This is a genomic window from Tenacibaculum sp. SG-28 (assembly GCF_002954385.1).
Taxonomy (GTDB): Bacteria; Bacteroidota; Bacteroidia; order Flavobacteriales; family Flavobacteriaceae; genus Polaribacter.
Genome location: NZ_MQVY01000002.1, coordinates 57,672 through 115,342 on the forward strand (window position 1 = coordinate 57,672; position 57,671 = coordinate 115,342).

Here is a 57,671-nt window from a genome sequence, read left to right on the forward strand (position 1 = left end):
TTTTTGCCTACCTTAAGAAATGTAGTCAACAAACGGAAAACCCCTACACCGGAAAAAAACAATCCATAAGCTTATCACCCACGCAAGAGATGGCAATTGGCTTGCAACAAACACCAGTTATGGTGCAACAACACGGGGGGTTATATCCGAATGAATCTTACCAAAATATAGTAGATCAAATAGGTCATAGTTTAGTAAACAAAACCATAGCACGTGAATCTGGCTATCAATACGACTTTCATCTGTTGAAAGATCAAAATACCATTAACGCTTTTGCCCTACCTGGTGGTCAAGTTTTCATTACGTATGCATTGTTCTCAAGACTTACACACAGCGACGGCACCCTAAATGAAAATATGTTAGCAGGTGTTTTAGGCCATGAAATTGGGCATGTTTTAGGAAAGCATTCTAACGAACGAATTACCGAAGCTAACTTTTGGAAACTCTTAACCATGGGTGCCTCAGTTGGTGCAGATTTAGGGCAATTAGCCAATAATATTGGACAACAAACTTTGCTTAAAAACGGACGAGGAGACGAATTAGAAAGTGATGAATTAGGAGTTCGATTAATGCTAGAAGCTGGATACGATCCCAACTACTTTATCGATGTAATGAAAATACTTAAAGCTGCTGCCGGACCGAATAGAATTCCGGAATTCCAGAGTACACATCCAGATCCAGAAAATAGAATTGAAAAAATAAAAGAGGCAATCAGAAAATACCAATGAAAACAGGTAATTGCAAGAAACAATATAGTTTGAAAAGACAGTAAGAAAAGTAGGCGTTTTGGATTCGGACCAGCGTCAGAAATAAACAAAAAAGTAAAAAATTCACAAAGAGAAAGATATAACACACTTAAAAAAATCAAAGAACTCGGATCTACAGATTCTTAGGAGGGTTCAGTTTTAACAGAAAAAAATGCTTCTCCTGCGCAATTAAAAAAATACGCAAGAAACTTCAAAAGGAATACCGACGAAACTCTTTTATAAAGTTGATTTTATATACTGTATTTTTATTTCTTTTGATTTATTTCATTGGATTTTATACAAACTAACAGAACTCTTTTAAAAATAACGTTATTCTGAGCCACTGGTTGTAAGATAACTTTAAAATTAAAAAATCTAACTTTTTACTAAGAATCACAACCACAAGGGGTCGCAACTTGCTATGTATAAATGGCTATAAGTCTTCCTATACATTAAAAATACTTTTAACTTAAAAAGCAGTATTCAACAACCCGTAATCGGTTTCGTTGTTTTTTAAGACAAGACAAAAAAACTTTAGTACATTTACCTTTCAATTCGCACTAATGAATAAAAAAGTAATATTAATGATTTTGGATGGCTGGGGAATTACTCAGAACCCAAAAGTTTCTGCAATTTACAATGCACACACCCCGTTTATAAATAGCTTATACGATACATTCCCACATGCTACCTTAAGAACTGACGGGGAACATGTAGGACTCCCGCACGGACAAATGGGGAATTCTGAAGTAGGACATATGAACCTAGGAGGTGGAAGAATTGTGTATCAAAATTTAGCAAAAATCAACAAGGCTATTCAGGAAGGCACCTTAGCAAAAGAAAAGGAATTGCTAAATGCCTTTGCTTATGCCAAATCTAATGGCAAGAACGTTCATTTTTTGGGCCTTGTCTCCGACGGTGGAATACATTCGCATAGCGAGCACTTAAAAGCTCTCTTGGATGCCGCAGACAATTACGGCCTTTCCAATGTTTATTTGCATGCCTTTACGGATGGCCGTGACTGTGATCCAAAATCTGGAAAACACTTTATCACAGACATTCAAAACCATATGAAACACAGCGTTGGAAAGTTAGCCTCTATAACAGGAAGGTACTTTGCAATGGATAGAGATAATCGCTGGGAGAGAATTGCAATTGCATACGACGCAATTGTCCGTGGTAAAGGAAAGTATTCTCAAAATGCTGCGCAAAGTATTCAGGAGAGTTATGACAACAACATAACCGATGAATTCTTAAAACCAATTATTATGGTAGAGGATTCACAGGAAGCAGTTGCAACAATTCATCCGGAAGATGTAGTAATCTTTTTTAATTTCAGAACAGATAGAGGTAGACAACTAACTGAGGCTCTAAGTCAAAAGGATTTTCCGGAAAACAAAATGAAAAAATTACCGTTGTATTTTGTCACAATGACCAATTACGATGCTACATTTAAAGATATCCAAGTTATCTACGACACTAAAAATATTGAAAATACCTTGGGAGAAGTTCTAGAGCGCGCAGGAAAGACACAAATTCGAATCGCTGAAACCGAAAAATATCCGCACGTGACGTTTTTTTCTCAGGAGGAAGAGAAGCAGAATTTAAGGGTGAAAAAAGATTGCTTTGTCCTTCCCCTAAAGTTGCAACCTATGATTTACAACCGGAAATGAGTGCATACGAAATCAAAGATGCTATTCTCCCAGAACTTCAAAATAATACTGTTGATTTTGTATGCTTGAATTTTGCCAACGGTGATATGGTAGGACACACCGGAGTATTTGAAGCAGCTGTAAAAGCATGTGAAGCAGTAGATAAATGTGTAGAGGAAGTAATCACTACAGCACTAGAAAACGATTACACTACAATTTTAATTGCAGATCATGGAAATTGCGAAACTATGCTAAACCCAGACGGTAGCCCGCATACTGCCCACACTACAAACCCAGTTCCAATGATTTTAATTGACAAAGAGCTACAAAAAATAAAAAATGGGGTACTAGGAGATATCGCACCTACTATTTTACGACTAATGGGAGTAGAACAGCCAAAAGAAATGACACAACACTCTTTGATTTAAACTTAACACAATGAATAAAAACATTCTTTTACTTTTAAGCATAGTTATGCTTTCCGCATGTGCCTCTGTTACAAAAACAGCCGCCATAAAAAATGAAGACGGAGACTTGGTTGGGTTTGTATCCAAGAAAAATTTCCAAGAAGAGCCCTATGGTAGCGAATGGTTTAATGATTTCTACAGTTATTACGAAATAGATTCGAAAACCGTTGCCAGTATTAAAGAAAATACCAATGGAGTAACTGTAAAGGGATTTATGGGAACTTGGTGCGGCGATAGCCAACGTGAAATACCAAATTTTTACAAAATCTTTGACAGCGCTGGTTTTAATTATAAAAATTTAGAATTAATTGCTGTTGATAGAGCTAAAAAAGCAAATGATCTTGAAAAAGGTTATAACATTCTTAGAGTACCGACGTTTATATTCTATAAGGACGGGAAGGAAATAGGACGTTTTGTAGAGCACCCAAATGATGGCTCTACCATTGAAAACGATATTCTAAAAATAGTTTCAGGAGTACCATACAAGCATTCTTACGAAAAATAATTGTAATTTTGCGCCTCAATATTTTTAACATGATCAAGCCTAAAACAAAAGAGGAAATCGAATTAATGCGAGAAAGTGCTTTGGTAGTTTCCAAAACACTTGGAATGCTTGCTAAAGAAGTTAAACCAGGTGTGACTACATTGTTCCTAGATAAACTTGCTGAAGAATTTATCAGAGAACAAGGTGCTATCCCAGGTTTTTTAGGCCTGTATGACTTTCCAAACACGCTGTGTATGAGCCTAATGACCAAGTGGTACACGGTATTCCAAATAATACACCTTTGCAAGAGGGAGATATTATTTCTATCGATTGCGGAGCTATTAAAAATGATTTTTACGGAGACCATGCTTATACATTTGCCGTTGGAGAAATTACCTCTGAAACCCAAAAACTTTTAGACATCACCAAAGAGAGTTTATACGTGGGGATTCGCGAGTTAAAGGTAGGAAATCGGGTTGGTGATGTTGGTTTTGCGATCCAAAACTTCACGGAAAAAAACGGCTACGGTGTCGTTAGAGAATTGGTAGGCCATGGAATTGGAAAAACCATGCATGAAGACCCAGAAATGCCTAACTACGGAAGAAGAGGTCGCGGAAAAAAATTTGTAGAGGGTATGGTAGTTGCCATCGAGCCGATGACCAATATGGGAACACATAAAATTTTGCAGCACAAAGACGGTTGGACTATTACCACGTTAGACAACAAACCAAGTGCGCATTTTGAACACGACGTTGCTATCGTAGATGGTAAACCAGAACTACTATCGACATTTGCATACATATACGAAGCACTAGGAATTGAAAGCAATGAAGAAGACGAATTTCGTCAAATTCCCTTCCAAGTCTAAAGATGTCATTTTTTAAAGTTATTTTAAACACCATTCCAAGACCCTGGCTAATTAAAATTAGCTACCTAATACGTCCCGTAATTTCTTGGTGGTTAAAAGGCGATACTTATACCGATCCCATTGATGGCAAGTCCTTTAAAAAATTACTTCCTTATGGCTACGGTACACAAAGAGAAAATGCCCTATCCCCATCTACACTCTCCCTAGAAAGGCATCGTTTACTATGGTTGTATCTGAAGAATGAAACTAGTTTTTTTGAAACAGAAAATTCATTAAAGGTATTACATATTGCACCAGAGCAATGCTTTTACAGCCGCTTTAAATCACAAAAAAATCTAGCGTATACTACCGCAGATATTGAATCTCCAATCGCAGACGTCAAAGCAGATATTTGCAACTTACCTTTTCAAGATAATGAATTTGATGTTATTTTATGTAATCATGTTTTAGAACATATCCCAGATGATGCAAGGCCATGAATGAGTTGTATCGGGTCATGAAAACAGGTGGTTGGGGCATATTTCAAATACCACAAGACATCCACAGAGCGGTTACTTTTGAAGATAACAGCATTACAGATCCGAAAGAGCGTGCAAAAATCTTCGGACAATACGATCACGTTCGCGTATATGGCATGGATTATTTTGACAAACTACGAGCCCATAAATTTTTGGTTGAGGCGATTAAATACACGGAGACTATCCCTAAAGAACTCGTCACCAAATATGCGCTAATGCAAGGAGAGATATTACCGGTATGTCGTAAAGTTTAATAATTAGTATATTCTTGAATAGATCCCTCTTGGTTTACGTATAATAAAACAACTCGTAATTCGGGAAATTTTGCTAAAAACAACTTTGTTTTTTCGAAGCCCATCGCCATGAAAGCAGTGGCATATGCATCTACATCAGCACAATCTCCTGGGGCAAAAACAGTCGCACTTAACAAATTACTCTCAACAGCAAAACCAGTTTTAGGGTTTATGGTGTGTACGTACTTTTTACCATTTGCGCCAATCCTAAATTTTCGATAATTACCAGAACTTGCCATAGATTGGTTATCTAGTGTAACTAATTTAGAAAACGATCGAGAACCATCTGTATTAGGGTTATCAATGCCTACTTTCCATAATTCACCATTAAATTTAACGCCTCTTGCTCTAATTTCGCCACCTATCTCTACCAAATAATTCACGATCCCCTTCGACTCCAAAAACCTCCCAACAACATCGATTCCATAACCTTTCGCAATTGAGTTAAAGTCTAGACATACCGCTGCATCTTCTTTCCGTAATTTTCTATCGTTAACTACGATTTTATCAAAGCCTACATGTGCCATTAATGTTTTTACTTGTGCACTGTCTAAATCTTGTTGTTCCTTCTTATAACCGAAACCCCATGCATTTACCAGATTACAAACCGTTGGATCAAAATAACCTGAAGTCTCTTTGTATATTCGTTTTGACTTCTGAAACACCTCTAAAAACAAATTATCCACTACCACAGTGGTATCTCCCGCATTAATCCGTGAAATATCAGAATCGGCAATATACGTAGATAACGAAGCATTGGTAATTTGAAATAAACTATCAATAGAAGTTTTATAGTCGGTATCTGCTACATATTTAATGGAATACGTAGTACCAAAAACAACTCCTGCTAATTTTGTGGTAGGATCTGTAGGCGACGATTTTTTACATGCTACCACACAAATCAAACAAATACAACCGAGGTAAAAAAGTAATTTAGATTTCATTTTAAGACTTTTAAGGAACAAAAATAACATTCCATCCTCATAAAAGAATGTTAATTATAATTTTTGTACCTTCATTTTTTTAACTTTGTGAGTGAATTCTAATAAGAATAAATTTTAAATTATGAAGAAAGTCGTTTTATTATTTGCATTATCTGTACTAGTTGCTTCCTGTGGGTCTACCAAAGAGTTAGAAGCCTTACAAGCAAAACACAACCAAACTAAACAAGAGTTAGTAGACACGAAAGCTAATTTAACTAAGTGCTTGGTAGAAAAGGAACGCTATGAAGAAAAATCTGCAATATTGGCTAGTACTGTAGAAGATTTACGAAGAGATAAACAAGAAACCTTAAAACAAGTTGGCGACCTGACTGTATTGACACAAGGAGCTAATGACAATATTAAAGAGTCTTTAGCGCAGCTTGGAAAGAAAGATAAATACATTAACAAAATTAGAGCAGCTGCCTCAAAAAAAGACTCTCTAAATTTACTAGTGGCATTCCACCTGAAAAAAGAATTACAACAAGGAATAGACGATGAGGATATTGAGGTAAATGTTGAAAAAACTGTGGTTTTTATTTCTATATCGGATAAATTATTATTTAAAAGTGGTAGTTACACGATCAATGACAAAGCGTCTAAAGTACTTGAAAAAGTTGCTACAGTAGTTAATGGACAACCTGAAATGGATGTAATGGTAGAAGGACATACAGACAATACACCAGTTAAGAGCAAATCAAGCTTAAAAGACAATTGGGACCTAAGTGTTAAGCGTTCAACTGCAATTGTACGTGAATTACAAAACAAATACCAAGTTGCACCAAATAGACTAATTGCTGCAGGTAGAAGTAGCTATGTTCCAATCGCAGCTAACGATACTCCGGCAAATAAATCTAAAAACCGAAGAACAAAAATCATCATTCTACCACGTTTAAACCAATTTTTGATTTATTAGATCAAAAAGTAGAGTAAGGAGAATTTTACTAAGAAAACGAAGAGGAGACTATACAAACAGTCTCCTTTTTTTTTCACGCTATTAAATATACCGAATACAACCAATAAAAATTAGTGTTTTAAAAGTAAAATAAACGTGTAACTATTTGTTACTAAAATAAATAATTGTACTTTTGCAGTCCTTTTTTAAAAGGAAATATAAATATTAATTCATAGACAAAAACTAATCGTGTAATTATGAACACATTAAGTTACAAAACAGTATCGGCTAACAAAGCTACCGTAAACAAAGAGTGGGTTTTAGTGGATGCGGACGGACAAACATTGGGTCGTTTAGCTTCTAAAGTTGCAAAACTTATAAGAGGTAAACACAAACCAAACTTCACACCTCACGTAGATTGTGGAGACAACGTTGTAATCATCAACGCTGAAAAAATTAATTTAACAGGTAAAAAGTGGACTGATAAATCATATATCCGTCACACCGGTTATCCAGGAGGACAAAGATCGCTTACTGCAACAGAAATGTTTGAGAAAGATCCTACAAGACTTATCGAAAAGGCAGTAAAAGGAATGTTACCTAAAAACAAATTAGGAAGCGCTTTATTCAGAAATTTATTTGTTTATGCAGGTTCTGAGCACATGCAAAACGCTCAAAACCCAAAAGCTATTAACCTTAACGATCTTAAATAATGGAAACTGTACACAAAATAGGTAGAAGAAAAACAGCAGTTGCTCGTGTTTATGTTGCACAGGGAAGTGGAAACATCACGATTAACAAAAGAGAGTTTAAAAATTATTTTACTACTCCAACTTTACAATACAAAGTGCAACAACCTTTAATGTTAACAGAAAACTTAGAGTCATACGATATCAAAGTTAATGTATTTGGAGGTGGTGTTACTGGTCAAGCAGAAGCGATTCGCTTAGGTATTACTAGAGCATTAGTTGCAATAAATGAAGAAAACAAAGCTGTCTTGAAACCAGAAGGACTATTAACTCGTGATCCAAGAATGGTAGAGCGTAAGAAATTCGGTCAGAAGAAAGCACGTAAGAAATTCCAGTTCTCTAAACGTTAATCGTTTATCAGAACTGTTATTTTCAATATTTAAGTATAATAACAGTTTAGTATCTAAATATTTCAGATGTGTAATACCTACTGAAATATTGCGAAAACAGAACGTAAACACATTTTTAAAATGGCAAACATTCAAGAATTACTAGAAAGTGGCGTACACTTTGGTCACTTAACAAGAAAATGGAACCCAAACATGGCTCCATATATCTATACAGAGCGTAATGGTGTTCACATCATCGATTTGTATAAAACATCTGCTAAAATCGACGAGGCAGCAAAAGCGTTACAAAAAATTGCGAATTCTGGTCGTAAAGTATTATTTGTTGCAACAAAAAGCAAGCAAAAGATATCGTAGCAGAAAAAGCTAAAGCCGTTAATATGCCATACATTACAGAGAGATGGCCAGGTGGAATGCTAACAAATTTTGTTACTATCCGTAAAGCTGTTAAAAAGATGGCTTCTATTGATAGAATGAAACAAGATGGATCTTTTGATGCTTTATCGAAAAGAGAAAAATTACAAATTAACCGTCAACGTGAAAAACTAGAAAAGAATTTAGGTTCTATCTCAGACATGACACGTTTACCAGGTGCATTATTTGTAATTGATGTAAAGAAAGAGCACATTGCTGTTGCAGAAGCACAGAAATTAAACATTCCAATTTTTGCGATGGTGGATACTAATTCAGATCCAAGACCAATTGACTTTGTAATTCCTGCAAATGATGATGCATCAAAGTCTATCGATAAAGTATTATCGTATATCACAGCATCTATTTCTGAAGGATTAACAGAAAGAAAAGCAGATAAAGAAAAAGCAAAAGCAGAAAAAGAAGCTGCTGCTGAAGGAAAAACAGAAGCTGCTACCTCAACAGAAGAGGAAACAAAATAATTATAATGTAAAGGTTTCTTAATAAAGAAACCTTTACATTTTTTTACCTTGTACAATAAAATAATTACAACAATAAAACAACGATAGAAATGTCAGTAAAAATAAGCGCTGCAGACGTAAAAAAACTTAGAGATACTACCGGAGCTGGTATGATGGATTGTAAAAAAGCATTAGTAGAAGCGGAAGGTGATTTTGATAAGGCAATAGAAATTTTACGTAAAAAAGGACAAAAAATAGCTGCTAAAAGAGCAGATCGTGAGTCAACGGAAGGTGTAGCTATTACTAAAATTAGTGAAGACAACACTTACGGAGTTGCAATTGTATTAGCATGTGAAACAGATTTCGTAGCAAAAAATGATACGTATAAGCAATTGGCTGCTGAATTCGTAGATATCGCTTTTAACTGTGCTACTAAAGAAGAGTTTTTAGCTGCTGATTTTGGAGGTATGACTGTTGCAGAGAAGTTAATTGAGCAAACTGGTGTAATTGGAGAAAAAATCGATATCACTGCTTTTGAAAGAATTGAAGCTCCTTACGTTGGTGCATACACACACGTTGGTAAGATTGCCGCTATGGTAGGTTTATCTAAACCAGTAGAAAACGCTGCTACTTTAACAAAAGATCTAGCAATGCAAGCTGCTTCTATGGGAGCAACTACACTTTCGTATAAAGACTTTGACCCTGCTTATGTAAATGCAGAAACAGAAGCGAGAATTGCTGCTATCGTAAAAGATAATGAAGAGTTGGTTCGTTTAGGAAAAACTCTTAAAAATGTACCGCAATTTGTTTCTAGACTGCAATTGACAGAGGAAGCTATTGCACAAGCAGAAGCAAATGCTAAAGAGCAATTAAAAGCAGAAGGTAAACCTGAAAAAATTTGGGATAAAATTTTACCAGGTAAAATGGAAAGATTTATTTCTGACAATACTACTTTAGATCAGGAACAAGCTTTATTGGATCAAAAATTCATCAAAGACGAAAAGAAAACTGTAGCCCAATATATCGCAACATATGGGGATGTTGATGTTACAAATTTCGTAAGAGTTACTCTTGGATAAATTGAACCATAACAAAAAATAAAGCCGTCTAATTTTTAGATGGCTTTTTTGTTTCCAAAAAAAATAAAAAAAATCCTTAATTTTGCTCAACTTTCAAAATGATTATGAAATATAAAAGAATACTATTAAAATTAAGCGGGGAGGCACTAATGGGAGAGCGTCAATACGGAATTGATCCGCAAAGACTCAAAGAATACGCCCAAGAAATTAAAGAGGTGGTCGCTAAAAACATAGAAGTTGCAATCGTAATTGGTGGTGGAAATATTTTTAGAGGAGTTGCTGGTGAATTAAATGGTATGGACCGCGTTCAAGGTGATCATATGGGAATGTTAGCCACTTGTATTAATGGTTTGGCCTTACAAAGTGCTTTAGAAGACGAAGGACTACAAACGAGGTTACAAACCGCAATAGAAATAAAGGAAATAGCAGAACCGTATATCAAAAGGAAAGCAAATCGTCATCTAGAAAAAGGACGAGTGGTAATTTTTGGTGCAGGAACAGGAAATCCATATTTTACGACAGACACTGCTGCTGTTTTAAGAGCGATTGAAATCAATGCCGACGCTATATTAAAAGGAACAAGGGTAGATGGTATATATACCTCTGACCCTGAAAAAGATAAAAATGCAACTAAGTTCCATTCCATTACCTTTAAAGATGTTATTGAAAAAGGGTTAAAAGTCATGGATATGACCGCCTTTACCCTAAGTGAAGAAAATGAACTTCCAATTATTGTGTTCGACATGAACAAAACAGGTAATTTATTAAAATTACTATCGGGAGAACAGATAGGAACTGTTGTAAATAACCAATAAAAGACGAATAATAACCTCCATACAAACAAAGAGGATTTAAATTACTACACAATGAACGAAGAGATTGATTTTATTTTAGACTCTGCCAAAGAGGCAATGGAAAAGGCAATAGATCACTTAAGTAAAGAATTAAGAAGTATCAGAGCAGGAAAAGCATCTCCAGCGATGCTAGCGAACGTTCAGGTAGATTATTATGGCGCGGCTACTCCTTTAGGACAAGTAGCCAACGTAAATACACCGGATGCAAGAACTATTTCTATCCAACCCTGGGAAAAGAACATGTTACAAGAAATAGAAAAAGCAATTATGTTAGCTAATCTAGGATTTAATCCAATGAACAATGGTGATACCATCATCATCAATGTTCCCGCCTTAACAGAGGAACGAAGAAAAGAGTTAGTAAAGCAGTCAAAGTCGGAGGCTGAACATGCAAAAGTAGGGATAAGAAATGCGCGTAAAGAAGCGAATAACGACATTAAAAAAACCGAATTTTCCGACGACATGAAAAAAACAGCCGAAGAAGAAGTTCAGGCTTTAACGGATCAATTTGTAAAATCGATTGATGAAAAACTAGCCGTTAAGGAAAAAGAGATAATGACCATTTAGAGAAAATTATTTTAAATAATTCTGAAGAGTGTTTTATACACTCTTTTTTTGTTTTTATACCAAGCATTTACATAACTTTGCGAAAACTTTTTTTGAATGACTTTTTGGACCAAGATTGCTGGTTTCATACTTCGAAACCGATATTTAGTTTTACTTTTCATAGCTGTAATTACAGGGTTATTGGTTACTCAAATGAAGTACATGCGCTTTTCGTATACAGAAGCAAATTTATTACCTGCCGATCATGAAGTAAATATTGAATACAACGAATTCCTCAAGGTTTTTGGAGAAGAAGGAAACTTGATTCTTTTAGGAGTAAAAGACAGTTCTATTTTTACTCCTGAAAAATTTAATGCATGGAACGAACTATCCAAATCATTTGACAGTATTCCGGAAGTAGATTTTACCTTATCTATTGCAGATGTAAAACAATTAAAAGCCGACCGGAAAGCTCGAAAGTTTAAACTAGAACCCTTATTTAAAAACACACCAACTAGTAAGGAAGAAGTAGAGGAGATAAAAAAGGAACTATTTGAAAGACTACCGTTTTATGAAAACCTTTTGTATAATGATAATGGAGTACTTCAAACTGCAATTTACCTCAATAAGGAAATTATCAATGCACCAGAACGAGCAGACTTTATTACGGAAGTTCTTATACCCACTATTGAGAAATTTGAAAACAAATATCAGGTAAATGTTCGGGTATCCGGAATGCCGTATATTCGAACACTTAATTCTTTGAATATTACCAAAGAGATGGGGATTTTTGTAATTGGTGCTCTTTTGATTACTGCCATTATTTTCTTCTTCTTTTTCCGATCGTTTAGAGCTACATTTATTACCTTGTTAGTAGTAGGAATCGGCGTTATTTGGGCGTTTGGTTTCATCGGTTTATTTCGATACGAAATAACTATTCTTTCGGCCTTAATTCCCCCACTAATAATCGTAATTGGGGTTCCAAACGCAGTATTCCTAATTAACAAATACCAACAAGAAGTTAAAAAACACGGAAATCAAGCAAAGTCCTTACAGCGAGTAATCTCGAAAATAGGAAATGCAACGCTGATGACCAACATAACTACGGCTTCGGGATTTGCAACCTTTGTTTTTGTAAAAAGCCAACTGCTTCGTGAATTCGGTATTCTTGCATCGGTAAATATTATTAGCATATTTATACTGGCCCTTTTAATTATACCAATCTGTATAGTTTTATGCCACTTCCAGAAAAAAAACACTTGAGTCATCTTGAAAAAAGATGGATGGAAGATGTGGTTAATTGGATGGAACAAACCGTACGGAACAAGAGAATCAGTATTTACATTACTACCGTGATTGTGATTATTTTTAGTATGATTGGTCTTTATCAAATTAGAGTCTCTGGAAGTTTGATAGAAGACATGCCTAAAAGTAAAGAATTCTATAAAGACATCAAGTTTTTCGAGCGAGAATTCGGCGGTATTATGCCGTTAGAAATTTAGTAGATACTAAAACAGACAAAGGGGTTATGAAATTATCTACCCTGAAAAAAATGGAAAAAATAAATGAAATAATTGAAACTTTTCCTGAACTCTCGAAACCAATTTCCATAACGAATTTGGTTAAATACTCGAAACAAGCTTTCTACAATGGTAATCCAAAATACTATCAATTACCAACAAGTCAGGAGAGGAATTATATCTTCGCCTACACTAAAAATTCTGACAGCAATGCAGGAATGCTAGATAATTTTGTAGATGCATCCGGTAGATATGCGAGAATAACAACGTTTATGAAAGATATTGGTACCGATAAAATGGATATCATTCAAGAACGATTACAAGCCGTTATTAAAAAACAATTTCCAGATGACCGATTTAAAGTGTCTATGACTGGTAAAGCCTTGGTATTTTTAAAAGGCACTAATTATCTAATTAAGAATTTGGTGATTTCCTTGTCCTTAGCAATATTTTTAATTTCGATATTCATGGCGTGGATGTTTAGATCACCACAAATGATTTTAATATCTTTAGTACCTAACATGCTGCCACTTCTAATTACGGCAGGTTTAATGGGATTCTTTGATATTCCTATTAAGCCGTCTACTATATTAGTTTTTAGTATTGCTTTCGGTATCTCCGTAGACGATACCATCCATTTTTTAGCAAAATACAGACAGGAGCTTCTGGCGAACAACTGGAAAATAAAACCAGCCGTATATGCTGCTCTTCGAGAAACAGGGGTTAGTATGTTTTACACCTCCATTGTGTTATTCTTTGGCTTTTTAGTATTTACGGTTTCTAGTTTTGGAGGTACGATTGCACTTGGTGGATTAGTATCTGTCACGCTACTTTTAGCAATGGTATCCAATCTTGTATTACTCCCTTCTTTACTGCTTACCTTTGAAAAGAAAATAGCCAATAAAAAAGTTTTAAAAGAATCAAAATTTAAGATTCTTCCACCAAAAGACAGTGATAAATAAAATAGAAAAGTCTTATAATTTCATTTTATTTATAATACCTATCGAGATTGCTCAATTAGTAGCAAAAAAGTATATTTGCTTTTTATACAAGATTTAAGAAACAATGAATAGAAGTAGTGTAAAAGAACTCTTAGAGTCGGATAAATTTTTGCAAGAAATCCATGTAAAAGGATGGGTAAGAACTTTTAGAAGCAATCGTTTTATAGCGTTAAACGATGGTTCTACAATTCACAACATACAATGTGTGGTTGATTTCGAAAACACAGAGGAAAATCTTTTAAAACGAATCACAACCGGTGCTGCAGTAAGTATACAAGGTACGCTTGTAGAGAGTGCTGGAAAAGGACAAAAAGTAGAGGTTCAGGTAGATACTATTTCTATTTTAGGAGATGCCGACCCTGACGAAGTATCCAAAACTATTTTACAACCAAAACGACATACCTTAGAAAAGTTACGAGAACAAGCGCATTTGCGTATTAGAACAAACACATTCAGTGCTATCATGCGTGTTCGATCTGCTTTATCATTTGCGGTACACCAGTACTTTCAAAATAATGGCTTCTATTATGTAAATACTCCGATTATTACTGGTTCGGATGCAGAGGGTGCCGGTGAAATGTTTCGAGTAACCAATTTTAAAGCCAATGAGGCTCCACTTGATGAAGCTGGAGAAGTGGATTATACCAAAGATTTTTTTGGAAAGGAGACCAATCTTACGGTTTCTGGACAATTAGAAGCAGAAACCTATGCAATGGGACTAGGGAAAGTATATACCTTCGGACCTACTTTTAGAGCAGAAAACTCAAATACCACAAGACACCTTGCTGAATTTTGGATGATCGAGCCAGAGGTTGCGTTTAATGATTTAGATGCGAACATGGATTTATCCGAAGATTTTATTAAATCGGTACTGCAATATGTTTTAGACAACTGCAAAGACGATTTGCAATTTTTAGAGCAGCGATTAGTTCAGGAAGATAAATCAAAGCCCCAAGCAGAACGAAGCGAGATGCGCTTGTTGGAAAAGCTACATTTTGTGGTAGATAATAATTTTAAGAGAGTTTCATACACCGAAGCTATAGATATCTTGCGCAATTCGAAACCAAATAAAAAGAAGAAATTTAAGTATCCGGTTGATGCATGGGGAGTAGATTTACAATCAGAACACGAGAGATACCTTGTAGAAAAGCATTTTAAATGCCCTGTGATACTATTTGATTACCCTGCAAATATCAAGGCATTTTACATGCGTTTGAATGAAGATGGTAAAACAGTTCGTGCTATGGACGTCTTATTTCCCGGTATTGGAGAAATGGTAGGTGGATCACAGCGAGAGGAACGCTTGGATGTTTTACAAGAAAAAATGGCTGCATTAGGGATTGCAGAAGAGGAATTATGGTGGTATTTAGACACTAGAAAATTTGGAACTGCTGTGCATTCAGGTTTTGGATTAGGATTTGAACGATTGGTACTCTTTACAACAGGTATGAGTAACATAAGGGATGTAATACCTTTTCCAAGAACACCACAAAATGCTGCATTCTAATATAAAATAATTTATGCATTTCGTAAAAACGTCATTCCAAAAAGAATGGCGTTTTTATTTTAGTCAAATTCATATCTTTGTAGATATGCTAAAACAAAGTTTACATCAAAAATTACTACAAAAGCTGTCTCCTCAACAAATTCAGCTGATGAAGCTTATTCAACTACCAACGCAGGCTTTCGAGGAAAGATTAAAGCAAGAAATTGAGGAAAATCCTGCATTAGATACTGGTAAGGAAGAAAACATTAACAAAGAAGATAGTATTGAAAATGATATTGATTATGACGATACTGGAAATGAAAAAATTGATTCCGAAGACATCAATATTGATGAGTATTTAAGTGATGACGAATACCCTAGCTATAAAACACAAGCAAACAACTATTCGCAAGATGATGAGGAGAAGCAAGTACCATATGCAGCAGGAACCACATTTCATCAATCGTTAAAAAATCAGTTAAACACCTACAGAATGGATGAAGAGGAGCGAGTAATTGCAGAATTTTTAGTAGGTAGTATCGATGATAGCGGGTACATACGAAGAGAAATAATTGATTTAGTGGATGACTTAGCGTTTACCCAAAATACGTTTACAACTGAAGAAAAAGTAGCCCATGTACTTACTGATATTGTACAAAAATTAGATCCTGTTGGGGTTGGTGCTTTGAACTTACAAGATTGTTTAATCATACAGCTTAAAAATAAACCGAGCAAAAAAAGTGTCTCACTTGCCATAAAAATATTAGAGGAATCTTTTGACCACTTCGTAAAGAAACACTACAGTAAATTAATTGAAAAATATAAAATTTCTGAGGAAGAATTAAAGGAAGTCATCGCAGAAATTAGCAAATTGAACCCAAAACCTGGTAATTCCTATGCGGGTAACACAAAAATTGTAGAACAAATTGTTCCTGATTTTAACATCCGTATTGTGGAAGGAAATTTAGAGCTAACGTTAAACTCTAGAAATGCTCCTGAATTACACGTATCTAAAGCATATAATAATATGCTTCAGAGCTATTCTGATTCTAAGGATAAAAGTAAATCACAAAAAGATGCAGTACTCTTTATAAAACAAAAATTAGATGCTGCAAAATGGTTTATTGACGCCATAAAACAACGACAACAAACCTTACTGGTTACCATGAATGAAATAATGAAATACCAGGAAGAGTATTTCCTAACAGGAGACGAACGAAAGTTAAAACCAATGATCTTAAAAGACATTGCTGATAGGATAAATATGGATGTTTCTACAGTGTCTAGAGTAGCAAATAGCAAATATGTTTCAACGCCTTATGGAACAAAATTAATAAAAGAATTCTTTTCAGAATCGATGAAAAATGACCAAGGAGAGGATGTTTCTACTAGAGAAATCAAAACTATCTTGCAAAATGTAATTGCTGAAGAAGAAAAAAGAAAACCGCTTACCGATGAAAAACTAGCAAAGATTTTAAAGGACAAGGGATATCCAATCGCTAGAAGAACAGTGGCAAAATATAGAGAACAACTAGAGATACCAGTGGCAAGATTAAGAAAAGAAATATAGTGCGTTTCCAGAAATTTATATCTACAATATTACACCCAATAGTAATGCCTACCATAGGCGTTATTTGTTATTTACTTCTTACACCTGCTACATTACAACAAGAGCAAAAGCTTACTATACTAACGATTGTATTTATAGCAACTTATGTGATTCCTCTCTTATTGCTGATATTTTTAAAAAGTATTGGATACATAGACTCCTACCGCGTATTTAGTATTAGAGAACGAAAAATACCACTATTTTTTATGGTGCTATTATTTTATTTACTCGGCCAATTGTTCGAAAAAATTACAGTTTTCAACGATTTAACATTTTTATTTTACGGCATTGATATTGCCTAATTCTAACCTATTTACTTTTTGCATTACGCATAAAATCAAGCTTGCATTTACTATCCATTGGTGGCGCATCAAGCTACTTTTTAATTTTTGGTCATATTCACGGAATAAATACACTACCGCTAAGTATAATTTTTATACTGTTGGCTGGTATCCTTGGTGCATCCCGACTGTATTTACAAGCACATAGCCCAAAAGAGATATACATCGGATTTTTTTTAGGTTTTATCTCACAATTTATTGCTTTAGCATACTATCTATAAAAAATAAAAGCTAAGCCCAATTTTATACATTTTAGTATCTATAGAAGTACCATCCGTAAGTATTGCATTGTTTAGAATGGGAGTTAAACCATAGTAGAAATACAAGTTAAAAGTACTATACCCTGCTGAGACCGTGAGCCCTGTTTGCCACTTATTATACGAGGAAATATTGGAATAGGATGCATCGTTTTCAGGTGTGCTAAAACGAAATGAATTTCGAATGGAATAACTTTGTTTCATTCCTAAATAGAAACGCCAGAAGGAATAGCGATTAGCATCGGAATTACGGATTCTTATTTGAAATGGAATTTCAATAGTATGGGTATTAAACTTATTATTGGTAACATTTCCGTCGGCAACTTGAAATTGCTTATAAGAAGTAGATTCTAGCGGTTGTAGAAGGTGATTAAACGAATCATACCCATACCCCAGACCGATTGCGAGTGCAAAAGTACCACTAGTTTTTAAAGGTATATCTCGCAGATACCCAAGTGAAATACCATAAGAAAAACTACTGCTACCTGCTAGTTCTGGCTGATCGTATAATACGTTATAACTAATATCAAAATACAATTGATCTTCGAGGTAAGGATCTCCTATCTTTAGGGAATCTTGTTGCGCCCAAACAAAAGAAGCTGTAAAAATAAAAAGTATTGCTATGTATTTTTTAGCCATAATAAACAGACAAAATTATCCTTAAAAATAGACAAGAAAAACGAGAAGGACACTATTAATATAAAAAATAAAATTACAAAAAAAGTGCAATCTTAACCGATTGCACTTTGTATACTTTAAAATCTGTACTAAGTCTACTTATCAATAGCACCACCTTTATTTACAGATAAACTTAATTTAAGAGCGTTAACATCTCTTAATTTTTCACGTATATCTGCAAGGGTACCATAACTTGATTCCTTGTCTGCTTTAATAGAAGTAGTCATAAATGGGACCTCTGCTTCCGATACATTATCTCTTTCTAAGAAAATAAAAGCTGGAATATCAGAAGGTTCCGCGATTTTATCATTTAACTGTATTCTATTATAGCTGTTACCGTACTTACCATCTTTTGCTTTTCCAACGTAGATTGTACTTACCAAACTCTTACGCTCTAACTTTTTTACTTCTGTAGAACTTGGAAGTCTTGGAGATTCAATCTGTAAGTCTGATTCTCGCATTACAGTAGTTACCATAAAAAAGAACAATAACATAAAAACAATATCTGGTAAAGATGCAGTTGAAACTGCTGGTAAACCTTTTTTCTTCTTTTTAAATTTAGACATATTCTAGTTTTTTTAGTTATTGAACGTCTGCTGACTCAATGTCGGTTAACACTTGAGGATACCTATCTTTGATATACTTTACCTTGGCTTTTAAATCTAAGTCTTTGTTGGAGCTTTCTTTAAACGCTTTTTCAAGCTCTGGAAAACTTATGTTATATTTTTCCATACAAAGACGATTACGAAGCTCGGCATAAGCTTTTAACAACTCATTCTGAACGGCAACATAGGTTCCATATTCTGTACCTCGATCACTTTCTACAGATATTACTGCTTTATTAGGGTGATCGGAAGAATCAGGATTTTTATCTCCTTTACAGTAGTCACAACTTGCTGCTTCACCTTCTCCTCCAATAGGATTCCCAAGACCGCCCCCGTTATCAATAAATTTAAGAGCTGCGTCTTTCAAGTCTTTCAACTCCATAACATCACCTTCTACAAAAAGTTCGTTATTTCGATTAATAAGTACAGGAAAAATGTTTTTTTCTTTAATCTTTGGAGGAATATCCGTTGTTTTTTCCGACAATTTCTTTGGAATACCGGAATCGACATCCATTGTTGTTGTTACAAGGAAAAAGATAAGTAGCAAGAAAGCAATATCTGCCATTGAACCTGCATTAATTTCTGGGTTTTCTCTTCTTGCCATATTCTATTACGATTTTACTATTCCTTTTAATATATCCCAAACAAAAAACACACTGGCAAAAGCTCCTAGAATAATACTATATGTAATTCCGGTTCCTACCCATTTAGAAACGCTTCCTTGTTCTGCAAGCACATTATTATCTGCACCCATTACTTGACCATCTGAAGAGGCAAAATAACTAACTACAAATAACACACCTAGTACTAAAAGACCTAATAATGTTTTCTTTAACGCTGCTGGGTTTTTGAATAATCCCCATAGCGAGGCAAGAATTGCAACTGCAACTACACCAATAAATAGCCAGAGAGAATATCCAACTAACGGTGAGACTGCATTTGAAATTGCCTCCACGTTTTCTTCGTCTATTACGGATACATTGATATACATTCCTATTCCAATGATAGAAATCAATGCAACCAGTAAGGTTAATATTTTATTGTTCATACTCGATTATTATTTTTTATACTTAGCTAATAAGTCAATTAAAGAAATTGAAGCATCTTCCATGTTATTTACTATACTATCAATTTTAGAAATGATGTAGTTGTAAAATATTTGAAGAATAATGGCAACAATAAGACCAAATACTGTTGTTAAAAGTGCAATTTTAATACCACCTGCAACTACCGCTGGAGAGATATCGTTTGCAACTGCAATTCTATCAAATGCATCAATCATACCAATTACTGTACCCATGAACCCAAGCATTGGAGCAAGAGCGATAAATAATGATAACCATGAAACGTTCTTTTCTAATAATCCCATTTGAACACCTCCGTAACCAACAACTGCTTTTTCTGCAGCATCAATTCCTTCTTCACTTCTTTCTAATCCTTGATAGAAGATAGAAGCAACTGGTCCTTTTGTATTTCTACATACTTCTTTTGCAGCCTCAACACCACCTGAACTTAACGCCTCATCTACACTAGCAACTAATTTTTTAGTGTTCGTAGTAGCCATATTAAGATAAATGATTCTTTCGATCGCAATCGCCAAACCTAAAATTAAAGCCACCAATACAATCCCCATAAATTGTGGATCTCCTTCAATAAAACGCTGCTTTAATACTTGGTGAAAAGTTTGTTCTGCAGCAGCTGCTTCTTCAGCCTGAGCGTATGTTGATTGAATAGCCCCTAAAAACATAAATCCTGCAATAGTCAGGACATTTACTACTTTCTTCATTTTGTTATAATTAATTTAAATAGTTAACGTGATAAAAATACAAATTTTACTATGAAACGTATATAAAAACACAAATAAGTTATGGATTACCCCAATCTATTCGCAATTTATCATTTCAGAGTGCCAAGTAACAAAAAAATGTTGGATCCTAAAAAAAAATAATGGTTTTATAGCCCAACTACCTTAAAAAAAGCTTTCAATAAGAATTTCAGGGAATTAAATCAACGCATACTACAAAAAATAGAACCTTATGCGCTAATTTCGCCACGTAAGGGCATTTCAAAATATGTTTTAAACTCTTCTTTTGCCAAGTTCTCTCCTAAAAGATACATCATTTTAGCAACTGCAGACTCTGTAGTAATGTCTTTTCCGTTAACAATTCCAATATCCTTTAACCTGGTGCTCGTTTCATAATGTCCGGGCATAACACTACCACCGGAACATTGGGTAACATTTACAATGTAAACGCCATTGGCAATGAATTTTTCTATAATTTTCAGAAACCATTCGCTCGTTGGAGCATTACCTGCACCATAGGTTTCTAGCACAATTCCTTTTAATCCTTTGATATTTAAGTAATTAGCAATTACTGCTTCTGTAATCCCTGGGAAAAGCTTAAGAATTACAATGTTACTACACAGTCTTTTTCTAAAAATAAGCTTATTTTCCTTTTTCGTATTAGCAGTGAGGATAGCATGATTAAAATTCAAATGCACACCACTTTCTGCTAATGGCGGATAGTTCATCGAAGAAAATGCCTGAAAATGCTCTGCACTTATTTTTGTGGTTCGGTTAGCTCGGTACAATTTGTATTCAAAATACAAACCTACCTCTTGAATAATTGGCTCCCCATTATTTTGGGCCGAAGCAATTTCAATAGAAGTAATTAGGTTTTCTTTGGCATCTGTTCGTAAATCTCCAATTGGTAATTGTGAACCTGTAAAAATTACTGGTTTCTGTAAATTTTCAAACATAAAACTAATAGCAGAGGAAACATATGACATGGTATCCGAACCAGTTAAAACAACAAAACCATCAAAATCATTGTATTTATCTGCAATTATTTCAGCTATTTGAATATAGTAAGCAATATTCATATCGGAAGAATCAATAGGATTCTTAAAAGAAATCGTATCGATAATACAATTAAGCTGCTGCAGTTCAGGAATTTTGTGCAAGATTTGATCAAAATCAAAGGCTTTTAATGCTTTTGTTTTGTAGTCTTTTACCATACCAATGGTACCTCCTGTGTATACGATGAGTATTTTGGGTTTACTTGTCATTTTGACATCTAAGTATTAGTTCTTATATTATGGAATAATTTATGCTGTAAATTTATCAAACAAAATTGATAAAGAATTTAAACTTATAAAATATGTTAGGATTTTATGTATTAATGGGGATTATTTCCCTTTTTAGCTGGACGGTTAGCAATACTTTAAAAAGAAAGTTTGCACAATATTCAAAAATACATCTACAAAATGGAATGAGTGGTGCTGAAATAGCAACAAAAATGTTGCAAGACCACGGCATCTATGATGTTCAGGTAATCTCTACTCCTGGACGGTTAACCGATCATTACAATCCAAAAAACAAAACGGTAAATTTGAGCGAGGCAGTATACAACGAAAGAAATGCCTCTGCAGCTGCGGTCGCTGCGCACGAAGTAGGACATGCTGTACAACACGCAAAAGCTTATAAATGGCTTGAAATGAGATCAAAACTCGTACCTGTAGTTAGCATATCCTCGCGATTCTCAATGTGGATGATTATTGGTGGTATAACGATTGCTCTTGGTTCAGCTACTCCTCAAATCGGAATGACAATTGGGTATGCAGGATTAGCTTTTATGGCCTTGGGTACCTTATTTAGTTTTATCACCCTGCCAGTAGAATACGATGCAAGTAACCGCGCTTTGGCTTGGCTGGAAAATAAACATATGGTTACACGACAGGAATTAGCAGGATCTAAGGACGCCTTAAAATGGGCTGCCAGAACTTATTTAGTAGCCGCTTTGGGCTCTTTAGCGATGTTATTTTATTGGGGCCTTCGCTTGATGGCTGCCAATAGAGAGTAACGAGAACTGTACAAAAACAAAATGCCTGCAGAAATTGCAGGCATTTTTGTTTTATATGCTATACCGAAAGATAACTTATATTCGAATTATATGCTTTAATCATTTAGTTTGAGCACAGCCATAAATGCTTGTTGCGGAATCTCCACATTTCCAACTTGGCGCATTCTTTTCTTACCTTTCTTCTGTTTTTCTAGTAGTTTACGTTTTCTGGAGATGTCACCACCATAACATTTCGCAGTAACATCCTTTCGCAATGCCTTAACGGTTTCACGAGCTATGATTTTTGCTCCAATAGCGGCCTGAATTGGAATATCAAATTGCTGACGTGGAATTAATTCTTTTAATTTTTCGCAAATTCTTTTCCCAATAGTATAAGCGTTATCTGCATGTAACAATGCGGAAAGTGCATCAACTGGCTGACCATTTAACAACATATCCACACGAACTAACTTCGATTTTTTCATTCCTATAGGATGGTAATCAAAAGAGGCGTATCCTTTAGACACAGTTTTCAATCTATCGTAAAAATCAAAAACTATTTCGGCTAAAGGCATTTCAAAAATTAATTCTACTCGCTCTGGTGTTAGATAGGTTTGATTTATTATCTGACCTCTTTTTTCAATACACAAACTCATTACTTGACCGACAAAATCAGATTTGGTAATAATAGAAGCTTTGATAAAGGGCTCTTCTACTCTATCTAATCGCGAAGGATCTGGTAAATCTGAAGGATTGTTTACTATTACAATATCCTCTGGATTTTTTTAGTAAAAGCATGGTAAGACACATTCGGTACTGTAGTAATAACCGTCATATTGAACTCACGCTCCAAACGCTCTTGAATGATTTCCATGTGCAGCATTCCTAAAAATCCACAACGAAATCCGAATCCTAAGGCTGCAGAACTCTCTGGCTGAAACACCAACGATGCATCATTTAATTGCAACTTTTCCATAGAGTTTCGCAACTCTTCGTAGTCTTCGGTATCCACTGGGTAAATACCGGCAAAAACCATTGGCTTAACATCTTCAAAACCTTCAATAACGTCTGTTGTAGGATTGGCAAAATCTGTTATGGTATCTCCTACTTTAACCTCTTTGGCGGCTTTAATCCCCGTTATAAGGTACCCAACGTCACCAGTTGTTATTTCCTTTTTAACAACCTGACTGAGTTTCAAAGTACCAACTTCATCCGCACCGTATTGCTTTCCGGTGGCAACAAACTTTATTTGCTGGTTTTTTTGATAGATCCATCAATTACTCTAAAGTAAGTTTCTATACCCCTATAGGAATTGTAAACACTATCAAATATCAAGGCTTTTAGCGGTGCTTCTGGGTTTCCACTAGGCGCCGGAATTCTTTCGATGATTGCTTCTAAAATTTTATCAACACCAAAACCTGTTTTACCACTTGCAGGAATTACATCTTCAGGAGCACAACCTAACAAATCCACAATATCATCGGTAACTTCTTCTGGATTTGCACTTGGAAGATCTACTTTATTTAATACCGGTATAATTTCCAAATCGTTCTCTAAGGCAAGATACAAGTTGGAAATGGTTTGCGCTTGTATACTTTGCGCTGCATCTACGATTAAAAGTGCTCCTTCGCATGCTGCTATAGAGCGGGAAACTTCGTAAGAAAAATCTACGTGACCGGGAGTATCAATTAAGTTTAAAATATACGATTCTCCATCTTGGGTATAATCCATCTGAATGGCATGAGATTTAATCGTTATACCACGCTCTCTTTCTAAATCCATGTTATCTAACAATTGATCTTGCTTTTCGCGTTCGGTTACAGCTCCTGTGTAGTCCAACAAACGATCCGCCAAGGTACTTTTACCGTGATCAATATGTGCAATAATGCAAAAATTCCTAATATTCTTCATGTATCCTATATCTAACTACTGATGACCGACAAAGATACGTTATTTAAAAGGGTTAACAAATAAAAGTATAGAATAGCATAAAAAAAAAGAACTCTGGGAGGAGGCGTTCATTTTTCACATTTAAAACAAAGGAAATTTACAAACAACCCTTTAAAATAAACTAGGCATCCAACTTTTTTAACAATACTCCATCTATGTAGAAATTAATGAAATCGATAACTTTTTATTTTTTCTTAAAATTAATACCAATCCAATACAAATTTACCCTATTTTAGTAATTGTTAAATCAGCAACCTAAAGACCGTGTCTGTAATAAAAATGCATGTTTTACGACCAAAAAGCCAAACAAAAACAACAAACAAATGAAAGATTTACACATATCGTTATTGCTCTTTGGATTGATATTAATATTTGCACAGTGTTCCACATCGGAGATTGAAGCAGAAGCAGCGACTCCTCCTCCACCTCCAACATCCTCAACCACAACTTATAATAAGGATGTTAGAACAGTTATCAACAATAGTTGTGCAACCTCTGCATGTCATGATGCCACAGCACCATCTGCTGGTCTTCCTTTAACAAATTACACCCAAGTAAGAAATGCCGCTGAAAATGGAAATTTAATCGCACGAATAAACAGTAGTTCAGATCCAATGCCACCTTCGGGAAAAAACAACGCTATTGTAACTCTAATCAACGAATGGAGAGATGATGGCTATTTAGAAAATTAATATATTATGAAACACGTCCTGCTATTTTTACTACTATCGCAAACTTTATTTTCACAAAAATTCTATACCAGAACAGGAGTTACTGAATTCAAAGCATCCTTGGATGCAATAGAACCAATTGAAGCTACCACCAATAGTACTACAGTTATTCTAACGAATACCGGGGAGATTGCCGCACAACTATTTGTTGGAAGTTTTGCCTTTAGAGTTGCTTTAATGCAGGAGCATTTTAATGAGAATTATATGGAGTCGAACGAATATCCAAAGGCAATTTTCAGGGGAAAATTGAGTAATTTTAATAGTGAAAATAGTGCTACAGAAAATTCACAAACATTAGATGGAGTACTTACTATTAAAAACATTGAAAAAAAAGTAAGTTTTCCCGTGGCAGTTAGCAGAAAAAAAAACACCATCTCCATCGAAGGGACCTTTACAGTTAAAACCTCCGATTTCAGTATAAAAATCCCTAAAATTGTAAGAAAAAAAGTCTCTGAGGAGGTAACAATTACTATAAACTATGAATTATCTGAAAAAATATAAGTGGTTATGGATCATTACCGCTAGTGTACTAGTGGCAGGATTTTTAATTATAAATCAAATCTTAAGACCGCCATCAACGGTTAAAGAAAGCACACCATCCTATAAAGGAACAAGTCAAAAAGTAAAAGATAAATTAGTGCTTGACCCTTACTTCTGGAACAATAAAACAATTCTTATTGAAGGCAAGATCACTGCCATTTTAAAGGAAGGTATTATTGTGGATGGATTTGTGTTTTGTCAATTGGATAAAAATACGGTCACCGTAAAAAAAGTAAACGATAAAATAAAAATTAAAGGTTTTGTTGTTGGTTATGACGACCTTTTACAAGAACTGAAGCTTAACCAATGTATTTTTATATGACCTATAAAAAAGTAATACTGCACATTTGTGCTTTTTTGTATTGTGTTTCTATTTGCTCCGCGCAAGATGATTTACTTAAAGAGATAGATAGCTTGGCTATCGACAACAATACAAAATTTGATTTACCAGCATTTAAAACACTAAAAATAGGGAATTTACAATCTACTAAAATTGCTGAACAAGGAGATTTATATTTGTTTGTTTCTCATCGATTCGGACCACTTAAAGACGGTTTTGACACTTTTTTCGGTTTGGATAATGCTAACACAAAAATAGAATTACATTATAGCTTTTGGAAAAATATTGAATTTATAATAAGTCGTGAATCCTTTGAAAAAACCTATTCTCTTGCTTCTAAATTTAAGCTTGCAAAGCAATCGGAAAAATTCCCTGTAAATTTGGTTGGTTTTACTTCTATTAACATCAACTCCTCAATATCCGAAATAACCTATCCAGATTTAAAAAATGCAGATCGCTATAGTTATGCAGTTCAATTACTAGCCTCACGAAGGGTTTCAAAAAACCTTTCCTTAGAAATTGCACCTACCTATATTAGAGAAAACTTACAAGACCTTAACGCTACCATTGTGCCAAACCACAACCAATTTGCCTTGGGATTTGGTGGTCGCTACAAAATTAGTAAACGAGTTAGTTTGAATGCAGAATACGTACATAACTTCAATAGAGACAAAGAATCTATTTACACCGACCCATATACGTTTGGTGTCGATATCGAAACTGGAGGCCACGTATTTCAACTTCTGTTCACCAATGGTCAATCTGCTAATGAAACGGGATACATAAGCAAAACTGAAGGTGACATTGCATTTGGTTTTAATATCGTTAGGGTTTTTTAACCTTTATCACACCACTTATTGTTGTACCTAGCATAGAAATTAAGTTATTGCACTAAAAAACACTTGCAAAACGAAAGCCTTTTGGATATAAAAAATAAAAGCTATTTTTGCAAAAAATAATAATCGTGGTTAAGATTGACAAAATAGAATTACCAGATTTCCCTTTACTCTTAGCTCCCATGGAAGATGTAAGCGATCCTCCTTTTAGGGCATTGTGTAAGGAAAAGGGGGCAGATTTAGTCTACACCGAATTCATCTCTTCAGAAGGTTTGATTCGCGATGCTGCAAAAAGCGTAATGAAATTAGATATCTATGAAAAAGAAAGACCCGTCGGGATTCAAATATTTGGAGCCAACCTAGATGCCATGCTTCGTTCTGTTGAAATTGTCGAGAAAACAAACCCCGATATCATTGACATTAATTTCGGTTGCCCGGTAAAAAAAGTGGTCTCTAAAGGAGCTGGTGCTGGGATATTAAAGGATATTGATTTAATGGTAAAACTTACAGAGGCCATGGTTAAACACACTAGTTTACCAATTACTGTAAAAACAAGATTAGGTTGGGACCATGAATCTATTCGCATTGTAGAAGTAGCCGAACGACTACAAGATGTTGGCTGTAAAGCGATCTCCATACACGGGAGAACCAGAGCACAAATGTATAAAGGTAATGCCAATTGGGAACCGATAGCAGCTGTGAAAAACAATCCAAGAATGCACATTCCTGTTTTTGGTAATGGCGATGTGGATTCTCCAGAGCGAGCTATGGAGATGCGCGATAAGTATGGGCTTGATGGCTGTATGATTGGTAGAGCTTCTATTGGATATCCTTGGTTTTTCAATGAGGTCAAACATTTTTTCAAAACAGGAGAACATCTTGCGAAACCAACTATACTAGAAAGAGCAGAAATGGCTCGTCGTCATTTAGAGATGGCTATTGATTGGAAGGGAGAACGACTAGGTGTTGTAGAAACCAGAAGACACTACACGAACTATTTTAAAGGCATACCACATTTCAAAGAATACCGATTGAAAATGGTGACTTGCGATGATCCGAAAGATGTTTTTGAAACTTTTGAAATAGTAAAAGAAAAATTCGGAAATCTGGAAAAAATATAAGTTGTATTTGCATAGAACATCTTTGGAACTACTAGCAACACCTGCAGTAAAACCATTAAACTTGACAATTATTTATTTATAAACGATAAGGAAATTCGAGAACTTGCAATTTTGGATGCAAAATACCCTAACAAACTAATCGTTACAACCACAATACAAATATTGCTCCATCGCAACTCTACGGGATAAGGCAAACCATCTGTAATCATAAAAAGTTGTAATTTTAATTGCAGGAAAACCAATAGAACACCTAGTAGCATACCTAAAACCAACCCTAAGCCAACCATCATAAAACCCTGGTAAACAAATATCTGTTTGATTTCTTTAACAGTACTCCCTAAATTTAAAAGCGTTCTAATATTATTTTTCTTATCAATAATCATCATAATAATAGAACCAATTACATTAAATAATGCAATTACAATTATTAAAGTAAAAATCAAATAGGATATAAAATTTTCTGTATTTACTACTTTATAATACAAAGCATTGAGTTCTTTTTTTGTTTTCACTTCAAAAGTTGGACCTAGTTCTTCTTGCAATATATCTCGAACCAATGCACTATTATTGGCGTCCAAAAGTTTAATCTCAATGGCAGAGACTATATTTTCAGAATAATTCAGAAGCTTTCTTGCTAAAGCTATATCAGTAAAGACGTATTTATTTTGAAACTCTTCAGACCCGTAATAAACCCCTACGACTTTAACCCTTTCCAATCGAAAAGCTTTGGCCGGATTAACAGTGTATCTCGTCCCTGGTTTTGGTACATAAATCTCAAGCTCATCGCTGTATCCAAAAGCTCCTAAACCTAATTTATATGAAATTCCTGCTCCAATAACAGCGGTATTTGTATATTTTTTATCCAACCAAGCTCCCATACTTAAAGAGGAATCTACCGGAACGGTATACACATAAGTACTATCCACCCCCTTCAAAAAAGCAATTTGATTTTTATCGGAATACTGCAAAGAAACTCGCTCTTCAATTACCTTAGATGCGCTAGCGATATTTGTGTTCTGAGCCAATACGTTTTTAATAGCTTTCGAAACTTCAAAAGTCTTTCCTTTTACTGCTGTGATTTTTAGATCCGGATCGGACACTTTCAAGAGAGAATCACTAAAAGTTCGCAGTCCTGAAAAACCAGAAAGGACGATAAATAACGCCATAGAACCTACAACAACTCCAAACATTGCAATAAATGTGATAATATTAATCGCATTTGTTCCACTTTTAGAGAATAAATATCTCTTCGCTATGTATAAAGGAAAGGACAATGTATCAATTGAATTTTAGGTATTCAAAAGTATACTTTTTTTTCAAGACCAAAAGCTCGGTATTCAACGTTTTTTACGTTTTGGCAGAATATCAGGGTTAGTGATAGGATTTTCATCTTCTCCGCGGAGTGACCTATCTATTTCCTCGATATAATCTAGACTGTCATCTCCAAAGAATAACAATTCTGGCATCCTTCGCAATTGATTTCTAGTGCGTTTGGCAAGTTCATGACGTATCAACGGGCTGTTTGACTTTATGCCCTCTAATATTTCATCTCTTTTCTCCGAAGGAAATATACTTAGAAAAACCTTTGCCACCCCTAAATCGGGAGTTACGGAAACTTTCGATACGGATATTATAACACCACGCATACCATCTTGTGCAGCTTTCTGTAAAACATCTACTAAATCTTGCTGCAAAACTCCCGCTATTTTCCGCTGTCTATTCGTTTCTTCCATGTGGCAAATTTAGGTAATATTTTTTTTCTCAAATACACTTTAGGGCATATAAATTTTATTTTTTATGGCATACATTACCAACCCGACACGGTTTCGAACCTCTAATTTGGTAAATAAACTATCTCTATAGCCATCAATAGTTTTGGGGCTTAAGAACATCTTTTCAGCAATTTCTTTGTAGGTAAGTTCTGAACATGCAAACCGCATGAATTTTAATTCATTTTTTTTGAACGTTACTTGCGAATTAGAATCTGTATCTGTTAAGGAATTTACCAGTAAATCGGTTACCTCTTTACTGTGGTAAAAACCATTTTCAACCAATTGCAGTAATGCCCTCTGAAGAATGTCCTTTTCTGCATTTTTGAGAAGATAACCTACAGCTCCTGCCTTTAACATTTTCAGTATCGTATTGTCATTGTCCTCAGCAGACATGGCCATAACATGCACTTTCGGAAAATTTTCTACGAGCCACTGCGTAATCTGCACACCATCTTTTAAGGGCATATTTACATCAATAAGTACAATAGCAGGTATATTTTTAACCGATATTTTAAATTTGTTGGCTAAATCATCGACGTCTTTACACGTGTACAATACTTTGAATTTTTCAAAGCTATTAATCATTGCCTCTATTGCTTGCGACAACAACACATGGTTGTCTACAATAACAACTGAATGTTCCATATTATAGGTTAGGTTAGTTTTCTTTTTCTAATTAAGTATGCATAATAATAGGTTACACATACATTTTAAAGTTTATTTAAATATACTATTTTATTCTTAAACTAATTTTATAATTGGTTTATGAATATAAACTTTTGTCAGCAATACCTTTCACCCATAATCTATGAATGTAATTTGTTTCATTTTGGAACTGTAATATAGAAATATTAACAAAAGACATGGGTGAATATGCTGCAAGTGATAGTTCTTAGAAAAAATGAAACGAAAAATTCGTGTTTATACTTTGCATTTATTTACTTTTATACCATGAATTTAACCAAAATAGAACATTTAGGGATTGCGGTAAAAAATCTTGAAAAATCTAACGAACTATTCCGCTCGCTGCTTGGAGAGGCACATTATAAAATAGAGGAAGTACCATCGGAGGGAGTAAAAACTTCTTTTTTTAAATCTGGCCCAAACAAAATCGAACTCTTAGAAGCCACCGATAAAAATAGTCCGATTGCCAAATTCATCGAGAAAAAAGGAGAGGGCATTCATCATATTGCTTTTGCTGTTGAGGATATTGTTAGTGAAATAGCAAGACTCCAAAAAGAAGGGTTTACCGTTCTCAACAAAACACCTAAAAAAGGAGCAGACAATAAACTTGTAGCGTTTCTCCATCCAAAATCAACAAACGGCGTTTTGATTGAATTGTGTCAGGAAATTCAATAGGTCTCTTATTGCACTAAAAACGGAAGGAAACTAAAGCCTATAATAAACTCTACAAAAAGCCTACTAGGTACCTTGATGTCTTGTAAGTTTTTTTATCTTGCCATGTCTTAAAACCAGCATAAACATGAGTAAATCTTTCGATTCTTTCCAGAAAAGACGACTCCAATCTTCGTATATATCGGTGGTTGTTAGTATTGCTTTAGTACTATTCATGATTGGTATTTTAGGCTTAGTTGTACTCAAATCTACAAGAGTAGCAAATCATTTTAAGGAAAAAGTTGTAATGACTTTATTTTTAAAAGACAACTTATCCGATAAACAAATAGCTAATTTTAAGAAGGCCATTGATAAAGAAGTACATACCAAAAAACAGTTTTCATTTCAAAAGAACAAGCCGCAAAAAACTACCAACAAGACCTTGGCGAAGACTTTTTAAAGTTCTTGGGTGACAACCCATTAAAAGATGGTATTGACATGTATTTAAACGCTGATTTTGTGATGCCTGAAAAAATGAAAATACTAGAAGATAAATACCTGAAAAACGGATACGTATCGGAAGTACATTACGATAAATCTTTAGTTGAGTTACTCACAAAAAATATCCAAAGAATAAGTTTTTGGCTACTTGTTTTGAGTAGTTTTTTTGGGCTAATTGCCATTATCTTAATTAACAGTTCTATACGACTATCCATATACTCCAAACGATTTAATATCAAAACGATGCAAATGGTTGGTGCTACAAAAAGTTTTATACGAAAACCATTCATTTGGCAAAGTATAAAACTTGGGCTGCTTGGAGGAGTTATAGCACTTCTGGCTATATTTGCAATTGTATATTATCTAGATAAATATATTCCAACACTTAAATTAATACAAGACTACGTATCGTTAGGATATGTTGCCATAGGGGTATTGCTACTTGCCTTTTTTATTCCATGGATCAGTACATTCTTTGCAACCCAACGATTTTTAAACCTAAAAACTAACGATTTATACTATTAGGTTTTACATCTTTTTCAACGATAAAACCGCCGATTTATAACAACAGCAATACAATGAAAAATAAAAATAACCCAAAGCAAGAATTCCTTTTCGGAAAACGTAATTATACCATCATGTTAATTGGTCTTGCTGTTATCGCTCTAGGATTTATTTTGATGGCCGGTGGCGGAAGTGATGACCCCAATATATTCAATCCAGAAATTTACAGTTGGCGTAGAATTCGCCTTGCCCCAACGTTGGTGATTCTTGGTTTTGGTATTGAAATTTATGCTATTTTAGCCAACCCAAAAAAATAAGAATGGACGTATTAGAAGCAATAATCCTTGGCATAATACAAGGGTTAACAGAATTTTTACCTGTTTCATCAAGCGGTCACCTCGAATTGGCGAAAGCTATATTTGGAGACACTTCAATCCCAAAGGAAAGCTTAACTTTTACGGTAGTCTTACATGCGGCAACAGCACTAAGTACCATTGTTATTTTCAGGAAAGAAATTGGAGAAATCTTTAAAGGATTATTTCAATTTTCGTGGAATGAAGAAAGTAAGTTTTCTTTAAAAATAATTATTTCCATGCTTCCAGCAGTTATTATTGGATTAGTATTTGAAGAAGAATTAGAAAGTTTTTTTGGTGGAAAAATTTTATTGGTTGGATGCATGCTATTGGTAACTGCAGTTTTACTCTTGCTTGCAGACAAAGCAAAAAACACGAACAACAATGTGTCTTTTACCAATGCTGCTACCATAGGTATCGCCCAAGCCATTGCAATGTTACCAGGAATATCACGATCGGGAGCTACAATTTCAACCTCAGTCTTATTAGGTGTAGATAGAACCAAAGCCGCAAGATTTTCATTTTTAATGGTAGTACCATTAATACTTGGTAAAGTAGCTAAAGACATATTAGGCGGTGATTTGAATTTCCAAAGTGCGGAACTAATCCCTTTGTCTGCTGGTTTTTTTGCAGCCTTTATCTCTGGTTTAGTTGCTTGTCAGTGGATGATAGCCTTAGTAAAGAAGAGTAAACTCTCTTATTTCTCTCTCTATTGTGCTATCGTTGGACTAATCGCCATTGGATACTCTATATTCTCTTAAATGACAGCAGAAAACTTTAAAAACGGCGAGGTTCTATTATTAGACAAACCTTTAGAATGGACTTCTTTCCAAGTAGTTAACAAACTGCGTTGGCACATTCGCAAAAGATTCGATATTAAAAAAATTAAGGTTGGTCACGCTGGAACATTAGACCCTTTGGCTACCGGTCTTTTAATTATTTGTACCGGAAAAGAAACCAAAAACATTGAACATTACCAAGGACAAGAAAAAGAATACACTGGTGAGATCACACTTGGAGCAACTACACCAAGTTATGACTTAGAAACCGAAATTAACGAGACATTTCCTACCGATCACATCACAGAAAAAATGATTCATGACGCTACGGTTAGATTTGTCGGTAAAATTCAGCAAAAACCACCAATATTCTCTGCCATCAAGAAAGATGGGAAAAGACTATACGAATTAGCACGCGCGGGTAAAACTGCAAAAATCGATGCGAGAGAGGTTACCATTAGCTCCTTTGAAATAACCAAGATCACTTTCCCAAAAGTTGCATTCAGAGTTAAATGTAGCAAAGGAACATATATAAGAGCTCTTGCTAACGATTTTGGAAAGGCTTTGGAAACCGGGGCACACCTATCCGAACTAAGACGAACTAAAATTGGAGATTACGAAGTAAAAAACGCGGTGTCTATCGAGAGTTTTATTAATGCTTTAGAGTCTTAATTAGCAAAAAACTGTACTTACAAAAATCGATTATACCAACTTTCCGTTATTGGTATCTCCCAAAACTGATCCAGTTCTTCTTTCGTTTGAATTAAATTGTCAAAAACAATGGTTTTCGGTGATACTGCCTTACTTTTAAGCATTTTTTTAAAGGTTTTAATGTCTTTGTATTGCACATACGCTCCCTGCTTAAAACAAACATTCATCCTGTCTAATAGTTCTATTTGATATTCCGCTTGCAAAGCTAGAATAAAAGAAACCTGGGCATCCATATCTGCACTGGATAACGCGATATTATCTGCAGCGTAAAGAACTATAAATCTATCATAAACCAATTTAAAAGAGGCTTTAAAATTAGCATTTGCAACTTTCCAATTTTCAATAAAGTCATGAATTTTTTCTTTGAGCCCAGCTATTTCTTCGGGATAAAACTTTCTGTTACTTGGATATACCCAAACTTTTGCAGTATCCGCTAATAAGTCGCTATCTATATACACCTTAATCTATTTTGACGCAAAGATACCAAAACAAAAATCTGCAGGCAGAAATACAAAGAATTATTGCGAAAGTAATGCGATTAAGTCTTTCTCGGTATTTTTTCCTTTGTCTTTATTATACCAAATCTGTAAATCTTTTTTAAAATCTGCATCTAATTGCCCATTTTTACTTTTGTATTCCTGAACCATTTGTGTAGCAAAAGAGGGTCTTGGACCCCAAGTTCCAAGTACATTTAAATCTGCATCCAAAGCGATTAGTTTTGGAATAGACTTGGATCCGTTAGTAAGAAACTCTTGCATTAGTTTCGGATGTTGATCTCGGAGAACTATTTTTAAATCTATATCGGAATTCTCTTCCGCAAACTTGTTAAGCACTGGTATGTTTTGTGCAGCATCACCACACCAACCTTCTGACAAAACCAACCAAGTTTGCATTGGTATCGAACCTTTTAAAAAAGCTAACGTTTCGGGCGCCAATTGTAGTGTTTTATCTAAACGGAGCATTCTTTTTTGGTTCAATACCGAATAATTATACAAATCTTCCCCAGTATCTTCTCCTGTAGATTTTTTTTGCTGTAACAAACTATGAATTAAACTTTTATAAGCTTCATAACTAATAGCACTTGTGAGACTAGTTTGTATAATTTGCTTAATATTGGTCACCATAAAAAAGATTTTTATATTTCTTCAACAACTATAAAGTCTTATTTTTAGAAATATCCTTACACCAATAAATGCGTATTCTTCTTAAGATTGGCTATGATGTCTTCCGTCATTTTAGCAAGGTCAAAATGATGTTTCCAGTTCCAATCTTTCCTCGCAGCCGAGTCGTCAATTATGGTGGGCCATGAATCTGCGATTTGTTGACGATAATCTGGTTTGTATGAAATCGAAAAATCGGGAATATACTTCCGAATCTCCATTGCAATTTCATGTGGGGTAAAACTCATGGCAGAAAGATTGTAAGAGGTTCGGATTTTTATTTGAGAAGACGCTGCTTCCATAATTTGTATTGTTGCATTTATGGCATCATCCATGTACATCATCGGTAGACGTGTATTTTCACTTAAGAAACAATCAAATACATTTCCTTTCAAGGCCTCAAAATAAATATCAACCGCATAATCTGTGGTGCCACCTCCAGGTAGCGTTTTCCAACTAATTATACCAGGATATCGAATACTTCTAACATCTACACCATATCTCGAATGAAAATAATTACACCAATTTTCACCAGCAACTTTACTTATTCCATACACGGTGGTCGGCTCCATAATTGTTTGCTGTGGTGTATTCATTTTTGGAGAAGTGCTTCCAAAGACAGCCATAGAGCTAGGCCAAAACAGGGTATCGAAGTGCTTGTCTTTAGCTAAATCTAAAACCCCCAACAAAGAAACCATATTTAAATCCCATCCTTTCTGCGGATACTTCTCTGCTGTTGCCGATAGCATTGCCGCCATAAGGTAAACTATCTTTATATCATACTTTTTTAATACATCTAAAATTTGTGCTTTCGATGTTGCGTCTATTATCTCAAAAGGACCAGCTTGCATCATTGCAGGGCTACCTTCTCTGATATCGGAGGCCACTACATTATCTGCTCCATGCATATTTCGTAATCTAGCGGTTAATTCAATTCCAATTTGACCACAAGCTCCAAGGATCAATATTCTATTACTCATTACCAATAATTCAAAAATAAAAGCATACAAAAGTATAAAATTAAATAATTGATAAAAATAAAATACGGTTTTTTATATTTTAACAAATTGCGATAGAGTTTGCGCTTCCGTAGTAAATTACTAATTTTACCGATATGACAACAATACCTAAAATACTGCGGAAATACTGCTGTTTTGTTTTTGTAATTTTACTGTTTAGCAATTGTAAAAACGATGCCCAAAAAAAACAATTATTGCCCATAGAAAAGGATGCAATGACGACTTCAGCTACTTACACTTACAAAAAAATCTTACCCTCCTATCTAAAAGAAATCGAAGCATGGGAAGAATATTTTACCCTTAAAGATTTTTTAGATCAATGGAAAGAAAGCACTCCAAAAGAGGCATTGGACAATGCTTTAGAACTAAAATCGCTTACCAAAAACGCAAAAGACAGCATACCAGAAGGACCGCTGAAAACTCCTGCCTTTAGAGCGCGTATTAATGTGTTTCAAAACGAAGTTTTAAAACTAGTCGATTTAACTGATTTAAATGCAAAATCAGCATATACTACAAAACAGCAGATGACAACTATTTTTAAAACTTTTAGTAATGTGAATTTAAAAATAAATGCCATTTTTGACAAACAAAATATCAACAACACTGTTAAAATTGACAGTGTATTTAAAAAAATGCGTTAAATTTGTAGGGTATAACTATTTAAGTCTGTTTTTATTTAGTTAAATCCAATTATAATAAATACAAAACTAAACAATTTAAAACCTTATAACTAATTTAGGATGAAAAAAACAATTACCCTTTTCCTCTTAATGTTGTCTGTCTCTTTAGTTGCTCAAATTCAAAGTAATTTGCCTTGGGCCTTAAACACAAACGATTCAAACTCTTCTAAAAAGAACAAAACAACGTTAAAAGATTACACAACAAACGCTGAAAAATATTTTGAAAATATTAATCGAGAAGCAAAAGGTAGCGGATTCAAGCCCTTCAAAAGATGGGAAAATCATTGGTCATACTACCAAAATGAGGATGGAACTTTATCAACAGCCGAAGATTTATGGAAGGCGTGGACAGCAAAACAAAACTTAGGGCAAAGAAATGAAAATACTAGTGATTGGAAACCATTAGGACCATATCAAAACTCTAACACACACAATGCTATCAATTTCAAACAAACTGGTGGTGGAAGAATAAATGCAATTGCCGTTGACCCAAGTGATTCTAATACAATTTACATAGGGTCTCCAGCAGGAGGTATATGGAAGTCTATTGACGGAGGACTTAACTGGAAACCACTTACAGACTACCTTCCTCAAATTGGTGTATCCGGAATAGCTGTTCATCCAACCAACTCAGACATTATTTATATCGCTACAGGAGATGACGATGCAAATGATTCATTTTCAGTTGGAGTATGGAAATCAGAAGATGGAGGAAATTCATGGGAAAGAACAGGGGCAATGATAGGAAACCCTAATTCGATGAATGAAATTTATATCAATCCGGATGCTACGGAAACAGTTATAGTAGCTACAAGTGCTGGTGTTTTTAAAACAAATGACGGAGGAGATACATGGTCGAGAAAATTAGCTGCCAATATCGTTGACATAAAAATGAAACCAAATGATCCTTCGGTATGGTATGCACTTTCTGATACAAAGTTTTATAAATCAACAAATGGAGGAAATTCCTTTACTGAAAAAAGTATTACTGGTTTAGGTAATTCAACCAGAATGACAATGGATGTAACTTTAGCAAATGAAGAATATATTTATATAGTAAGTGCGGGTGTAAATAGTAGGTTTAATGGAATTTACAAATCTACTGATAGTGGAGAAAGTTTCACAAGAACTTCAGAAAGAGATGATATATTCAACAGTTCCCAAGCATGGTATGATTTAGCTATAACTGTATCTTCTGATGATGCCGACATTATTTATGTAGGTGTTCTCGATATTTGGAAGTCTACCGATGGCGGAAATAATTTTTCTGAATTAAACCAATGGTATGATCCGAATACTGCAGATTACACGCATGCAGATATCCATTTTTTAAGATTTATCGATGGTAGATTTTTTGCGGGTACAGATGGCGGTATATTCGTTTCAGAGGATGAAGGAACTAATTTCACCGATTTATCAAAAAACCTATCAATACATCAATTTTATCGTATTTCAGTTTCTCAGAATAAACTAGATGCATTAGCTGCAGGAGCTCAAGATAATGGTGGATATGGGCTTTCAGAATCAAACTGGTACAACTATCATGGTGGTGACGGAATGGAAGGAGTTGTTGATGTTAACAATCCAAATATTTACTACGGATTTACACAGTACGGAGGAAGTTTAAATATAACTCAAGACGGCGGTTTAACACGCCCAATTAGAATTAACCGTCCTTCACGTGAAGGAAATGGAAGATGGATTACTCCGTTAACAATGAATTCTTCTGGTGAATTATATTCGGGATATAGTCAATTATACAGGTTACAAAATAATAATTGGGTAAGAGTCTCAAATACAAATGTTATAGGAGGTCTTTTAGACCACATTGAAATAGATAAAAATGATGACGATTTTATTCTAGTTTCAAGTGGAAACAGATTATCAATAAGTACAAACAAAGGAGCAACATTTTCCACTGTTCCTTTTTCAAATGGCACTATACGTTCCATTGAAATAAGTAATACCGAATCTGACGTTGTTTGGATTGTAACTAATAATGCTGTTTTCAAAACAACAGATATTAAAAGTAGTTCACCAACATTTGAAAATATAACTGGGAATCTGCCTAGCGAAGGAAAGGTAGTAATAAAACATCATGCAAGAAGTGGTAATAATACTGTTTATCTAGGTACAAATCTTGGAGTATATTACACTAACGATGACTTAAATGGAGAATGGATAACATTTGACAACAACTTACCTAACACTCAGGTTGCAGATATGGACATAAATGAGGAAGATGGAAAACTATATGCCGGAACTTATGGAAGAGGAGTTTTTTCGACCGATATTCCATATCAAAAACCAGAAAAAGATATACGATTACTATCAATAGTGAATCCAGATAGTAATTCTATTTTAATAAATGGAGAAATTAGTCCTAAAGTAAAAGTAAAAAATCAAGGTATAGAAACTATTACCCAAGTTACAATTGAATATAATTACGATGGTGGGGATGTACAAACAGAATCTTGGACAGGAAGTCTTGCAACAGACCAAGAAATTGAAATTGAGATTCCTTCTGGTAATCTAAATGTTGGAGTTCACGATTTAAATGTTAGTACTTCAACTCAAAATGACGCTTATGCATCTAATAATAGCGGAAAAGTTAATTTTTATGTAAATAAAACCAGCTCAAATCCAACTGAAATTAACTCTTTTGAAAATTCTGAAGACCTATTATTAACTAGGAATGATATGTGGGAATTAGGTTCTGTTAACAAAGCATTATTAAAAACACCAACAGGAAATAATGCCTATGCTACAAAACTTATTGGAAATCATCCAGATGCTACCAATGGCTATTTATATACTAACTATTACAATCTAACAGATGTATCTAACCCTGTACTTCGATTTAAAATGGGCTTTGATATAGAAGAAAATTGGGATCATATGTATGTAGATTACTCTACAGACAGAGGTAATACTTGGACAATACTAGGAACTGCAAACGATGCAAATTGGTATAATAGCTCAGCAACTCTATCTCCACAAGGACAACCTGTTTTACCTGGTAAGCAGTGGACAGGGGAAGGAGAAGATGAGAATCCGTTAGGAGATACTAACGCAACAATTCACGATTACAGCTATGACTTATCAGCATTAAGTAATCAGACTGAAATAATGTTTAGATTTGTTTTTGTTGCTGATGCAAATACTAACGAAGAAGGAGTTGTAATTGACGACTTAGTTATCGAAGGAGTTTTATCCAATAATGACTTGGAATTATTAAATGGTATTTCCGTTTCACCTAACCCTTCAGAAAGCATTTTCAATATTCAATGGCAACCAGACGGAGAACCAATGGATCTTACAATCTACGATATTACAGGTAAAAAGATACTTAGTAGAAAAGACATAGACACTGCATCATTTAGCATAGATATGACCAAATACACTAGTGGTATTTATTTACTAAATATGAAATCTAAAGGAAAATCTGCAACAAAGAAATTAGTTTTAAAATAATTTTACGTTGAAATTTAAAATCAAAAACTCTCTGCTTTGCAGGGAGTTTTTTTTATTTAGAATCTTGATTTATCACAGCTACAATGAGATTCGTCTCATACCCACGATATTTTAAGTAATCAAATAACTTCTTATTCCTTTTAAATTCATTTTCTTCCGATAGCGATTCATTTCTCTTTTCATACAATGCTTGTAAGGTGCACAGATACTCTTCCTCCTCAATTTCTTTAAGTGCTATTTTGAGATTATAAGCAGATATATCACGTAGTTTTAGTTCCCGAGATATTCGCTCCCTTCCCCACTTCTTTATGCGAAACTTACCTCTAGCAAAACTTTTAGCAAAACGTTCTTCATTCAAAAAATTATTCTCTAGAAGGTGCAGTAGAATGTGTTCTCTTGCCTCAGGAATAAGCCCGTATGCAAACATTTTCTGTTCTACATCTTTATGACAACGATCTTGATATATACAATATCGTTCTAATTTTTGTTTGATCTCCTCTACAGTGTAAACTTTCCTTTTATGCATTTTGGGATGTACTGCTATCTTTTTACTTTCAAAAACAAAGATAGGCAACACGGGAAATATAATGACAGAATTATCAAACCAAACCCTATAACGTACAAAGCCAGTAGTTACACTACTGGCTTTGTACTTATATATTTGTACTAAGTTACGCTATTTTATGGAACCACATTCGCAATTTGGTAACCAAATAAAATAATATTGGAACCACTACTAAGGTTAGGAAAGTTGCTATAAATAAACCATATATCACCGTCCATGCCAATGGCCCCCAAAAAATAACATTATCTCCCCCAACATATATGTTTGGGTTAAACTCGCTAAATAAAGTATAAAAATTAATGTTAAAACCAGTGGCTAGAGGTATAAGCCCTAAAATAGTAGTTATAGCGGTAAGTAGTACAGGCCTTAAACGCGCTCTTCCACCTCTGATTATAGCTTCCTTTAAAGTATTGGTATCTACATAATCTTTTTCATCTATGTGCTGCTCAACTTTTTTTCTATCGATTAGCAATTGTGTATAATCTAATAAAACTACACCATTATTAACAACAATTCCTGCCAAAGAAATGATACCCATCATCGTCATCATGATAACAAAAGGTTGTGCAGTTATAATTAGACCCCAAATACCCCGATCAAACTTAAAAATATTGCCAGCATTATAATGGCTGGTTTCGTTACAGAATTGAACTGAATTATAAGAATAAAAAAGATCAAACCTAAACCAACTACAAATGCACCCAATAAAAAATTCATTTGTTTATTTTGCTCTTCAATTTGCCCAGTATAATCAACTTCTACACCATGTGGCATATCTTGAAAAGAGAGCATTTCATTTTGTATCACTGCAACGATAGCTCCAGCATCAGTATAGCCAGGTGCTAATGCAGAATATACCGTAACCACCCTTTTTGCTTGATCGTGTTTTATAGCACTAAATCCAGAGGTATTCACTTGTTTGGCTACCGTAGATACCGGTATGGTTTTTACCTGTCCGTTGGATGGATCTCGAAATGTAATCTTTTGATTAAACAAAGCACTTTTGTCATACCTATCGCCTTTATTAAAACGAACATAGATATCGTAATCTTCTCCATCTTCTTTGTATACCCCGGCTTTGGCACCAAAAAGCGAATTACGCAATTGCTGCCCTACTTGCGCTGCTCCAACACCTAGCTCTCCAGCTTTTTCTCGATCTACATTTACCTGCATCACAGGCTTAGACTTGTTCACATCAATTTTTAACTCATCGATACCAGAGATACTTTTCGTATTTAAAAAATCACGCATTCTCTCTGCCGTATTAATAAGTTCGGCGTAGTCATCACCTTGCAGTTCGATATTAATTGGATATCCTGCTGGTGGACCAACCGCTTCTTTTTCTACGGAAATAGCAAGCCCTGGATATACCCCTTTTAAAACTTCGGTAACTTTTTTCTGCAACTCCTTACTATCCGCTCCTCTACGAAATTTATACTCACGCATGGATGCCGTTATCTTCCCTCTATGCGGCATTTCAGCAGAAGAACCACCGTCGGTTTGTGGGTTTCCCGATCCGGAACCTACTTGAGAAACAGCACTCTCCACCAAAAAATTATAGCCTTTATCTACATATTCTGGGGCATTTAAAACCGCATAGACACGCTCTTCTAAATCTTTCATAATGAGATTAGTTCGCTCAATGTCTGTTCCCTGTGGATATTCTATGTATACAATAATTTGATTCGGGGTATTATCTGGAAAAAACTCCACCTTTGTTCGCTGACTTGCAACAGAGGCTCCAAAGCCTCCAAAAGCAACAAACAGTAACACTACCGTTACAACGGTTAAAATAATTGGTCGATATCCTTTTAGTACAGCGTGCAATAAATTTTCGTAAAAGCGTTCCCATCTCGGTAAAACTTTATTTTGAAATGCATTTGCCCATGGCCTCAAAGCAAAACGATATACCCACAACATAATCGCTGTAAATACCATAATAGTTCCTAAGGCTCTAAATTCACCACCAAATATGGTAATTAATAGACCAATTCCTCCAACAATAGAAGAAATGGTAATGATTCGTTTCAAAGGCATGTTCTTGTCTTCTGTACTCATGAGCTGTGACACCATAACCGAATTGAAGAAAATAGCTACAAATAAAGACGAACCTAAAACAGCAGATAACGTAATTGGGAAATATTTCATAAACTGTCCCATAGTTCCAGGCCACATTCCGAGAGGCACAAAAGCAGCAACAGTAGTTAAGGTAGAAATGATAATAGGAAAAGCAATCTCACCAATACCCTTTTTTGCCGCTTCGATTCTCGGCATCCCCTCATCCATTAAACGATACACGTTTTCTACAACTACAATTCCATTATCTACTAGCATTCCAAGCCCCATGATAAGCCCAAAAAGAATCATGGTATTCATGGTATACCCCAACCAATTCAATATCATGAGCGACATAAACATCGACATCGGAATTGCAAAACCAACAAATAAGGCATTTTTAAAACCAAGAAAAAACATCAGTACAAAACCACCAAAATAACCCCAAAAATGATGTTGTTAACCAAATCATCTACTTGACCGATGGTTTTGGAAGATTGATCATTGGCTATGGTTACCTTTAGATTCGTAGGGAATTCATTAGCGATAGCATCTTCAACAATTTTTTGTACCTTTTCTGCTGCCTCTACCATATTTTTACCCGAGCGCTTTTTAACATCCAACATCACTACTGGCGCACCAAATTCTCTGGCATAGGTAGTTTTATCTTTATCCTTAAAAGTTACGACTGCTAAATCTTTTAAATATATGGAGTTTCCTCTTTCCGATTTTACAACGAAATTTTGCAATTCTTGCGGCTGATCGATTTCGCCAATGATACGAATCGTTCTTCGCTGACCACTTGCAATCAAGTTACCTGCCGACATAGTCAAATTACCACCATTTACAGCATTGATAATATCTTGGAAACTAACTTTAGCAGCCATCATTTTATAAATATCTACTGCTATTTCAACCTCTTTCTCCTCTGCGCCTCGAATATCTACTTGTTTTATTTCGGTAAGATTCTCGATTTCATCCTCTAGATACTCGCCGAATTCTTTTAATTTATCTACCGGGTAATCTCCAGAAATATTGATGTTTAAAATTGGCATTTCTTCAGAAATACTAAGCTCAAAAACATTTGGCTCAACCTTGGCACCATTAAAGGTTGGCCAATCTTCTCCGGAGGTTAGCTGGTCTACCTCATCTTTTACCTTTTGTTTGGCTTCTGCAACAGAAATACTCTCGTCAAACTCTACAATAATCATAGAGTAATCTTCTTGTGAGGTGGAAGTTAAATCCACCACGTTACTCACGGTCTTTAAATTATCTTCTAAGGGATCGGTAAGCAACTTTTCTACATCTTCGGCGGTATTTCCCGGATAAATAGAACTTATATAAATTTTTGTCTCTACAACTTCAGGGAAGTTTTCTCTTGGCATACTAACAAAAGCAGAAATCCCTAAAACCAAAATCAAAAACATTAGAACATAAATCGTTGTTTTATTTCCGATGGCCCAAGAAGACAAACCAAACTCTTTATCAACTTGTTTTTTTGCTTCTCAGTCATCTGTTTTTAATTTTTCTTGTTGTACAATTTCTAACACTTTTACTTCTTGCTTATTTTTTACCGTTCTTGCACCCTCCGAAATAACTTGATCACCGGCTTTTAATCCTGCCAATACTTCTATAACGTCGCCTTGGGTTTTTCCGGTGGTAATAATTACCTGTTTAGCAACACCAAATTTATCCTTAAGACTATCTACTACATATACATATTGCTCCCCATTTGCATTCTCTGAAATTACCCCTTGCGGTATTAAAATTGCTTCCAAGTTTGTATAATCGTTAATGCGCAACTTCGCAGTTAAGTTTGGTTTTATCGAACGGTCTTCGTTAGGAACACCAACTTCTACTTTAAATGTTCGGTTTGCAGGGTTAATGAAATTACCCGCTTGGCGTACCGTAGAAGTGACATTTTTTCCTAAGATGGGAAAATCAACAGCAACCTCTTTCCCTTTTACGATAGAAGTGATATAACTTTCTGGAACGTCCGTTTCGATATACATATCCTTTAAATTCACCACACGGAACACCTCAGACCCTGGCCCAGGCGCAACAACAGTTCCTTGTTCTTTGATAACATCGTCTACGATTCCTGAAAAAGGCGCTTTTATAATGCTCTTGCCCAGCTGATCTTTAAGTTGGTTCACCGTACGCATCATCGATTCATAATTAGTTTTAGTTTGTAAATACTGAATCTCAGAACCTATTTTCTGATCCCAAAGTCTCTTTTGACGATCGTAGGTTGTTTTTGCTAAACTCGCTTGGGTTTCTGCCTGCGCTACCTGTTGGTTTAATCCTCCATCATCAATTTTTGCCAAGGCTTGCCCCTTTTTTACTCGCTGCCCTTCTTTAACGTATATAGAAACTAACTGACCAGGCATCTCAGGATACACTAGCACGTTTTTCTTTGTTTGTACATTTCCTTGTAAATCTAGGCTATGCACGAACAAACGGTTAGACACCTCTATAGCAGAAACTAATGGTACTTTTTTATTCGTGTCTAAACGAGAAATTTCTTCATTTAATTGTTTTATCTGCGCTACAATTGCTTGTTGTTCTTTATCTAATTCTTCTTTCTTTGCACGTATTACTTTCAAATCTTTGGAGCTAATGACTGCCTCTAAAGACTGTTCTTTACCTCCGCAAGAGGCTAAAATGGTACATATAAGTAGTAATGATGTAATCTTTCTCATTCGTTGATTATTTGATTGGTATGTTTAATGCGTTCTCTAATTTGGCTTTCTTTGCAACGACGTCTAACATCGATTGCATGTAATTATTTTGTTGTGAATACAATTGATTCTGTGCTTGCAGCAAATCGAAACTTGAAGATATCCCTTCGAAGAATTTTATTTGCTGTTTCTTTTCGATTCGCTCTGCTAAACTCAGATTCTTTTTAGCGGTATCGTAATTTTCAATACTGAGTTGGTATTCACTTTTGGCAGCCTCTGCCCCTAACAACAATCGTTGTTCTATTTCTTGCTGTTTAATTTCAGCATTCTCTAATTCAATTCTTGCTCTTGCTGTTTTCGCAGTTCTACCCAAACTACTGAATAAAGGGATGTTCAAACTAAAACCCAGTAAAGAATAGTCGTACCATTTTTGATCCGTATTGAAAAAATTAAAATTATCGGCATTCGAATTGGCCCCATAGTTTACAAAAGCAGAAAGACTAGGTAAGGCCATACTTTGTTCTAACTTCATCAGTAATCGCTTACTTTCCTTATCATTTTCAGCGATGCGATAATCGATGTGGTTTTCAACATCAAATACTTTGGTAAGCAAACTCAAATCTGTATTGGCAAGCACCAAACTATCTAATGAGTCTGTTAAAATTAGTTTGCGTTCTATGGTATTTCCCAGAGCGACGTTTAACATTTGGTAGGCAATCTCTTTCATACGAATCGCATTGTTCAAATTATTCTCTACCGTTCCCAGTGTAATTTGCAACTGCTCTACATCCTCTAATTCGGTTAAACCGTTCTCGTAAATCTTTTGTGTTTCAAAAAGGTTCTTTTGCAAGATATCTCTGTTGCTTTGTAAGATTTTAATAGATTCCTCGGTAATTAAAACATTACCATACGCATTTATGACTGCTTCTCTTGTAGCTAATGCAGTTTTCTCTCTAGCCTGCTCTGAAATTTTCAAATAAGTTTTAGCCGATTGCAACCCAACGATATACGACCCATCAAAAATAAGCTGGGTTAAAGTAACACTAGCATTCATGGTTTGCTGTGTTCCAAACCGAACTGGAATAAAGGTACCAGGATCGCCTCCTGTAATTTCGGCCGGTAAAAGCGTTATTTGTTGTTTTAACCAATTTTGGTAATCTACTTTACCATCGATCTGTGGTAACCCAATGGTAGTAGTTTCCCATTTTTGTTTCTTTGCAGCCTCGATATTCTTTTCCGCAATTTTATTGTCGTAATTGTTTTCAATCGCGTATGCAATAGCACTATTTAATGATATCGGCATTTCCTTTTCCTGAGCGAGCATTAGCCCTGTAAAAAAGCATACAAATACGAGGTATATGTATTTTTTCATAGTTACTTAAATTGGTTTATGGTTTGTAATTGTCGTTCTAACTCTTCTATTCCTTTCTCGGTTGCAATAGCTCGTATATGATATTCTAATACTTCGTATTCTACTTTCATTACCTCTTGCATTTCATGACTGTATAAATCACTTTCAAACACGCCAAAAATCAAGGAAAAATAGAAATTACTAACCAAGTCAATGTGTAAATCTTTGCGATATAAGCCTTGCGCAATACCTTTTTCTAAATTGTCGGTATTGCAATCTTTAAAGAGACACAACTCTTTATTTTTTAAGGTCGTATAAATTTCTGGATAGTATTTTTTTAATTGATACATCGGAGAGGTCTTGGCATTTTTAAACATCTCTTTAAAAGTAGCTTTTACAATAAACTCTTCTTTGATAGCATTGTAATTTTTACTTTTAATTTCTCGTATAGTATCGTCTATTTCCTCTTGTAGTCTTGTCGTTGCAGTTTTTACTAAAGCGGCTTTATTAGAAAAGTATTTGTAAATAGTTTTTTTAGAAACTCCGAGCTCTTTAGCAATATCGTCCATAGTAATGCTTTTAAAGCCGAGCCTTAAAAACATTTCTTCTGCTTTGTCTACTATTTTTTCTCGCATAATTGGTGGCAAATGTACGGCAGGAAACCCAAGAAACAAAAAAAGTTTCCAAAGTTTTAATGATTTTTTAACATTATACTATGCACTCTTTTTTTCTTTACCTATTTTTACAAAAAATTTGAAATTTGGACTTATTAAAATATCAATCAGACTTTTTAGCATACCTAGAAAAGCAAAATTTCACCAGAGAACCACAAAATCTTTACGACCCTATTTCGTACATCATGCAACTTGGTGGGAAAAGAATACGTCCGTTACTTACCTTAATTGCATGTGATATTTTTTCTGGGACCTATGAAAAGGCACTTCCGGCAGCATTGTCGGTTGAAGTTTTTCACAATTTCACCTTAGTACACGATGATATTATGGACGATGCTCCTATACGACGAGGAAAGAAAACTGTACATGAAAAATGGGACATCAACACTGGAATATTATCCGGAGATGCGATGCTAATTTTGGCCTACCAATATTTTGAAAATTACGAACCGGTTACCTTTCAAAAGCTAGCCCAATTATTTAGTAAAACTGCCCTAGAAGTTTGCGACGGGCAACAACTAGATGTAGATTTTGAAACGCGAAATGATGTATCTATTGAAGAATACATCAACATGATTGGTCTTAAAACGTCCGTATTGGTTGGTGCGGCTCTTAAAATGGGTGCCATAGTAGCCAATGCCTCGGAGGAGCAAGCTAGTCTTTTGTACAATTATGGCTTGCACTTAGGTATCGCTTTTCAGTTACAAGACGATTATTTAGACACCTTTGGTAACCAAGAAACCTTCGGAAAACAAGTAGGAGGAGATATCATAGAAAATAAAAAAACCTATCTTTACTTAAAGGCCTTGGAAGTTGCTTCTGCTGAAGATCGCGAGCGCCTTTTAACACTTTACAATGACAGTGCTGTAAATAATGCAGAAAAAGTAAAAACAGTCACGGCTATTTTTAAAGATAATGCAATCCCTAAACATATCTCAGAACGAATTGAATACTACACCAATAAGGCATTTGAACACCTAGAGCACCTTGCTATTTCTAAGGAAGCCAAGCAGGGTTTACAGGCCTTTGGAAACAATTTAATGAATAGAAAAGTATAAAAATTGTTTGGTATTTTAAAAAAGTTTATATCTTTGCAACCCGAAATTAACCGGTCCTATAGCTCAGTTGGTTAGAGCACCTGACTCATAATCAGGGGGTCCATGGTTCGAGCCCATGTGGGACCACCTTGAAAGCTTCACTTTTAGTGAGGCTTTTTTGTTTAGCACCTATAAACACTAGGTTTAGTGTAATAGCTAGATGTTTTAACTATAAGCTTAGATTTGTCTTATTTTGGAGTAAAAAGGGACCCATTGCGGGACCCACTTTTATTTTCGAGGGACCCGTTTTATAAGCATCCGAATTGTTTGCCAATTGTTTAACTTAAAACCAATTGGTAATGAAAAGTAAAAAACTTTCAATATTGTTTGTAATTAAAACTAGCAAACAAAACAAAAGAGGCTTATGTCCAATTAATTTTAGAATAACATACGAAAAGAAACGTAAGGAATTTTCAACAGGACAATTTGTAAACCCAAAACATTGGGTTGCAAAATTACAATATGTGCTAGCAAAAGATAAAAACAGTGAGTACATTAATGCGCAATTATCTTTAATTACCCAAAATATTAAAAACACCTATCTTAAACTACAAGTACAAAATATAGAATTTGACCTAGTAGATATTTGTAATTTATACTTTGGAAAAGAGAGAGTAAAAGAAGAAACAATTCTTAATTATTATTCCAAGTATTTAACTAAGATTAGAAAACTTATTGGGATAGATATTAAAATAACAACCTTCAAGAAATTTGAATATGTAAAAGCATTTTTAGAGGATTTCATAGCATTTAAACACAACCATAAAGATGTTGCATTAAACAAGCTTACACTTCAATTTTTACATGATTTTGAGTACTATTTAAAGACAGAAAGAAATCTTGGTCAAGCAACTATTAACAAAATAATTCAACGCCTTAGAAGACCTGTAAAAGAGGCCATTTCTGAAGGCTATATTAACAAAGATCCCTTTATACTGTTTAAGGCAAAAGCAACCAAGTCTGCAATTATATTTTTATCCCCTGAAGAACTTGAGTTATTTAAAAAGAAACAATTTGTACAACCAAGACTGCAACTTGTAAAAGACCTATTTATTTTCTGTTGTTATACAGGTTTGGCATATAATGAACTTTCAAGATTGGAAAGTAAACATATCCAAAAAGGTTTTGACAACATGCTTTGGATTACTATGAAGAGAGAAAAAACAACAAGAAACTTCTCTATCCCTTTATTGCCACAAGCAGAGTCTATATTAGAAAAGTACAAGCCTAAAACAGGTATCGTATTCCCTAAAATAAGCAACCAAAAATACAACTCATATTTGAAGGAAATAGGAGCCATTCTCGGAATAGAAAAGAAGCTAACTACACATATAGCCAGGAAAACATTTGCAAGCACAGTGCTGCTATATAATGATGTCCCTATGGAGATTGTTAGTGAGTTATTGGGTCATGCAAGTATGAAAGTTACACAAGACAGCTATGGGAAAGTAGTACAACAAAAGATTAGCGAGCAGATTATAAAATTACGAAACATGGAACAAACTAAGGGTAATTACTAAGGCGTATAAGGGTTAACCCTGAGGTAAAAACTAGTACTAATAGGTATTGGTTACTACTTCTAAATATAGTTACTTTATTTGCTTTTAAAATTATAGTAGAACATAAATCAATTCTAATTAAAAGTTGAATATGCGAAATTGCACATATTCAATAGTTGGCAATAATATTTAGACATAGAGTTAATTTAAGATACAAAATCATGAAAAGAATAACATTTTTATTATTAATAGCATTTACAACCCAGTTGTTTGGACAAAATATTCCTTGTAATTTTTCTTGGGAAAACGCACCAACAACAAACGGGAATAAAAATTTTATTACCTCCATTAAAAACCAGCCTTACCAAGGACCATGTTTAGCATTTGCTTTTAATGCAGCGATTGAGACTAAGTATGCTATAGAAAACAGTATTAATAATCCTACTCTGCAGCTTTCAGAAGCGTATATTGATTATAAAGTTTGGGGAATAAATAATTTTGAATCTGTATTAGAAAACGGTTTTAAGATTCCTACCAAAAATGTTCTCAATTCTAATTTCAATACCTTTCCTCCACAATGTAATGATGAATTTAATTGTCACTTTGTAAATGATGTAAGAAATTGTATTAATGATACAAATGGTCAAAAAAATTACTCTTTTAATATGATTGAGGTCAATAACTCTTTTGTGATAGACCCAAATAACCCCGTAACATGTCAAAGTGTAGTAAGTAATTCTATGACTGTAAATGATGTAAATCAAATTTCCAACATCAATTCTAATGATGATTTAAAACTTAAAATTTTAAACGAAGGTCCAGTAATACTTAAAGTAAATGGTTTGGTTAATGCAAAGAAATTTAGAAATTACAGCACCCCTAATACTCCTTTTTCATATCATGCATTTACAATTATAGGCTGGACAAATGATTCTGAATGGATTGTAAAAGATAGTTGGCCTTCTATGTCTGGAATTACTCAAACAAAAGCAAACGTAGACATAATAGGTTTAATAAACTCAAATAATGTTGAACTTTACCAAGTTTCTGGAGTTAGTTATAATGGTGGTGCTACCTCTCTAAACCCTGTAGTTTTATCAGTAACAGATTGTTCTCCGGTACCTGTCTTATCAAATATAGAAGTTGATATTGATTACGCATTTATTGGAGGCTACTTGTACCATAAATTTTGGGTAATAAGCAATGAAGGTATTGATAATTGGATTTGGGGTATTGATTATCCAAATGGTTCATTAAAAAGGTCTCAAGTAAATAATTCTAATTATAGTTCTGTATTGTTAAGCCCTACAAATAGTGGAATGGTTACTGTTTTTGTTAATGGTTATAAAAATGGGATTAAAGTCACCAAAGAAAGAAGAATATATTTATCCAATGGACAATTATCTGGAAGAGGAAATGGTCGGTAAGATATAAAAGTATACTATTGCCAACAAAAGAACTGATATAGAAATCAAGTAAAAATCCTTTAATTGTATAACTTTTAACGAAAGTATGAATACTAAAATAGTTCACTTTACAAAGAATGAATTATTATAACGCTACAATTGTTTCCGCCCTAAGAGAATATGACAACAATCAGCATACGCAAGCCCAATATGAAGCTATTGCTTGGCTTGGTCTTGAAGGTACTGTTGCATGGAATAATTTAACGCAACCTGAAAGGGATAATATTACACAGACAAGAACTAATTTTTAAAAAATGACACCAATGCATGCAATTAAATTTTTAATCAGTTTGATTTTTCTATTTTATGTCAACAAAGTCTCTTCTCAGGAAATTAAAAAAGATAATTTATATTTATTATTTAAGAAAAACAATGGGGAAGCAGACTCTAGTTTGGGTAAAAAGTTTGCAAACAAAAAAGGAATAAATTTTAATCTTTATGAAAAGTATTTCATTCATCACAAAAAATTAAAAAGAGACACTTTATGCTTAAGTCGACTTACGAGTTTTAAATTAACTAATGAAGAAGACATTGAAAAAAAAGCCAATATGTGGCGAAAGAGGAATGAAAAAAAGTTAAAAAAGAAATATGGAGTACTATACAGGCAGTCCTCTCAGTATAATAATAGTATTTTTAACACGTATATCATTGAAAAAATCAATTCTGAACAGATGGTTATCTATGAAGTAAAATTTAGAAACGAAGGAACTATAAGATAATCTAAAACATTAATACAACCTATAACAAAAAATAGATAAGTACAAATGATAGTACTTGTGCTTATCTGTTACTTTAATTTAAACAAGTAATGAAACTATAGATCAAATTAAATGTGATTGATTATGAGTTATAAATTAATAATTAAAATAGGCCTATTACCTATGCTATGTTTAATCTTAATCTATTTTTCTAAAGTATATATAGATTTTCAAGATATAATAACATTTGCGGTATTAATAATCTTATTTAATAAAAACAAAACAAGAAAAAAGTTTTACGTCGAGTTTATTATACTCTATTATTTTTTCTTTTTTAGTTTTAATTTTATCTATGGGAGTCGGAAAAATTATTTTTATAATCAAAGATGAAGCCTTTGTAAATTCAATTTCCAATACTTATTTAAAACAACTTCATATAATACCAAAATCAATAGTATCTCCTCTATTAATGTTTTATGCATATAAACTATTATTTGATATAAAAACAACTAGGTATAGCAACGTAATAAAATGGGTGGCTATTATTGTTTTGAGCATATTAGGAATGACAGGATTATTTTTAACTAATTTGTATTTATTTATGTCATGGCAATTCGTTATGGCTCTTTCTTTACAATTGATAATTTATCAAAAAGAAGTTACAATGTTATATAAGAAAGAATAATTAAATATAAAGGAAACCTGGAAAATCTGTAACTATATCAGCTACTAAAGACAAAGAACTAAGGTAAAAATACTTTACTTATGCAAGATTTAACGGAAGTACGAGTAATAAAATAGTTGACTTTACAAAAGATATATGAAATCTCAATTAGCCTTTTTAAAATTAATATACCCAGCTTTTGTTTGCATTATATTCATTTTTACTACTAAAGTAAATTTAGAATATTATCCATTAATTTTTGGTGTTACAATAGGACTTTTCAATGTAAAACATAATAGACATCCAGTTCTTTTGGGGATTTTACTTTGTGTAATCGCTTCCTACATGTCATTTTTTGCAGGCTATTTAGGATTTTTTCTTCTATTAGGGTTTTTTAAACCTCTATTGGGAGAAGAAATTGGAGCTTATATTTTTATTATTTTATGTCCTTTTATAATTTCTCCTATTATATTGTATTATTTATTGAAATATTTATTTGACATTGGGAATAATAAGGTTAATAATTATATCATGTTTTTTTCAATAGTTACCTTGGTAATAATAGCTGTTGTGTTTTTTTTAAAAGCTCAAGGAATTTATGATTATGACTATAACAGTCTTTTCAGCCCTTATGTTTTATGGTCGTTTATTATGGCTTTTAGTATTCAAATCCTTATTAAAAAGACTTGAATGAATGTATAATTGATACCCAAACAACGATAAAATATTAATTAACACTTTATAGAGTGATTTCAAGTTACTACCTTTTGTTTTCTTGAAAAAACCGTCCATTACAGTTATTAATTTTGATGAGCAAATTATTAATCAATTGGAAGGAAAAGCAAAATGTATTTACGATAAATTTACAGAAGCTAGCTCAGGTTTCAAAAATATGCTTAAACAGTTCGATGGAGAGTTCCCTATTAGTCATTTAAAGTTTACAATAAATAATACTTTACCTGATGGAAATTATGGAATTCCGTTACCTCCTGTAAATTATGTAACAGAAATTCATTTTATTAATGATCAATTAGTTAATATTTCTGTTTTAGGTAGTGTAGTTTCCATTGCTAATGAGATGATTCATAAAGAAATTTTTAGAAAAATCTTATCTTCAGCTCAAAGGGGTGATTTAGACCCAGATACTATCACGCAACAACCACAAGTAGGATATCTTAATAGTTTAAGAAATAATTTTTCCGAATATTTATGATTATTATGTGGAAAGTTGGAAACCTGATTCGGGGGATCAGCAAATGGTACAATATTATATCACTACAATTGTTTCCGCCTTAAGTGAATATGACAACAATCAGAATACTCAAGCCCAATAGGAAACTTTTGCTTGGCTTGGTCTTGAAGATACTGTTGCATGAAACAATTTAACACAACCTGAAAGGGATAATATTACAAAGACAAGAACTAATTTTATAAAAAATGACACCAATACATGCCATTAAATTTTTAATCGGTGTACTTCTTCTATTTTCTTTCATCAAAATCTCTTCTCAGGAAAATGAAAAAGACAATTTATATTTATTATTTAAGAAAAACAATGGCGAAATAGACTCTAGTTTGGGTGAAAAGTTTGTGACAAAAAAGGAATAAATTTTAATCTTTATAAAAAGTATTTCATTCATCACAAAAAATAAAAAGAGATACTTTATGCTTAAGTCGACTTACGAGTTTTAAATTAACTAATGAAGAATACATTGAAAAAAAAGCCAATATCTGGCGAAAGAGGAATGAAAAAAATAAAAAAAAGATACAATCAAAATATCTCTAATAAAACACATCTTCATTAACTTAAAAAATAATTCACTTACAACAAGAACTTCAAAATGAAGCTCTTCAATGTTATAAAGACTTACTTTGACGGCATCAAAGTATGTCATTGTATTTATAGGTAATCAACACCTAAAAACAAGCTTTATCATAATTAGGATAAGTAAATGCTAATCGCAAACTAAATAGTATATTTGACGAAATTTGATATTAAAAGAAATTTTCAACCCATTAATTGCAAAATATCGCCCTAGAAATAACTTCAGTTCATTGAGAAACGTAAATTGAAAATAGCTAATCGACTACGTTTAAATTAATCTCACTTTAATCAGAATTAAATTTAAATCCTAAAATTTCAATAAGTAAAAAAATGTTAAAAAAAACAATTCAATTATTAATCGCTGTATTAACTTTTGTGATAAATGCTAAAGCTCAAGAAATAGACGAAAGTAAAAATTTTATTTATAAAACTGATGGGAGTATTCTCTACGGAGTGAACCTAGAATATCGAACACCTATGTTTAAAAAGAATTATTTTAAATTGGATAGTTTAACAATTAATAGTGAAGATGTTAAGTTTTACAAATCCGGAGTAAACTTTTTTGGAAGTACTAAAGGAAGTGGATCAAGTTTTGCTCTTAGAACAATTCAAGGTAAAATTAATTATTATACACTAACTAGCACCTATAATAATAGTGCACCAATTAACAATACAGGAGGAATAGGATTTGGAGGAACTAGCACTACTCAAAATTATTACTACAATTCTGGATTTAATCCTTTAAAAATTGCTAACTATGAAAATTTAAGTGTTGATTTACAAACCAACCCTAAAAGTATTCTTTATTTAAAAAAGTACCATAATGCTAAAAAGAATAGAACCTTAGCTTATGTATTAGGAGGAATTGCTATGGTAGCGGGAATTTTGACATCAGCAAAAAAACAGGTGAAACTACAAATTCTATAAATCCTAATACTGGAGCATTTGAAACTTCGGACGTAACTGAATTACGACCTGTAAACTTAGCTATTGGTTTGGCAGGTTTTGGAACGGTTGTCGCTACAATGATTTCTGCAAAAAAGAAAGATAAATACATTCAAAAAGCAATTGAAGTATACAATGAAGATTAAAATATGGAGATATAAAAACTGAAGGAAAGTAAACTTGTGCATCTATACAAAACTATCCTTGCAAATACGGTTTGTTTAAGTAAAATGTGAATCTTACGTTCAGAAAATTCAGAAATCTAAAAACTTATGAGAATTGAAGGATTTTATTATATTTTTTACATAAAAATAGATCAATATTTAACATATAACCATTATTAAAAACTAAATTTTAACAATTAAATTAATCAAATGAAAATTATTCAAATCACACTTTTATGTATTGCTATTTCTACATTTACAAATTGTGCATCTGGCTATAAAATGATTACGCCAAAATCAATAAATTATGTTTCGTCAAATGAAACTGACAATGTAAAACTTGAATACAAGTATGATTTACTTGATAAAAAATATGCTAAAAATGAATTAAAAAAAGGAGTAAAGCTTGTTGCAATTAAAATAACGAATAACTCTGAAAAAGACATAATGTTTGGAGGAAATACTACATTGACTTATGAAAATGGAAACGAAGTTATTGTATTGGAAAATGAAAAGGTTTTTAACTCATTAAAACAAAATACGGCCACATATCTACTTTATTTATTATTAACTCCTTTACAATTTAATGTTACTAAAACAAATGGATATAGCATGGAAACAAATTCTACTCCAATTGGTTTACTTATTGGACCAGGACTCGCTGGAGGCAATATGATAGCAGCTGCTCTGCCAATAAAAAATTTAAAACTCAATTATTAAAGTATAACATCAATGGAACTTTGATTAAAAAAGGAGAAACTAAATTTGGATTACTCGGAATTGAATCTGATTCATTCGATTCCCTAAAATTGAAAATTGATTAGAGAAAAGTTTTACAAGAAAAAATGGAGTAAAAAGTAAAATTTTACTTCAAAACTTAAATTGGAAGTATGTTACTTATAAATACAAAAAGACTTTTTTTAATAATTATATTTGGTTTAGTAAAAAACATGAAAAAAGAATGATTATTTATAATTACAATACCCTTTTTCTGGCTACACGTAGCGTACAGTCAAAATATAAATACTTTAAAGACCAAGGTTTGAGATTAAAAACGAAAACTTTGGTTCTTGTTCCTTATAATGATGGCACAAAGTTGGAAAGTATACGATACAAATTATGAATTAGAAGATAATACGTCTATTGTTATTGGTTTAAACCTTGAGTTAAATTATTATCTAAACCAAAATTTAGGCCTAGAGATTGGTTTTGGATATGAAAAAATTAATCAACCTAACTTCTTTTATTGTCCTGTCTACTTTAATCTAATAGAAGTTTTAAAAGAGACCAAAGATGCTTTTATGCAAAGGTAAATTTTGGTTTTCATTTAGGAGATATAGACGAGTCAGGATTTTTGTGCAGAGGTGGTTTAGGTTATCGACTAAAAGTATTTAGTAACATCCTTTCAAATTTTGAATTTATATATGTATTTCAAAATATCTACAAAACGTTTAAAATTCAAAAAGACCAGAAAATTATTATAATCTTGAAA

51 protein-coding genes, 1 tRNA gene and 8 pseudogenes (1 of these 60 only partly in view) are annotated in these 57,671 nt (G+C 33.8%); 41 read left to right on the forward strand and 19 right to left on the reverse strand.

Annotation, left to right across the window (positions count from 1 at the left end; all coding sequences use genetic code 11):
• The 5 genes and pseudogenes from BSU00_RS05270 to BSU00_RS05290 form a co-directional block, all read left to right on the forward strand.
• A protein-coding gene (locus BSU00_RS05270; RefSeq protein ID WP_105003468.1) for a M48 family metalloprotease crosses the window boundary here: on the forward strand, window positions 1–728 show its 3' portion. Its footprint begins 52 nt before the window's first position; only the last 728 of its 780 coding nucleotides appear in the window; the start codon falls outside the window, past its left edge; its stop codon occupies window positions 726–728.
• A 581-nt stretch (window positions 729–1,309) separates the two neighbouring features.
• Window positions 1,310–2,826, forward strand: a pseudogene (gene gpmI, locus BSU00_RS05275) (2,3-bisphosphoglycerate-independent phosphoglycerate mutase).
• A 10-nt stretch (window positions 2,827–2,836) separates the two neighbouring features.
• Window positions 2,837–3,370 (forward strand): thioredoxin family protein, encoded by a 534-nt coding sequence (locus BSU00_RS05280; protein WP_105003469.1) that lies wholly within the window; start codon window positions 2,837–2,839, stop codon window positions 3,368–3,370.
• Between the two features lie 29 nt (window positions 3,371–3,399).
• Window positions 3,400–4,217 (forward strand): annotated as a pseudogene (map, locus tag BSU00_RS05285) (type I methionyl aminopeptidase).
• A gap of 2 nt (window positions 4,218–4,219) precedes the next feature.
• Window positions 4,220–4,989, forward strand: a pseudogene (locus tag BSU00_RS05290) (class I SAM-dependent methyltransferase).
• On the opposite strand, the gene BSU00_RS05295 reads toward BSU00_RS05290, so the two are convergent.
• The gene (locus tag BSU00_RS05295) at window positions 4,986–5,972 is read right to left on the reverse strand and encodes an FAD:protein FMN transferase (RefSeq protein WP_105003470.1); all 987 of its coding nucleotides are present in this window, start codon (window positions 5,970–5,972) and stop codon (window positions 4,986–4,988) included. The pseudogene BSU00_RS05290 and the gene BSU00_RS05295 overlap by 4 nt on opposite strands.
• A 121-nt stretch (window positions 5,973–6,093) precedes the next feature.
• On the opposite strand from BSU00_RS05295, the gene BSU00_RS05300 reads away from it, so the two are divergent.
• The 10 genes and pseudogenes from BSU00_RS05300 to rpoN all read left to right on the forward strand — a co-directional run bounded on the left by BSU00_RS05300 (window position 6,094) and on the right by rpoN (window position 16,927).
• The gene (locus tag BSU00_RS05300; RefSeq protein WP_105003471.1) at window positions 6,094–6,924 is read left to right on the forward strand and encodes a flagellar motor protein MotB; all 831 of its coding nucleotides are present in this window, start codon (window positions 6,094–6,096) and stop codon (window positions 6,922–6,924) included.
• A 236-nt stretch (window positions 6,925–7,160) separates the two neighbouring features.
• The gene (gene rplM, locus BSU00_RS05305; protein ID WP_105003472.1) at window positions 7,161–7,616 is read left to right on the forward strand and encodes a 50S ribosomal protein L13; all 456 of its coding nucleotides are present in this window, start codon (window positions 7,161–7,163) and stop codon (window positions 7,614–7,616) included.
• Window positions 7,616–8,002: a 30S ribosomal protein S9 gene (gene rpsI / locus BSU00_RS05310; protein WP_105003473.1), complete on the forward strand. Its 387-nt coding sequence runs from the start codon at window positions 7,616–7,618 to the stop codon at window positions 8,000–8,002. The genes rplM and rpsI overlap by 1 nt, the downstream gene beginning before the upstream one ends.
• A gap of 120 nt (window positions 8,003–8,122) precedes the next feature.
• Window positions 8,123–8,892, forward strand: a pseudogene (rpsB, locus tag BSU00_RS05315) (30S ribosomal protein S2).
• Between the two features lie 89 nt (window positions 8,893–8,981).
• Window positions 8,982–9,950 carry a translation elongation factor Ts gene (gene tsf / locus BSU00_RS05320; protein WP_105003474.1) on the forward strand — a complete coding sequence of 323 codons (969 nt, stop codon included), beginning with the start codon at window positions 8,982–8,984 and terminating at the stop codon, window positions 9,948–9,950.
• Between the two features lie 104 nt (window positions 9,951–10,054).
• Window positions 10,055–10,765 carry a UMP kinase gene (pyrH, locus tag BSU00_RS05325; protein WP_105003475.1) on the forward strand — a complete coding sequence of 237 codons (711 nt, stop codon included), beginning with the start codon at window positions 10,055–10,057 and terminating at the stop codon, window positions 10,763–10,765.
• Window positions 10,766–10,816: 51 nt separating this feature from the next.
• Window positions 10,817–11,371, forward strand: a complete 555-nt coding sequence (gene frr, locus BSU00_RS05330) for a ribosome recycling factor (protein ID WP_105003476.1) — start codon at window positions 10,817–10,819, stop codon at window positions 11,369–11,371.
• A 96-nt stretch (window positions 11,372–11,467) separates the two neighbouring features.
• Window positions 11,468–13,832: pseudogene (locus tag BSU00_RS05335) on the forward strand (RND family transporter).
• A gap of 103 nt (window positions 13,833–13,935) precedes the next feature.
• Complete coding sequence (gene asnS, locus BSU00_RS05340; protein WP_105003477.1) at window positions 13,936–15,378, forward strand: asparagine--tRNA ligase; 1,443 nt, start codon at window positions 13,936–13,938, stop codon at window positions 15,376–15,378.
• A gap of 85 nt (window positions 15,379–15,463) precedes the next feature.
• Window positions 15,464–16,927 (forward strand): RNA polymerase factor sigma-54, encoded by a 1,464-nt coding sequence (rpoN, locus tag BSU00_RS05345; protein ID WP_105003478.1) that lies wholly within the window; start codon window positions 15,464–15,466, stop codon window positions 16,925–16,927.
• A 595-nt stretch (window positions 16,928–17,522) separates the two neighbouring features.
• Here rpoN and BSU00_RS05360 read toward each other — a convergent pair.
• The 6 genes from BSU00_RS05360 to BSU00_RS05385 form a co-directional block, all read right to left on the reverse strand.
• Window positions 17,523–18,203: a porin family protein gene (locus BSU00_RS05360; RefSeq protein ID WP_105003481.1), complete on the reverse strand. Its 681-nt coding sequence runs from the start codon at window positions 18,201–18,203 to the stop codon at window positions 17,523–17,525.
• A 134-nt stretch (window positions 18,204–18,337) separates the two neighbouring features.
• Entirely contained in the window at window positions 18,338–18,808 is a 471-nt protein-coding gene (locus BSU00_RS05365) for a biopolymer transporter ExbD (protein ID WP_105003482.1), read from the reverse strand.
• Window positions 18,809–18,824: 16 nt separating this feature from the next.
• Window positions 18,825–19,451, reverse strand: a complete 627-nt coding sequence (locus BSU00_RS05370) for a biopolymer transporter ExbD (RefSeq protein WP_105003483.1) — start codon at window positions 19,449–19,451, stop codon at window positions 18,825–18,827.
• 6 nt (window positions 19,452–19,457) lie between these two features.
• Window positions 19,458–19,895, reverse strand: a complete 438-nt coding sequence (locus BSU00_RS05375) for a hypothetical protein (RefSeq protein ID WP_105003484.1) — start codon at window positions 19,893–19,895, stop codon at window positions 19,458–19,460.
• A 9-nt stretch (window positions 19,896–19,904) separates the two neighbouring features.
• Window positions 19,905–20,633 carry a MotA/TolQ/ExbB proton channel family protein gene (locus tag BSU00_RS05380; RefSeq protein ID WP_105003485.1) on the reverse strand — a complete coding sequence of 243 codons (729 nt, stop codon included), beginning with the start codon at window positions 20,631–20,633 and terminating at the stop codon, window positions 19,905–19,907.
• Between the two features lie 248 nt (window positions 20,634–20,881).
• Window positions 20,882–21,916, reverse strand: a complete 1,035-nt coding sequence (locus BSU00_RS05385; RefSeq protein ID WP_105003486.1) for an asparaginase — start codon at window positions 21,914–21,916, stop codon at window positions 20,882–20,884.
• A gap of 92 nt (window positions 21,917–22,008) precedes the next feature.
• Between BSU00_RS05385 and BSU00_RS05390 the strand changes: the two genes are divergently transcribed.
• Window positions 22,009–22,710, forward strand: a complete 702-nt coding sequence (locus BSU00_RS05390) for a zinc metallopeptidase (RefSeq protein ID WP_105003487.1) — start codon at window positions 22,009–22,011, stop codon at window positions 22,708–22,710.
• Between the two features lie 95 nt (window positions 22,711–22,805).
• Here the strand turns inward: BSU00_RS05390 and lepA are convergent.
• A pseudogene (gene lepA / locus BSU00_RS05395) lies at window positions 22,806–24,600 on the reverse strand (translation elongation factor 4).
• Between the two features lie 362 nt (window positions 24,601–24,962).
• On the opposite strand from lepA, the gene BSU00_RS05400 reads away from it, so the two are divergent.
• The 5 genes from BSU00_RS05400 to dusB all read left to right on the forward strand — a co-directional run bounded on the left by BSU00_RS05400 (window position 24,963) and on the right by dusB (window position 28,207).
• Window positions 24,963–25,331, forward strand: a complete 369-nt coding sequence (locus BSU00_RS05400; RefSeq protein WP_146104797.1) for a hypothetical protein — start codon at window positions 24,963–24,965, stop codon at window positions 25,329–25,331.
• A gap of 6 nt (window positions 25,332–25,337) precedes the next feature.
• Window positions 25,338–25,871 carry a YceI family protein gene (locus BSU00_RS05405; protein ID WP_105003489.1) on the forward strand — a complete coding sequence of 178 codons (534 nt, stop codon included), beginning with the start codon at window positions 25,338–25,340 and terminating at the stop codon, window positions 25,869–25,871.
• A complete protein-coding gene (locus BSU00_RS05410; protein ID WP_105003490.1) occupies window positions 25,849–26,232 on the forward strand; it encodes a hypothetical protein in 384 nt (127 codons plus the stop codon). Before BSU00_RS05405 ends, BSU00_RS05410 begins: the two co-directional genes overlap by 23 nt.
• A complete protein-coding gene (locus tag BSU00_RS05415) occupies window positions 26,229–27,089 on the forward strand; it encodes a DUF5777 family beta-barrel protein (protein WP_233188606.1) in 861 nt (286 codons plus the stop codon). Before BSU00_RS05410 ends, BSU00_RS05415 begins: the two co-directional genes overlap by 4 nt.
• Before the next feature lie 125 nt (window positions 27,090–27,214).
• Window positions 27,215–28,207, forward strand: coding sequence for a tRNA dihydrouridine synthase DusB (gene dusB / locus BSU00_RS05420; protein ID WP_105003908.1), 993 nt, complete (start codon window positions 27,215–27,217; stop codon window positions 28,205–28,207).
• Between the two features lie 68 nt (window positions 28,208–28,275).
• On the opposite strand, the gene BSU00_RS05425 is transcribed toward dusB, so the two are convergent.
• From BSU00_RS05425 to BSU00_RS05435, 3 genes are all read right to left on the reverse strand, one after another.
• On the reverse strand, window positions 28,276–29,481 hold the full coding sequence (locus BSU00_RS05425) for an ABC transporter permease (protein ID WP_105003492.1): 1,206 nt from the start codon (window positions 29,479–29,481) through the stop codon (window positions 28,276–28,278).
• Between the two features lie 63 nt (window positions 29,482–29,544).
• Window positions 29,545–29,940 carry a 30S ribosome-binding factor RbfA gene (gene rbfA, locus BSU00_RS05430; protein ID WP_105003493.1) on the reverse strand — a complete coding sequence of 132 codons (396 nt, stop codon included), beginning with the start codon at window positions 29,938–29,940 and terminating at the stop codon, window positions 29,545–29,547.
• Between the two features lie 39 nt (window positions 29,941–29,979).
• Entirely contained in the window at window positions 29,980–30,624 is a 645-nt protein-coding gene (locus BSU00_RS05435) for a response regulator transcription factor (RefSeq protein ID WP_105003494.1), read from the reverse strand.
• Window positions 30,625–30,930: 306 nt separating this feature from the next.
• Between BSU00_RS05435 and mce the strand changes: the two genes are divergently transcribed.
• The 5 genes and pseudogenes from mce to truB all read left to right on the forward strand — a co-directional run bounded on the left by mce (window position 30,931) and on the right by truB (window position 34,123).
• Window positions 30,931–31,338: a methylmalonyl-CoA epimerase gene (gene mce / locus BSU00_RS05440; RefSeq protein WP_105003495.1), complete on the forward strand. Its 408-nt coding sequence runs from the start codon at window positions 30,931–30,933 to the stop codon at window positions 31,336–31,338.
• A 124-nt stretch (window positions 31,339–31,462) separates the two neighbouring features.
• Window positions 31,463–32,340 (forward strand): annotated as a pseudogene (locus tag BSU00_RS05445) (cell division protein FtsX).
• A gap of 53 nt (window positions 32,341–32,393) precedes the next feature.
• The gene (locus tag BSU00_RS05450; protein ID WP_105003496.1) at window positions 32,394–32,636 is read left to right on the forward strand and encodes a DUF3098 domain-containing protein; all 243 of its coding nucleotides are present in this window, start codon (window positions 32,394–32,396) and stop codon (window positions 32,634–32,636) included.
• Between the two features lie 2 nt (window positions 32,637–32,638).
• Window positions 32,639–33,433, forward strand: a complete 795-nt coding sequence (locus tag BSU00_RS05455) for an undecaprenyl-diphosphate phosphatase (RefSeq protein WP_105003497.1) — start codon at window positions 32,639–32,641, stop codon at window positions 33,431–33,433.
• Window positions 33,434–34,123, forward strand: coding sequence for a tRNA pseudouridine(55) synthase TruB (gene truB, locus BSU00_RS05460; protein ID WP_105003498.1), 690 nt, complete (start codon window positions 33,434–33,436; stop codon window positions 34,121–34,123). It begins immediately after the preceding gene.
• Between the two features lie 17 nt (window positions 34,124–34,140).
• Here the strand turns inward: truB and BSU00_RS05465 are convergent, their stop codons facing one another.
• From BSU00_RS05465 to BSU00_RS05475, 3 genes are read right to left on the reverse strand one after another with little or no spacing between them, the layout of a single operon-like run.
• Entirely contained in the window at window positions 34,141–34,620 is a 480-nt protein-coding gene (locus BSU00_RS05465; protein WP_105003499.1) for an ABC transporter ATPase, read from the reverse strand.
• 60 nt (window positions 34,621–34,680) lie between these two features.
• Window positions 34,681–35,286 (reverse strand): thioredoxin family protein, encoded by a 606-nt coding sequence (locus BSU00_RS05470; protein ID WP_199176763.1) that lies wholly within the window; start codon window positions 35,284–35,286, stop codon window positions 34,681–34,683.
• A 56-nt stretch (window positions 35,287–35,342) separates the two neighbouring features.
• Entirely contained in the window at window positions 35,343–36,302 is a 960-nt protein-coding gene (locus BSU00_RS05475) for an NAD-dependent epimerase/dehydratase family protein (RefSeq protein ID WP_105003500.1), read from the reverse strand.
• Between the two features lie 134 nt (window positions 36,303–36,436).
• On the opposite strand from BSU00_RS05475, the gene BSU00_RS05480 reads away from it, so the two are divergent.
• The gene (locus BSU00_RS05480; RefSeq protein ID WP_105003501.1) at window positions 36,437–36,982 is read left to right on the forward strand and encodes a hypothetical protein; all 546 of its coding nucleotides are present in this window, start codon (window positions 36,437–36,439) and stop codon (window positions 36,980–36,982) included.
• A gap of 99 nt (window positions 36,983–37,081) precedes the next feature.
• Window positions 37,082–40,495: a T9SS type A sorting domain-containing protein gene (locus BSU00_RS05485; protein WP_105003502.1), complete on the forward strand. Its 3,414-nt coding sequence runs from the start codon at window positions 37,082–37,084 to the stop codon at window positions 40,493–40,495.
• Between the two features lie 52 nt (window positions 40,496–40,547).
• On the opposite strand, the gene BSU00_RS05490 is transcribed toward BSU00_RS05485, so the two are convergent.
• From BSU00_RS05490 to BSU00_RS05510, 5 genes and pseudogenes are all read right to left on the reverse strand, one after another.
• Window positions 40,548–41,021, reverse strand: a complete 474-nt coding sequence (locus BSU00_RS05490; protein WP_105003503.1) for a regulatory protein RecX — start codon at window positions 41,019–41,021, stop codon at window positions 40,548–40,550.
• Window positions 41,022–41,166: 145 nt separating this feature from the next.
• Window positions 41,167–44,542, reverse strand: a pseudogene (locus BSU00_RS05495) (efflux RND transporter permease subunit).
• Between the two features lie 78 nt (window positions 44,543–44,620).
• Window positions 44,621–45,817, reverse strand: a complete 1,197-nt coding sequence (locus tag BSU00_RS05500; protein ID WP_105003504.1) for an efflux RND transporter periplasmic adaptor subunit — start codon at window positions 45,815–45,817, stop codon at window positions 44,621–44,623.
• Window positions 45,818–45,824: 7 nt separating this feature from the next.
• Window positions 45,825–47,168, reverse strand: a complete 1,344-nt coding sequence (locus tag BSU00_RS05505) for a TolC family protein (protein ID WP_105003505.1) — start codon at window positions 47,166–47,168, stop codon at window positions 45,825–45,827.
• Window positions 47,169–47,170: 2 nt separating this feature from the next.
• Entirely contained in the window at window positions 47,171–47,782 is a 612-nt protein-coding gene (locus BSU00_RS05510) for a TetR/AcrR family transcriptional regulator (RefSeq protein ID WP_105003910.1), read from the reverse strand.
• Window positions 47,783–47,907: 125 nt separating this feature from the next.
• Between BSU00_RS05510 and BSU00_RS05515 the strand changes: the two genes are divergently transcribed.
• The 13 genes from BSU00_RS05515 to BSU00_RS05565 all read left to right on the forward strand — a co-directional run bounded on the left by BSU00_RS05515 (window position 47,908) and on the right by BSU00_RS05565 (window position 57,492).
• Window positions 47,908–48,879, forward strand: a complete 972-nt coding sequence (locus tag BSU00_RS05515) for a polyprenyl synthetase family protein (RefSeq protein WP_199176764.1) — start codon at window positions 47,908–47,910, stop codon at window positions 48,877–48,879.
• A 52-nt stretch (window positions 48,880–48,931) separates the two neighbouring features.
• Window positions 48,932–49,005, forward strand: a tRNA-Ile gene (locus BSU00_RS05520).
• A 212-nt stretch (window positions 49,006–49,217) separates the two neighbouring features.
• On the forward strand, window positions 49,218–50,438 hold the full coding sequence (locus tag BSU00_RS05525; RefSeq protein WP_105003506.1) for a site-specific integrase: 1,221 nt from the start codon (window positions 49,218–49,220) through the stop codon (window positions 50,436–50,438).
• A gap of 200 nt (window positions 50,439–50,638) precedes the next feature.
• The gene (locus tag BSU00_RS05530) at window positions 50,639–51,844 is read left to right on the forward strand and encodes a C1 family peptidase (RefSeq protein ID WP_105003507.1); all 1,206 of its coding nucleotides are present in this window, start codon (window positions 50,639–50,641) and stop codon (window positions 51,842–51,844) included.
• A gap of 116 nt (window positions 51,845–51,960) precedes the next feature.
• Window positions 51,961–52,134, forward strand: coding sequence for a hypothetical protein (locus BSU00_RS12885; protein ID WP_158254396.1), 174 nt, complete (start codon window positions 51,961–51,963; stop codon window positions 52,132–52,134).
• Window positions 52,135–52,146: 12 nt separating this feature from the next.
• Complete coding sequence (locus BSU00_RS05535) at window positions 52,147–52,602, forward strand: hypothetical protein (protein ID WP_146104798.1); 456 nt, start codon at window positions 52,147–52,149, stop codon at window positions 52,600–52,602.
• 331 nt (window positions 52,603–52,933) lie between these two features.
• Complete coding sequence (locus BSU00_RS05540) at window positions 52,934–53,266, forward strand: hypothetical protein (protein WP_105003509.1); 333 nt, start codon at window positions 52,934–52,936, stop codon at window positions 53,264–53,266.
• A 135-nt stretch (window positions 53,267–53,401) separates the two neighbouring features.
• Window positions 53,402–53,935 (forward strand): hypothetical protein, encoded by a 534-nt coding sequence (locus BSU00_RS05545; RefSeq protein ID WP_105003510.1) that lies wholly within the window; start codon window positions 53,402–53,404, stop codon window positions 53,933–53,935.
• A gap of 85 nt (window positions 53,936–54,020) precedes the next feature.
• Window positions 54,021–54,458, forward strand: coding sequence for a hypothetical protein (locus BSU00_RS05550; protein WP_105003511.1), 438 nt, complete (start codon window positions 54,021–54,023; stop codon window positions 54,456–54,458).
• Window positions 54,459–54,682: 224 nt separating this feature from the next.
• Window positions 54,683–54,853 carry a hypothetical protein gene (locus BSU00_RS12890; protein ID WP_158254397.1) on the forward strand — a complete coding sequence of 57 codons (171 nt, stop codon included), beginning with the start codon at window positions 54,683–54,685 and terminating at the stop codon, window positions 54,851–54,853.
• Between the two features lie 547 nt (window positions 54,854–55,400).
• On the forward strand, window positions 55,401–55,997 hold the full coding sequence (locus BSU00_RS05555; protein ID WP_105003512.1) for a hypothetical protein: 597 nt from the start codon (window positions 55,401–55,403) through the stop codon (window positions 55,995–55,997).
• A 392-nt stretch (window positions 55,998–56,389) separates the two neighbouring features.
• A complete protein-coding gene (locus tag BSU00_RS05560; protein WP_233188607.1) occupies window positions 56,390–56,899 on the forward strand; it encodes a hypothetical protein in 510 nt (169 codons plus the stop codon).
• A 350-nt stretch (window positions 56,900–57,249) separates the two neighbouring features.
• The gene (locus BSU00_RS05565) at window positions 57,250–57,492 is read left to right on the forward strand and encodes a hypothetical protein (RefSeq protein WP_146104799.1); all 243 of its coding nucleotides are present in this window, start codon (window positions 57,250–57,252) and stop codon (window positions 57,490–57,492) included.
• Window positions 57,493–57,671 lie beyond the last annotated feature (179 nt).

Bases quoted from the DNA above. Each gene is read 5' to 3' on its own strand.
- BSU00_RS05280 (WP_105003469.1), top strand. From the start codon at position 2,837: ATGAATAAAAACATTCTTTTACTTTTAAGCATAGTTATGCTTTCCGCA.
- BSU00_RS05295 (WP_105003470.1), bottom strand. From the start codon at position 5,972: ATGAAATCTAAATTACTTTTTTACCTCGGTTGTATTTGTTTGATTTGT.
- BSU00_RS05300 (WP_105003471.1), top strand. From the start codon at position 6,094: ATGAAGAAAGTCGTTTTATTATTTGCATTATCTGTACTAGTTGCTTCC.
- rplM (WP_105003472.1), top strand. From the start codon at position 7,161: ATGAACACATTAAGTTACAAAACAGTATCGGCTAACAAAGCTACCGTA.
- rpsI (WP_105003473.1), top strand. From the start codon at position 7,616: ATGGAAACTGTACACAAAATAGGTAGAAGAAAAACAGCAGTTGCTCGT.
- tsf (WP_105003474.1), top strand. From the start codon at position 8,982: ATGTCAGTAAAAATAAGCGCTGCAGACGTAAAAAAACTTAGAGATACT.
- pyrH (WP_105003475.1), top strand. From the start codon at position 10,055: ATGAAATATAAAAGAATACTATTAAAATTAAGCGGGGAGGCACTAATG.
- frr (WP_105003476.1), top strand. From the start codon at position 10,817: ATGAACGAAGAGATTGATTTTATTTTAGACTCTGCCAAAGAGGCAATG.
- asnS (WP_105003477.1), top strand. From the start codon at position 13,936: ATGAATAGAAGTAGTGTAAAAGAACTCTTAGAGTCGGATAAATTTTTG.
- rpoN (WP_105003478.1), top strand. From the start codon at position 15,464: ATGCTAAAACAAAGTTTACATCAAAAATTACTACAAAAGCTGTCTCCT.
- BSU00_RS05360 (WP_105003481.1), bottom strand. From the start codon at position 18,203: ATGGCTAAAAAATACATAGCAATACTTTTTATTTTTACAGCTTCTTTT.
- BSU00_RS05365 (WP_105003482.1), bottom strand. From the start codon at position 18,808: ATGTCTAAATTTAAAAAGAAGAAAAAAGGTTTACCAGCAGTTTCAACT.
- BSU00_RS05370 (WP_105003483.1), bottom strand. From the start codon at position 19,451: ATGGCAAGAAGAGAAAACCCAGAAATTAATGCAGGTTCAATGGCAGAT.
- BSU00_RS05375 (WP_105003484.1), bottom strand. From the start codon at position 19,895: ATGAACAATAAAATATTAACCTTACTGGTTGCATTGATTTCTATCATT.
- BSU00_RS05380 (WP_105003485.1), bottom strand. From the start codon at position 20,633: ATGAAGAAAGTAGTAAATGTCCTGACTATTGCAGGATTTATGTTTTTA.
- BSU00_RS05385 (WP_105003486.1), bottom strand. From the start codon at position 21,916: ATGACAAGTAAACCCAAAATACTCATCGTATACACAGGAGGTACCATT.
- BSU00_RS05390 (WP_105003487.1), top strand. From the start codon at position 22,009: ATGTTAGGATTTTATGTATTAATGGGGATTATTTCCCTTTTTAGCTGG.
- BSU00_RS05400 (WP_146104797.1), top strand. From the start codon at position 24,963: ATGAAAGATTTACACATATCGTTATTGCTCTTTGGATTGATATTAATA.
- BSU00_RS05405 (WP_105003489.1), top strand. From the start codon at position 25,338: ATGAAACACGTCCTGCTATTTTTACTACTATCGCAAACTTTATTTTCA.
- BSU00_RS05410 (WP_105003490.1), top strand. From the start codon at position 25,849: ATGAATTATCTGAAAAAATATAAGTGGTTATGGATCATTACCGCTAGT.
- BSU00_RS05415 (WP_233188606.1), top strand. From the start codon at position 26,229: ATGACCTATAAAAAAGTAATACTGCACATTTGTGCTTTTTTGTATTGT.
- rbfA (WP_105003493.1), bottom strand. From the start codon at position 29,940: ATGGAAGAAACGAATAGACAGCGGAAAATAGCGGGAGTTTTGCAGCAA.
- BSU00_RS05435 (WP_105003494.1), bottom strand. From the start codon at position 30,624: ATGGAACATTCAGTTGTTATTGTAGACAACCATGTGTTGTTGTCGCAA.
- mce (WP_105003495.1), top strand. From the start codon at position 30,931: ATGAATTTAACCAAAATAGAACATTTAGGGATTGCGGTAAAAAATCTT.
- BSU00_RS05450 (WP_105003496.1), top strand. From the start codon at position 32,394: ATGAAAAATAAAAATAACCCAAAGCAAGAATTCCTTTTCGGAAAACGT.
- BSU00_RS05455 (WP_105003497.1), top strand. From the start codon at position 32,639: ATGGACGTATTAGAAGCAATAATCCTTGGCATAATACAAGGGTTAACA.
- truB (WP_105003498.1), top strand. From the start codon at position 33,434: ATGACAGCAGAAAACTTTAAAAACGGCGAGGTTCTATTATTAGACAAA.
- BSU00_RS05470 (WP_199176763.1), bottom strand. From the start codon at position 35,286: ATGGTGACCAATATTAAGCAAATTATACAAACTAGTCTCACAAGTGCT.
- BSU00_RS05475 (WP_105003500.1), bottom strand. From the start codon at position 36,302: ATGAGTAATAGAATATTGATCCTTGGAGCTTGTGGTCAAATTGGAATT.
- BSU00_RS05480 (WP_105003501.1), top strand. From the start codon at position 36,437: ATGACAACAATACCTAAAATACTGCGGAAATACTGCTGTTTTGTTTTT.
- BSU00_RS05485 (WP_105003502.1), top strand. From the start codon at position 37,082: ATGAAAAAAACAATTACCCTTTTCCTCTTAATGTTGTCTGTCTCTTTA.
- BSU00_RS05490 (WP_105003503.1), bottom strand. From the start codon at position 41,021: ATGCATAAAAGGAAAGTTTACACTGTAGAGGAGATCAAACAAAAATTA.
- BSU00_RS05500 (WP_105003504.1), bottom strand. From the start codon at position 45,817: ATGAGAAAGATTACATCATTACTACTTATATGTACCATTTTAGCCTCT.
- BSU00_RS05505 (WP_105003505.1), bottom strand. From the start codon at position 47,168: ATGAAAAAATACATATACCTCGTATTTGTATGCTTTTTTACAGGGCTA.
- BSU00_RS05510 (WP_105003910.1), bottom strand. From the start codon at position 47,782: ATGCGAGAAAAAATAGTAGACAAAGCAGAAGAAATGTTTTTAAGGCTC.
- BSU00_RS05525 (WP_105003506.1), top strand. From the start codon at position 49,218: ATGAAAAGTAAAAAACTTTCAATATTGTTTGTAATTAAAACTAGCAAA.
- BSU00_RS05530 (WP_105003507.1), top strand. From the start codon at position 50,639: ATGAAAAGAATAACATTTTTATTATTAATAGCATTTACAACCCAGTTG.
- BSU00_RS12885 (WP_158254396.1), top strand. From the start codon at position 51,961: ATGAATTATTATAACGCTACAATTGTTTCCGCCCTAAGAGAATATGAC.
- BSU00_RS05535 (WP_146104798.1), top strand. From the start codon at position 52,147: ATGCATGCAATTAAATTTTTAATCAGTTTGATTTTTCTATTTTATGTC.
- BSU00_RS05540 (WP_105003509.1), top strand. From the start codon at position 52,934: ATGGGAGTCGGAAAAATTATTTTTATAATCAAAGATGAAGCCTTTGTA.
- BSU00_RS05545 (WP_105003510.1), top strand. From the start codon at position 53,402: ATGAAATCTCAATTAGCCTTTTTAAAATTAATATACCCAGCTTTTGTT.
- BSU00_RS12890 (WP_158254397.1), top strand. From the start codon at position 54,683: ATGACACCAATACATGCCATTAAATTTTTAATCGGTGTACTTCTTCTA.
- BSU00_RS05555 (WP_105003512.1), top strand. From the start codon at position 55,401: ATGTTAAAAAAAACAATTCAATTATTAATCGCTGTATTAACTTTTGTG.
- BSU00_RS05560 (WP_233188607.1), top strand. From the start codon at position 56,390: ATGAAAATTATTCAAATCACACTTTTATGTATTGCTATTTCTACATTT.